The 57,671-nt window shown below is 60.4% G+C and carries 40 protein-coding genes and 1 pseudogene (1 of these 41 running past the window's edge); 31 read left to right on the top strand and 10 right to left on the bottom strand.

The features are described from left to right. From prmA to FBY01_RS29215, 7 genes are all read left to right on the top strand, one after another. Positions 1-137, top strand: the final stretch of a protein-coding gene (prmA, locus tag FBY01_RS29245) for a 50S ribosomal protein L11 methyltransferase (protein ID WP_010463886.1). It extends 742 nt beyond the left edge of the window; only the last 137 of its 879 coding nucleotides appear in the window; its start codon lies off the left edge, out of view; its stop codon occupies positions 135-137. A gap of 30 nt (positions 138-167) precedes the next feature. Then, positions 168-1,385 (top strand): DUF3426 domain-containing protein, encoded by a 1,218-nt coding sequence (locus FBY01_RS29240; protein ID WP_145310643.1) that lies wholly within the window; start codon positions 168-170, stop codon positions 1,383-1,385. A 185-nt stretch (positions 1,386-1,570) separates the two neighbouring features. Continuing rightward, positions 1,571-2,581, top strand: a complete 1,011-nt coding sequence (gene dusB / locus FBY01_RS29235; RefSeq protein WP_010463890.1) for a tRNA dihydrouridine synthase DusB — start codon at positions 1,571-1,573, stop codon at positions 2,579-2,581. Continuing rightward, positions 2,578-2,898: a DNA-binding transcriptional regulator Fis gene (fis, locus tag FBY01_RS29230; RefSeq protein WP_007907419.1), complete on the top strand. Its 321-nt coding sequence runs from the start codon at positions 2,578-2,580 to the stop codon at positions 2,896-2,898. The genes dusB and fis overlap by 4 nt, the downstream gene beginning before the upstream one ends. 80 nt (positions 2,899-2,978) lie before the next feature. Continuing rightward, on the top strand, positions 2,979-4,586 hold the full coding sequence (gene purH, locus FBY01_RS29225) for a bifunctional phosphoribosylaminoimidazolecarboxamide formyltransferase/IMP cyclohydrolase (RefSeq protein ID WP_145310646.1): 1,608 nt from the start codon (positions 2,979-2,981) through the stop codon (positions 4,584-4,586). Between the two features lie 148 nt (positions 4,587-4,734). Beyond that, positions 4,735-6,030, top strand: coding sequence for a phosphoribosylamine--glycine ligase (gene purD / locus FBY01_RS29220; protein ID WP_010463897.1), 1,296 nt, complete (start codon positions 4,735-4,737; stop codon positions 6,028-6,030). Positions 6,031-6,129: 99 nt separating this feature from the next. Beyond that, positions 6,130-8,916 carry a hybrid sensor histidine kinase/response regulator gene (locus FBY01_RS29215; RefSeq protein ID WP_145310649.1) on the top strand — a complete coding sequence of 929 codons (2,787 nt, stop codon included), beginning with the start codon at positions 6,130-6,132 and terminating at the stop codon, positions 8,914-8,916. Between the two features lie 21 nt (positions 8,917-8,937). Here the strand turns inward: FBY01_RS29215 and FBY01_RS29210 are convergent, their stop codons facing one another. Together FBY01_RS29210 and FBY01_RS29205 are read right to left on the bottom strand one after the other, a co-directional pair. Then, entirely contained in the window at positions 8,938-9,660 is a 723-nt protein-coding gene (locus FBY01_RS29210) for a hypothetical protein (RefSeq protein ID WP_145310652.1), read from the bottom strand. Positions 9,661-9,717: 57 nt separating this feature from the next. Next, complete coding sequence (locus FBY01_RS29205; protein ID WP_145310682.1) at positions 9,718-10,509, bottom strand: hypothetical protein; 792 nt, start codon at positions 10,507-10,509, stop codon at positions 9,718-9,720. Between the two features lie 258 nt (positions 10,510-10,767). Here FBY01_RS29205 and FBY01_RS29200 point away from each other — a divergent pair, with 258 nt between their 5' ends. Continuing rightward, entirely contained in the window at positions 10,768-11,364 is a 597-nt protein-coding gene (locus tag FBY01_RS29200; protein ID WP_010463905.1) for a MarC family protein, read from the top strand. A 75-nt stretch (positions 11,365-11,439) separates the two neighbouring features. Here the strand turns inward: FBY01_RS29200 and FBY01_RS29195 are convergent, their stop codons facing one another. The 6 genes from FBY01_RS29195 to FBY01_RS29170 form a co-directional block, all read right to left on the bottom strand. Further along, positions 11,440-18,480, bottom strand: coding sequence for a TcdA/TcdB pore-forming domain-containing protein (locus FBY01_RS29195; RefSeq protein WP_178113317.1), 7,041 nt, complete (start codon positions 18,478-18,480; stop codon positions 11,440-11,442). A 509-nt stretch (positions 18,481-18,989) separates the two neighbouring features. Beyond that, positions 18,990-20,693 (bottom strand): precorrin-3B C(17)-methyltransferase, encoded by a 1,704-nt coding sequence (cobJ, locus tag FBY01_RS29190; RefSeq protein ID WP_145310658.1) that lies wholly within the window; start codon positions 20,691-20,693, stop codon positions 18,990-18,992. Further along, on the bottom strand, positions 20,693-21,424 hold the full coding sequence (locus FBY01_RS29185) for a precorrin-2 C(20)-methyltransferase (protein ID WP_010463910.1): 732 nt from the start codon (positions 21,422-21,424) through the stop codon (positions 20,693-20,695). The genes cobJ and FBY01_RS29185 overlap by 1 nt, the downstream gene beginning before the upstream one ends. Next, positions 21,424-22,050, bottom strand: coding sequence for a precorrin-8X methylmutase (locus FBY01_RS29180; protein WP_010463912.1), 627 nt, complete (start codon positions 22,048-22,050; stop codon positions 21,424-21,426). Before FBY01_RS29180 ends, FBY01_RS29185 begins: the two co-directional genes overlap by 1 nt. Then, positions 22,043-23,350: a precorrin-3B synthase gene (gene cobG, locus FBY01_RS29175; RefSeq protein ID WP_145310661.1), complete on the bottom strand. Its 1,308-nt coding sequence runs from the start codon at positions 23,348-23,350 to the stop codon at positions 22,043-22,045. Before cobG ends, FBY01_RS29180 begins: the two co-directional genes overlap by 8 nt. Positions 23,351-23,512: 162 nt before the next feature. Beyond that, on the bottom strand, positions 23,513-24,184 hold the full coding sequence (locus tag FBY01_RS29170; protein WP_010463916.1) for a hypothetical protein: 672 nt from the start codon (positions 24,182-24,184) through the stop codon (positions 23,513-23,515). 241 nt (positions 24,185-24,425) lie between these two features. Between FBY01_RS29170 and FBY01_RS29165 the strand changes: the two genes are divergently transcribed. The 11 genes from FBY01_RS29165 (at position 24,426) to FBY01_RS29115 (ending at position 35,701) form a co-directional block, all read left to right on the top strand. Further along, positions 24,426-25,637 (top strand): bifunctional cobalt-precorrin-7 (C(5))-methyltransferase/cobalt-precorrin-6B (C(15))-methyltransferase, encoded by a 1,212-nt coding sequence (locus FBY01_RS29165; RefSeq protein ID WP_010463917.1) that lies wholly within the window; start codon positions 24,426-24,428, stop codon positions 25,635-25,637. Beyond that, positions 25,630-26,727 (top strand): cobalt-precorrin-5B (C(1))-methyltransferase, encoded by a 1,098-nt coding sequence (locus FBY01_RS29160; protein WP_145310664.1) that lies wholly within the window; start codon positions 25,630-25,632, stop codon positions 26,725-26,727. The genes FBY01_RS29165 and FBY01_RS29160 overlap by 8 nt, the downstream gene beginning before the upstream one ends. Then, complete coding sequence (locus tag FBY01_RS29155; RefSeq protein ID WP_145310666.1) at positions 26,724-27,458, top strand: cobalt-precorrin-6A reductase; 735 nt, start codon at positions 26,724-26,726, stop codon at positions 27,456-27,458. Before FBY01_RS29160 ends, FBY01_RS29155 begins: the two co-directional genes overlap by 4 nt. Before the next feature lie 196 nt (positions 27,459-27,654). Next, a complete protein-coding gene (locus FBY01_RS29150) occupies positions 27,655-28,053 on the top strand; it encodes a DUF2946 domain-containing protein (RefSeq protein WP_010463920.1) in 399 nt (132 codons plus the stop codon). 48 nt (positions 28,054-28,101) lie between these two features. Beyond that, a complete protein-coding gene (locus FBY01_RS29145) occupies positions 28,102-28,581 on the top strand; it encodes a copper chaperone PCu(A)C (protein ID WP_010463921.1) in 480 nt (159 codons plus the stop codon). A 21-nt stretch (positions 28,582-28,602) separates the two neighbouring features. Beyond that, positions 28,603-29,052, top strand: a complete 450-nt coding sequence (locus tag FBY01_RS29140) for a DUF2946 domain-containing protein (protein ID WP_145310668.1) — start codon at positions 28,603-28,605, stop codon at positions 29,050-29,052. A gap of 84 nt (positions 29,053-29,136) precedes the next feature. After that, positions 29,137-31,254, top strand: a complete 2,118-nt coding sequence (locus FBY01_RS29135) for a TonB-dependent copper receptor (RefSeq protein ID WP_083375153.1) — start codon at positions 29,137-29,139, stop codon at positions 31,252-31,254. A gap of 130 nt (positions 31,255-31,384) precedes the next feature. Beyond that, on the top strand, positions 31,385-32,764 hold the full coding sequence (locus FBY01_RS29130; RefSeq protein ID WP_010463924.1) for a PepSY domain-containing protein: 1,380 nt from the start codon (positions 31,385-31,387) through the stop codon (positions 32,762-32,764). Between the two features lie 197 nt (positions 32,765-32,961). Beyond that, positions 32,962-33,750, top strand: coding sequence for an ABC transporter ATP-binding protein (locus FBY01_RS29125; RefSeq protein ID WP_145310670.1), 789 nt, complete (start codon positions 32,962-32,964; stop codon positions 33,748-33,750). Then, entirely contained in the window at positions 33,747-34,694 is a 948-nt protein-coding gene (locus tag FBY01_RS29120; RefSeq protein WP_145310672.1) for an ABC transporter substrate-binding protein, read from the top strand. Before FBY01_RS29125 ends, FBY01_RS29120 begins: the two co-directional genes overlap by 4 nt. Further along, on the top strand, positions 34,691-35,701 hold the full coding sequence (locus FBY01_RS29115) for an iron ABC transporter permease (RefSeq protein ID WP_102594500.1): 1,011 nt from the start codon (positions 34,691-34,693) through the stop codon (positions 35,699-35,701). Before FBY01_RS29120 ends, FBY01_RS29115 begins: the two co-directional genes overlap by 4 nt. 60 nt (positions 35,702-35,761) lie before the next feature. Here the strand turns inward: FBY01_RS29115 and FBY01_RS29110 are convergent, their stop codons facing one another. Further along, positions 35,762-40,309: a DUF4329 domain-containing protein gene (locus tag FBY01_RS29110; RefSeq protein WP_178113319.1), complete on the bottom strand. Its 4,548-nt coding sequence runs from the start codon at positions 40,307-40,309 to the stop codon at positions 35,762-35,764. Between the two features lie 292 nt (positions 40,310-40,601). Here FBY01_RS29110 and urtA point away from each other — a divergent pair, with 292 nt between their 5' ends. The 11 genes and pseudogenes from urtA to ureC all read left to right on the top strand — a co-directional run bounded on the left by urtA (position 40,602) and on the right by ureC (position 50,834). Continuing rightward, on the top strand, positions 40,602-41,867 hold the full coding sequence (gene urtA, locus FBY01_RS29105) for an urea ABC transporter substrate-binding protein (RefSeq protein ID WP_010463931.1): 1,266 nt from the start codon (positions 40,602-40,604) through the stop codon (positions 41,865-41,867). 163 nt (positions 41,868-42,030) lie between these two features. After that, the gene (gene urtB / locus FBY01_RS29100; protein ID WP_145310676.1) at positions 42,031-43,533 is read left to right on the top strand and encodes an urea ABC transporter permease subunit UrtB; all 1,503 of its coding nucleotides are present in this window, start codon (positions 42,031-42,033) and stop codon (positions 43,531-43,533) included. Continuing rightward, a pseudogene (urtC, locus tag FBY01_RS29095) lies at positions 43,533-44,604 on the top strand (urea ABC transporter permease subunit UrtC). Before urtB ends, urtC begins: the two are co-directional and overlap by 1 nt. Next, the gene (gene urtD, locus FBY01_RS29090) at positions 44,601-45,470 is read left to right on the top strand and encodes an urea ABC transporter ATP-binding protein UrtD (RefSeq protein ID WP_010464089.1); all 870 of its coding nucleotides are present in this window, start codon (positions 44,601-44,603) and stop codon (positions 45,468-45,470) included. The pseudogene urtC and the gene urtD overlap by 4 nt, the downstream one beginning before the upstream one ends. Before the next feature lie 106 nt (positions 45,471-45,576). Next, complete coding sequence (gene urtE / locus FBY01_RS29080; protein WP_077748951.1) at positions 45,577-46,275, top strand: urea ABC transporter ATP-binding subunit UrtE; 699 nt, start codon at positions 45,577-45,579, stop codon at positions 46,273-46,275. Between the two features lie 30 nt (positions 46,276-46,305). After that, complete coding sequence (locus FBY01_RS29075; RefSeq protein WP_010464093.1) at positions 46,306-47,145, top strand: urease accessory protein UreD; 840 nt, start codon at positions 46,306-46,308, stop codon at positions 47,143-47,145. 158 nt (positions 47,146-47,303) lie between these two features. Then, positions 47,304-47,606, top strand: a complete 303-nt coding sequence (gene ureA, locus FBY01_RS29070) for an urease subunit gamma (RefSeq protein ID WP_007907366.1) — start codon at positions 47,304-47,306, stop codon at positions 47,604-47,606. Positions 47,607-47,615: 9 nt separating this feature from the next. Then, positions 47,616-48,149, top strand: coding sequence for a GNAT family N-acetyltransferase (locus FBY01_RS29065; protein WP_145310678.1), 534 nt, complete (start codon positions 47,616-47,618; stop codon positions 48,147-48,149). A 6-nt stretch (positions 48,150-48,155) separates the two neighbouring features. Continuing rightward, positions 48,156-48,689 carry a GNAT family N-acetyltransferase gene (locus FBY01_RS29060; protein ID WP_010464097.1) on the top strand — a complete coding sequence of 178 codons (534 nt, stop codon included), beginning with the start codon at positions 48,156-48,158 and terminating at the stop codon, positions 48,687-48,689. Continuing rightward, positions 48,689-48,994: an urease subunit beta gene (locus FBY01_RS29055; RefSeq protein ID WP_008146494.1), complete on the top strand. Its 306-nt coding sequence runs from the start codon at positions 48,689-48,691 to the stop codon at positions 48,992-48,994. Before FBY01_RS29060 ends, FBY01_RS29055 begins: the two co-directional genes overlap by 1 nt. A 139-nt stretch (positions 48,995-49,133) precedes the next feature. Further along, on the top strand, positions 49,134-50,834 hold the full coding sequence (gene ureC, locus FBY01_RS29050) for an urease subunit alpha (RefSeq protein WP_010464104.1): 1,701 nt from the start codon (positions 49,134-49,136) through the stop codon (positions 50,832-50,834). A 62-nt stretch (positions 50,835-50,896) separates the two neighbouring features. Here the strand turns inward: ureC and FBY01_RS29045 are convergent, their stop codons facing one another. Next, positions 50,897-56,182 (bottom strand): NEL-type E3 ubiquitin ligase domain-containing protein, encoded by a 5,286-nt coding sequence (locus tag FBY01_RS29045; RefSeq protein ID WP_145310680.1) that lies wholly within the window; start codon positions 56,180-56,182, stop codon positions 50,897-50,899. A 237-nt stretch (positions 56,183-56,419) separates the two neighbouring features. Here FBY01_RS29045 and FBY01_RS29040 point away from each other — a divergent pair, with 237 nt between their 5' ends. After that, positions 56,420-57,547, top strand: coding sequence for a sensor histidine kinase KdpD (locus tag FBY01_RS29040; protein WP_010464107.1), 1,128 nt, complete (start codon positions 56,420-56,422; stop codon positions 57,545-57,547). The last annotated feature ends 124 nt before the right edge of the window (positions 57,548-57,671 follow it).

Here is a 57,671-nt window from a genome sequence, read left to right as displayed (position 1 = left end):
CTGGCGGTCGTCTGGCGTTGTCGGGCATCCTCGCCGAGCAAGGCGAAGAAGTCGCCAAAGCCTACGCTCAAGATTTCGATCTGGACCCGATCGCCAATCGCGATGGCTGGGTGCGCATCACTGGCCGTCGGCGCTAGAATGAACGCCTGCATAAACCGGATCGCCGCATGACCGACAGCTTCGTCACCCAGTGCCCGCATTGCCAAACCAGCTTCCGCGTCAGCCATGCTCAATTGAGCGTGGCCCGTGGAGTGGTTCGTTGCGGCTCGTGCTTGCAGGTGTTCAACGCCGCCAAGCAGCTGCTTGAGCAACGGGGCGCCAAGGAAACTGTCCAACCGGTAGCCCCGGCCATTGTCGAACCGTCGGTACAGCGCGCCATCAGCCAAAAGCAATGGTCCGCCGCCGAAATGGATCTGGACAGCCTGGACCTGGACGAAGAACTCGCCCGGCTCGAACAGCGGGAAATCCAGCCCACCACGGAATTCGGCCAGCACCGCGAAAACGGTCTCAGTGCTCGCCGCGACTCTGTCGAGCACGACGATGAACCCTGGTCCGACAGCCTCTTCAGCGAATCGGCGGCCGATCGTGCCCAGGCGGTCGAAGCCGAACCACGGGAAACGCAGCCAGTACCGAGCAAGCACTCGCGCACCGAACCGTCATTCTCGCTGGAACCGGTTGATCTGGACGACGAACCCCAGGTGCCGCAACTGCGCCTGAATGATCCGCTCGACACGCCCCTGCACCATGATCGCCTGTCGGCAACCGATGCACCTGACGACGACCTGCCCCCGATTGCCCCTCTGCGCAAGCGACACGAACGCAGCGAGTCGACCGAACGTGCCGACGCCCTGCAGGACCTGACCGACGATCCGCTGCAACTGGATTGGCAAAAACGTCGCTCCCCCTGGGGCCGACGGCTTTTCTGGCTGCTGCTGGTCCTGATCGGTGCCGGTGCCCTCGCCGGCCAATACATCGCTTACCAGTTCGACGAACTGGCGCGCCAGGATCAATACCGTCCATGGTTCCAACAACTGTGCCCGCAAGTCGGCTGCACGGTGCCATCGAAAGTTGATATCGCGAAAATCAAAAGCAGCAACCTGGTGGTCCGCAGTCACCCTGAGTTCAACGGTGCACTGGTGGTCGATGCGATCATTTACAACCGCGCGCCCTTCTCCCAGCCCTTCCCGCTGCTGGAACTGCGCTTCGCCGACCTTAACGGCCACCTGATCGCCAGCCGGCGCTTCAAACCCGGCGAGTACCTCAACGGCGACCTCGAAGGCCTGGCAGAGATGCCGCCGCAAACGCCGATCCACATCGCACTGGATATCCTCGATCCAGGCTCCAAAGCGGTGAATTACAGCCTGAGCTTTCATTCGCCCGAGTGAAACGCTTCAGTGTTACGGCATTGACGGCATATTTCTGACTTTGACCGCTCATACCAAACCGCTGGCGATAACAGAATTACTGTTCAGATTTTGTTCAATTCAGCCTTTATCCAGTCATCGAGAGCGGGTATCATGCCAACCCTTTTTCGAACTCTCATGATCCGGCCCCACAACAGGGAAGTCCTATGTCGGCGGTACGCATCGGTCCATATACATTGCACAACGGCTTGATCCTCGCCCCCATGGCGGGCGTCACCGACCAGCCCTTTCGTCAGCTGTGCAAGCGACTGGGCGCAGGGCTTGTAGTCTCGGAAATGGTCACCAGCGACATGAGCTTGTGGAACACCCGCAAATCGCGGATGCGCATGATCCACGAAGGTGATCCCGAGCCCCGCTCGGTCCAGATCGCCGGGGGTGATGCACAGATGCTGGCGGATGCGGCCCGGGCCAACGTCGAACTGGGCGCACAGATTATTGACATCAACATGGGCTGTCCGGCGAAGAAGGTCTGCAACAAGGCCGCCGGTTCCGCGCTGTTGAAGGATGAAGCATTGGTGACCGAGATCCTGCAAGCCGTCGTGGCTGCGGTTGATGTGCCGGTCACCTTGAAGATCCGCACCGGCTGGGACCGGGACAACAAGAACGGTCTGACGGTGGCGAAGATCGCCGAGCAAGCGGGCATTACGGCGTTGGCGGTCCATGGCCGTACCCGTGCCGACCTGTACACCGGTGAAGCCGAGTACGACACCATTGCCGCGATCAAGCAGGCGGTGTCGATGCCGGTCTTTGCCAACGGCGACATCGATTCACCCGAGAAGGCCCGGTACGTGCTCGATGCGACCGGTGCCGATGGCCTGCTGGTAGGCCGGGCCGCCCAGGGGCGGCCGTGGATTTTTCGTGAGATCGATCATTTCCTGCGTACTGGCGAAAAACTCCCGGCGCTGGAATTGATCGAGGTGGAACGCATTCTGCTAGAGCATCTGGCTGCACTGCACGTCTTCTATGGAGACGTGATGGGCGTCCGTATCGCTCGAAAGCATGTGGGCTGGTATCTCGCAACCTTGCCGGGCGCCAGGGAGTTTCGCGCCCACTTCAATCGTTTGGAAGATACGGAAGCACAATGCGCCAACGTTCAGGGCTTCTTCGCCGAACGTTACAAGAGCCTGACAGGGGACGGAGAAGGGGTGGCCGCATGACGATGATGACCGAGACTTTAGTGAGTGGAACAACACCCGTGAGCGACAACGTGAATTTGAAACAGCACCTCAATACGCCGAGCGAAGAAGGTCAGACCCTTCGCGGGAGTGTCGAGAAGGCGCTGCACAATTATTTCGCCCACCTTGAGGGCGCTGCCGTCACGGATGTGTACAACCTGGTGCTCTCCGAAGTCGAGGCGCCCCTGCTCGAGTGCGTGATGAACTACGTCAAGGGCAACCAGACCAAGGCCAGCGAGCTGCTCGGGTTGAACCGAGGCACGCTGCGCAAGAAACTCAAGCAGTACGATTTGCTGTAAGCATTCAATCAAACCAGAAAGGCGCCCGCGTAAAAACGGTCGCCTTTTTGCTGACTCCTTTGCTTTTGATGGAAATTGAAATGACCGACCAGACTACCCGCCTGCCGATCCGCCGCGCCTTGATCAGCGTTTCCGACAAGACCGGGATCCTCGAATTCGCCAAAGAGCTTGAAGCCCTGGGCGTCGAGATCCTCTCCACCGGCGGAACGTTCAAGCTGCTGCGCGACAACGGTGTTGCCGCAGTGGAAGTCGCGGACTACACCGGTTTCGCAGAAATGATGGACGGTCGGGTGAAAACCCTGCACCCGAAAATCCACGGCGGGATCCTCGGTCGTCGTGGTATCGACGACGCCATCATGAACGAGCACGGCATCAAGCCGATCGACCTGGTCGCGGTCAACCTGTACCCGTTCGAGGCCACCATCAACAAGCCAGGCTGCGACCTGCCGACCGCCATCGAAAACATCGACATCGGCGGCCCGACCATGGTCCGCTCGGCGGCAAAAAACCATAAAGACGTGGCCATCGTGGTCAATGCCAGCGACTACGCCAGCGTCCTTGAAGGCCTCAAGGCTGGCGGCCTGACCTATGCTCAGCGTTTCGACCTGATGCTCAAGGCCTTCGAACACACCGCGGCCTACGACGGCATGATCGCCAACTACATGGGCACCGTGAACCAGGCCGCTGACACCCTCTCGACCTCCGGTCGCAGCGAGTTCCCGCGCACCTTCAACAGCCAGTTCGTCAAGGCTCAGGAAATGCGCTACGGCGAGAACCCGCACCAGAGCGCGGCGTTCTACGTGGAAGCCAAGCCTGCCGAAGTCGGTATCGCCACCGCGACCCAACTGCAGGGCAAAGAGCTGTCGTACAACAACGTGGCCGACACCGACGCCGCGCTGGAATGCGTGAAAAGCTTCGTCAAGCCGGCTTGCGTGATCGTCAAGCACGCCAATCCGTGCGGCGTTGCGGTCAGCCCGGACGCAGAAGGCGGTATCCGTCAGGCTTACGAACTGGCTTACGCCACCGACACCGAGTCGGCGTTCGGCGGCATCATCGCCTTCAACCGCGAGCTGGATGCTGAAACCGCCAAGGCCATCGTCGAGCGTCAGTTCGTCGAAGTGATCATCGCCCCTAGCGTCAGCGAAGAAGCCCGCGCCATCGTGGCGGCCAAAGCCAATGTGCGCCTGCTGGCCTGCGGCGAGTGGTCGGCTGATCGCGCCGCTGCCTGGGACTACAAACGCGTCAACGGCGGTTTGCTGGTACAGAGCCGCGACATCGGCATGATCAGCGCCGACGACCTGAAAGTCGTGACCAAGCGTGCCCCGACCGAGCAGGAAATCAACGACCTGATCTTCGCCTGGAAAGTCGCCAAATACGTTAAATCCAACGCCATTGTCTACGCCAAGAACCGTCAGACCATCGGCGTCGGCGCTGGCCAGATGAGCCGCGTGAACTCCGCCCGTATCGCCGCGATCAAGGCTGAACATGCCGGTTTGCAGGTGGCAGGCTCGGTGATGGCCTCCGATGCGTTCTTCCCGTTCCGCGACGGCCTGGACAACGCGGCCAAGGTCGGCATCACCGCGGTGATCCAGCCGGGTGGCTCGATGCGTGATGCGGAAGTGATTGCCGCTGCTGATGAAGCCGGCATCGCCATGGTCTTCACCGGCATGCGCCACTTCCGTCACTGATCCAACCTGATCGAAATGTGGGAGCGAGCCTGCTCGCGAAGAGGGCGGCACATTCAGCATCGATGTGACTGACACACCGCTTTCGCGAGCAGGCTCGCTCCCACATAAAGCGCTCCAGCAGCGCCTTACAGAATTTGAGGTTTTTGAAATGAATGTTTTGATCATTGGCAGCGGTGGCCGTGAACACGCCCTGGCCTGGAAAGTGGCTCAGGATCCGCGTGTGCAGAAAGTATTCGTTGCCCCGGGCAACGCGGGCACCGCCATTGAAGCCAAGTGCGAGAACGTCGCTATCGACGTGCTCGCCCTCGAGCAGCTTGCAGATTTCGCGGAGAAAAACGTTTCCCTCACCATCGTTGGCCCGGAAGTGCCGCTGGTCGCTGGCGTCGTCGACCTGTTCCGCTCCCGTGGCCTGGATTGCTTCGGCCCTACGGCCGGTGCGGCCCAGCTGGAAGGTTCGAAAGCCTTTACCAAGGATTTCCTGGCTCGCCACAAGATCCCGACCGCCGATTACCAGAACTTCACCGAGATCGAGCCGGCCCTGGCTTATCTGCGTGAAAAAGGTGCGCCGATTGTGATCAAGGCCGATGGCCTGGCCGCCGGTAAAGGCGTGATCGTTGCCATGACCCAGGCCGAAGCGGAAGACGCCGTGCGCGACATGCTCGCGGGCAACGCATTCGGCGACGCCGGCTCGCGCGTTGTGATCGAAGAGTTCCTGGACGGCGAAGAAGCCAGCTTCATCGTCATGGTCGACGGCAAGAATGTACTGCCGATGGCCACCAGCCAGGACCACAAACGCGTCGGCGACGGCGACACCGGCCCGAACACCGGCGGCATGGGCGCCTACTCCCCTGCCCCGGTCGTGACCGCTGAAGTCCACAAGCGCGTCATGGACCTGGTGATCTGGCCGACCGTGCGCGGCATGGCCGATGAAGGCAACGTCTACACCGGTTTCCTGTATGCCGGCCTGATGATCGACAAGGCTGGTAACCCAAAAGTTATCGAGTTCAACTGCCGTTTCGGTGATCCTGAGACCCAACCGGTGATGCTGCGTTTGCAGTCGAGCCTGGTGTTGCTGGTCGAAGCGGCCCTGGCGCAAGCCCTGGACAAGGTCGAAGCGCAATGGGATCCACGTCCGAGCGTCGGCATCGTGCTGGCGGCTGGCGGCTATCCTGGCGACTACGCTAAAGGCGTCGCCATCAACGGCCTGGATGCAGCCGCCGCACTGGAAGGCAAAGTCTTCCACGCCGGCACTGCGCTCAAGGACGGTCAAGTGGTGACCGCCGGTGGTCGTGTGCTTTGCGCTACCGCCATGGGCGCCAGCGTTGATGCTGCCCAGCAACAGGCTTACAAACTGGCGGCAAAGATTGATTGGGAAGGCTGTTTCTATCGCAAGGACATTGGTTACCGTGCCATTGCCCGCGAACGTGGCGAAAATCAGGAATAAGCGATCCGTTCGGCAGGGCTTGTGCTTCAGGCCCTTGCCGGACTGTTCCGGCGCCGCGCATAGTTATAATCTGGCATCAACCTACGAAGGGATTTCGCCGTGCGCTGGCTCAGGATTGCCATAGGTTTCACTGTCACGCTGCTGACCTTGCTCTGCATGCTCCCGGCCCAGGCCGCGCAAGGCAGTGGCTGGGCGGTATTGCTTGACGAACAGGGCGACCTGCAGCTGAGCGACATCCGTTCCGCGCGCTACACCAATCAATTCAGCCCCATCGAACTTGACCGCCTCACCGCGGCCGAGCCCGAAGGTGCATTGTGGCTGCGCTTCCGGCTCGCACCCGGCAAGCACGAGCAATTGCTGCGAGTGTTCGCCCCCGACCTGTCGCGCCTCAATCTGTACGTGCTCGACGGCGACACGCTGATCGATCAATTGAACACCGGCACCGGGCAGCCCCAGGCTGACCGTCCCCTGCCCAGCAGCGAATTCATGTTGCCGCTGCCACAAAGCGACAAACCCCTCGACGTCTACTTGCGGCTGGTGTCCGAACACCAGTTACGGCCGTACATCACCCTGCAATCGGCGATCATGACCGCGGCCAATCAGAACCAGATGCTGATTTACGGCCTTCTGTTCGGTTGCCTCGGGATGCTGATCCTGCACAGCCTCGTCCGCTACGCCTATACGCGCTCGCGCAGCAGTCTCTGGCTGGCCGCATGCGAAGCACTGTTGATGCTCAGCCTGCTGCTGTTGCTGAATCTGGCGAGGCCCTGGCTGCCAAACTGGCACGCGGTGCAGACACCCGGCGCCTACCTCGCCCTGCTGCTGACGGCGCCGTGCGGCCTGATGTTCGCCTATCGTTTCTTTGCGCCACTCGGCCCGCACCCGCTGAACAAGCTGCTGCTGGGTGACATTCTGTTCATCGTGATGTGCGGCTTGCTGCTGCTGTTCGTCAATACGCTGCCGCTGAACATCATGACCTACGCCCTGGTCGCCCTGGCAGGTCTTAGCATGTTGTTCGTCAGTGCCTATCACTGGCAAAAAGGTTATCGCCCGGCGCGCCTGTTCGTCGCGGCGATGGTCGTGTTCAACATTGGCACGCTGATCATGTTGCCGGCCCTGCTGGGGCTGACGCTCGTCGCGCCGCAGGGCTTGATCATGACGCTGCTGGGGTTTATCTGCATCAGCGGCGTGCTGATGAGCATTGCGTTGAGCGAACGTCAGCGCAGCATCACCGAAGATCGTTTCAGCGTCAGTCGCGACCTGGCGGCCAGCAATGCCGAGATCAACGCCAAGGCCGAGTTCCTGGCGAAGATCAGCCACGAAATCCGTACCCCGATGAACGGCGTACTGGGCATGACTGAATTGCTGCTGGGCACACCGTTGTCGGTCAAGCAGCGTGACTATGTGCAGACGATCCACAGCGCCGGCAACGAACTGCTGACCCTGATCAACGAGATACTCGACATCTCCAAGCTCGAGTCCGGGCAGATAGAACTGGACGACGTTCAATTCGATCTCAATGCCTTGATCGAAGACTGCCTGAGCATCTTCCGCGCCAAGGCCGAACAGCAGAACGTCGAGCTGATCAGTTTCATCCAGCCGCAAGTGCCACGCGTCATCAGCGGCGACCCGACGCGTCTGCGCCAGACCTTGCTGAGCCTGCTGGAAAACGCCCTGAAGAAAACCGACGAGGGCGAGATCCTGATCGTCGTCGCGCTTGACGAACGCAGCGCCCAACCGCGCCTGCGCATCGCCGTGCAAGACAGCGGCGTGCCGATGGAGGCCGAAGAACGCGACGCACTGATGCACGCCGAGCTGCACAGCAAACATTTCCTCTCGGCAACCAGCCTGGGCGGCAACCTGGGGCTAGTGATTGCCCGTCAGTTGATCCGCCTTATGCAGGGCGAATTCGGCATCAAGATTGGCGCCAACCAAGGCAGCACGTTGTGGCTGACCCTGCCGCTGGACCCTGATCGTCTCGAGCACCCGACCTCCGACCTCGACGGGCCGCTGCAAGGTGCGCGTGTGCTGGTGGTGGACGATAACGACACGTGCCGCAAAGTGCTGGTGCAGCAATGCAGCGCCTGGGGCCTGAACGTCAGTGCCGTGCCGTCCGGTAAAGAGGCACTGGCATTGCTGCGCACCAAAGCTCACCTGCGCGATTATTTCGACGTGGTCCTGCTCGACCAGAACATGCCCGGCATGACCGGCATGCAACTGGCGGCCAAGATCAAGGAAGACCCGAGCCTGAACCACGACATTCTGCTGATCATGCTCACTGGCATCAGCAACGCGCCGAGCAAGATCATCGCGCGCAACTCCGGGATCAAACGCATCCTCGCCAAACCGGTGGCCGGCTACACCCTCAAGACCACGCTGGCGGATGAACTGAACCAGCGCAACAAGGGCCCGACCGTCTCGCCGTACCAGCCCTCCGGTCCGACGCTTCCGGTCAAGGTTCCGAGTGATTTCCGCATTCTGGTGGCTGAAGACAACAACATCTCGACCAAGGTGATTCGCGGCATGCTCGGCAAGCTCAACCTGCAACCTGACACCGCCAGCAATGGCGAAGAAGCCTTGCAGGCAATGAAAGCCCAGCGCTATGACCTGGTCCTGATGGACTGTGAAATGCCGATCCTCGATGGCTTCTCTGCCACCCAGCAGTTACGTGCCTGGGAAGTCGGCAACCAGCGGATTCGCACCCCGGTTGTGGCGTTGACCGCGCACATCCTCGCCGAGCACAAAGAGCGCGCGCGCCAGGCCGGCATGGACGGGCACATGGCCAAACCGGTCGAGCTGTCGCAACTGCGCGATCTGATCGAGCATTGGGTTGCCCAGCGTGATCAGCAGAATCGCACGGCCTCAACGCTCCAGGCAGGCGTGTAGGGCAATCAACGCCGGCATGACTCAATCTGCTGCGCAGCTCTCCATGGTCGAAGCATCATCGGTCAACGTCAACATCGCGACGTTGTCCTGATACCTGTCGCTGATCTTCAAGGCAATGGCGTCGCGCACGGGGCCGTAGAGGATTCCGGACAAGTCAGCACTGGCGTAGCGCATGCAAACGCTGCCTTGTACATCCTCGGCCAGATGTCGCTGGGCCAGCGGATTGGCACTGATGATCTGGCGGGTCTTAAGCTCGATGTACACACTTGTGAGCGATGTCGGCGTCTGCGCTATAACCACCAGCAAACGCACAGCCTTTGCGGGCGCAAGAACATCACCCGACTCGTCCGTGGATATTTTCTGCATGTGATCGCGCAGCAAACCCATTGCGGGCTCGTTGCCGGACAACCTTGCCAGCCGCTGCACTGTTGCCGCCGTAGCGCCTCCTTTATCCACAGCACCTTGTGAAATCGCTGCAATGACCCAGTCGCTGACAGGCTCGACACTGTCCTGAGTAATCAGCCATTCCTGTCGCGCTCTTGTACGTCGCAGCCAGTAGTCATCCAGAAATTCCACATAAGCGTTGTACCAGTCGACATCCGGGGCTTTTTCAATCTTCTTATTGGCAATCAATTGCGCCAGCAACACGGAATCGACCAGATCCTTATAGTGCGCCGCCCCATCCGCAGCCGGAATAATCACGACACAAGCGCCAACGATCAACACAGAATATTCGCAACTCATATCAACTCCCTCGACAATAAAAAAGGCAGCCGACAACCGGCTGCCGATTTAGATCAGTTAGATATCAATGTCTACGATCTGGTCTTTATGTGGGACAAGTTTGCTCTTGATGGACTCACGGACTGCATCAGCGACCAATGTATTTTTGGCAAATACCGTTTCGCCGCGATACAGGTTCACATTTCGGATATCCACATCCGTAAACATTACTTGGGTGGAGCTGTTCTTGCGAAGAAAACGCACTGCACCCACAGCCATGATTGCCTCACCCTCGACTTCGACACACGCACCTGCCGAGATTCCCCCGACGCCATTTTCCAGCAGATTTCGTTCATAAACAGTCAGGGCAGCCGTGTCACGCTTTTGCAGGGCCGCGATCGCATCACCCGCCACCTTGAGCATCAACGCAGTCGTCGAACCAGGCAATGCAACGCCGGCAACCACCGCACCGAGAATCTCCAGCACCAGTTTGTCCATGCGGACGCTGGTGCCGCTGACGTGCAGATCGCTGTAGTACTTGCTGACAGGCGTCCAGCCTGCGAGGGTCATGACTTCCCGGAACCGCAAGTACCACTCTTTGCCCTGATGTTCTTCAGGGTATAGTTTGTTCGCTGCACGGGATGCAAAGAGAAAGGCGTTTTGAGCGTCCGACTTGTTTTCAGCACTGAGCTTGCCAGAAAAGCCCAACGTGCCTTCACCCACAACGGAGCCTTTCGACGGTGCTTCGATCTCGTCGCCCACAACCATAAGACCACGAGGGCGGATAATGATCTGCTCGTCGATATCACACGCTTCAATCGCTTCAATACAGGCAGCAACATAACTTTCACGAATAGCTTGATTATACACAATGAATTCCTTATAAAAATACCAGACAAGTTCCTCATGAACTTGCGATAAAACAATAACCAAATAAACGAACAACAACAAACTAAAACCTGTAACACCATATCCATTCACTAAACATAAGTTACAACAACACCCAAGCAACTAACAAAAGCACCCAGCCGGAAAATTAACTGACGCGCCTGTCACAACTCACACCCACAAGCAATTAACTGACTGATAGACTCCTCGTCATCCTCACTCCTGATGCGAGCCGAAACCATGCTCCACGTGTTATTCAGCGTTTACCTGAAGATGCTGGTGCTCTACAGCCCGTTCTTCGTGTTGTCCTGCTTCATCAGCCTGACCCGCGGTTATTCACGCAAGGAACAACGTCGACTGGCCTGGAAAGTGGCCACCGCCACGCTGGTGTCCAGCGTCCTGCTGTACTTGTTCGGACGGGTGATTTTCAGTGTCTTCGGCATCACTGTAGACGCGTTCCGCATCGGCGCCGGCAGCGTGCTGTTTATCTCGGCACTGGGCATGGCCCAAGGCAAGTCGGCGGTGCAGACCGACAATGTGCAGCAGGACGTGACGATCGTCCCGCTGACGATTCCATTGACGGTCGGCCCCGGCACCATCGGTGCCTTGTTGGTTATGGGCGTGAGCCAGCCACATTGGGACGACAAACTCACGGCCATTCTCAGCATTGCCCTGGCCAGCTTTACGGTTGGCGTGGTCCTTTATTTGTCCAGCCGCATCGAACGGATTCTCGGTGACCAGGGCTTGCAGATTGTCAGCCGGCTGATGGGATTGTTTGTGTGCGCGCTGGCGGCACAGATTATCTTCACGGGCGTAAAAGGTTACCTGGTGCCCTGATCAGCCAGGGAGCGCAACGTTGTGAATTGACAACGTTGCGAGACTTTCGGAACCCGGATCTCCACCCTCGGTTTTTTAGACCGAGCTCAACTTCTCGACGAGCACTTTTAACTCAAGGCTGCTTTCCCCAAGATCGAACACCGTTTGCCACAGTTCATGGACGCTGACCTCAAGCGTATTGCCAAGAACTTGCACACTCAGGTTCAGCGACTGAGCCAATGCCCACTCCTCAGATTGTGCCGAACGAAAAACCAGGCTGCTGCCGTTGTCGGGGTCGGTGAGCAGCAGATGGTTGTCTGCCCGATCGACACGCCAGTCATCCTGCGCTCCGGTCGCCAGAATCAGCCGCGAGGGTATTGCGTCAATGTCCGGCCAGTCAGTGCAATCGACCACGATGCAATCGAGGTGCTGCCAGGCGGTCTCCGACACGTGGTAAATCGACCCCGTTTCAGCGCCTCCCAGAATCAATGAACTGACACCGTCGGGCACCAGAGCCAGAAGGTCTTTTACCTCTCCCGCGATCTCCAGCGTCATGACATCACCCTCTCGACTGGCCTTGTTCGCCGCCACCCACACAACCTCTTTTGTGTTGCGGTTGAAGATCACGCCGTCCACCGGATCAAACAACAGCGGAACACTCCCTTGTTTCGTCCCGAGGAAGTTTGCCCACTGCCCATCCGCTCTGCCGTTAACCTCAAAGACACGATTGAGTTCGGGTACGTAATACGCGTAACGGTTGGTCGAGTGGCCAATCGGCAAAAAAGGCGCATGAGCCTGACCGGACACTAAATCGTTCAGGCGTTTTGTCAGCGCTTCAGGCGACTCCCTGTAACGATAAGACCAGGCGTTCTCGACACTGATGATGCGGGCCGGCTCACCTTCAATCAGTTCGAAATTGACCCCGTCCCGAGTGCGGCCCCGCAAACCGGTGCCGTAAGGCAGCACTTCAGAAAATGCCCAGGTTCCCCAGACCTTTTCTGGTCGTGGCAGCGCGTCGGCATTGATCAGCCGCCTGCCACTGCCGAACGCGCGGCTCAGCTGCTCAGGCTCGATAAACGCCTGACGATAAAGGTGGCCGCTGCTCAGGCCAAGTAACCAGGCGTGCTTGCCATCACGAGTGACGGACAACAGACGGCAACCTTTTTCAGCCATCAGGTCGGTTACCAACAGCTTATTGTTCAGGTAGCGCGCGTAGACAGGCACCTGGCCGGTGACGTCCGATAATCCGGAAAGCGAAATCAGCGAAACCGCATGCTCCTTGCCAAGGGCCTCCAGATCGCTCATCCACAATGGATGGGCATCCAGCCAATCCCCCGTCACGCCGCTAAGGAAAAAGCTCGCGTCCTGACGAACGTCAAACATCAGCCCGGACTCATTGACAACCAGGTACCCGCCGTCGCTGACCATGAGCTTGACGCTGCCTGGCAATGGCACCCGTTGTGCCTCATCGCCGGTAAAGGGTTGGTGATAGAGGTTTTGACTGTGTGCGTCGTGAAACAGGAACGCTGCAGCATCAGGATCATTCGGTGGCAGCAAGCTTATCTGGGGCAGCGCCGAGGCGGTTTCGCTGACAAGCAAGTGCGGGGTCAGGAGCTGGTGGCTCTGCCCGTTGATCCATCTCGGCAGCGACGGCTTGTCGAGGTCGCCGGACGTTACCGTCACAAAGGACGCAGGTCTCCAGGACGTTTGCCGTTCGGCGTAGGTGCCTTCAGCAACAACCGCAATTTCAACCTGCTGTAACAGGGCAATGACGTCCTTCAAGGTATCGAAATAGTCAGGTGGTTCGCTCGATACCGAAACCAACGAGATTTCCTCGCCGTGAATCAGATAAATCACCACGTAACGCTGGGTCTTGTTCAGGCGTACCCGCTGAGTGACTTGAACAACGCCAGCGCCCCGGTCAAGGCAGCCAATGATCTGCGCCTCTTCACTTCCACGATTGAAAACGCTGTAGCTCCAGGTGGTCAAACCCGTGACGGCATTGACGCGCCATATCAGGGGTTGATCCGGGTGATAGAAGTAAGCGTGATCGTCTTGCACTGCCGCCAGTTGAAGTTTCTCGCTGACCGGACCCAGGAATTGACGGCCATAAACGAACCGTTCCTTTGCCACTTCGTACCAACCGGCGGTGTATTGCGGTTTTTCTGGATTGCCAAAAGGCAGCAGAAACTTACCCGCAGGAATTAAGGCAGTGCCCATGCGCTGCTGCCGGTGAAGCACCTTCAAACGGTCAAGCTCCGCCTGCGAGTAATGTCCGTCGGCCGCTTGAAGTGACGCCAGGTACAGTTGCCGATGTTCGCGGTCAACACGGTAGGTTTCGAGGTTCTTTGTTCGAACATATACGTCGATGTCGGCCTCAATGCTCAGCTCGATACCGTCGATGTTCAACCCCGCCGCGCCGACACTGATGTGTTGTGGCGTGATCCAGTCGGCGATCAACACCCAGCTCACGCTTCCGTCACCGGGAAGTGCGCTGAGATGGACCGACACGAGTCCTGGTTTAAGTGCGAGGGAGTAAGCCCCCCTCAGCGTGTCGATGCGGTAAGAAACCCTGCCCCGCATCTCTCGCGGTAATTCAGGAACGTACAGTGCCCGGGTTTCATTTCCAACGCGCACGGTAATGGTCGTGGGCTCATAGACAGGGTTGAGTTTGTACAGGATGTGCGGGAAAGGTCTGGCGTGGGTGAAGAAAAAACCTTCCTCCCTGGCTTCAAGTTCACGCAACACGTCATATTGCGGATACATCTTACGAGGCAGGACGCTCGAGCCGCCGACAACGTTCAGGAGCAGGTTGCTCCACTCAAAGACCTGCGGATCGGAACCCAGTTGATACTCGTAACCGTAATAACACTTTGGAGTACCCGGAAGCAGCAAGGCCGATTCTGCCGGCACAGCGTTAAATCGACCATGAACACGCGGGCCAGGAATCGCGACCTGTTTTGGCAGCCCCATGCTTTCTCGAACGACAATAGCGTTCTGTTTGTTCCCATCGGGCCGTGGGAGCCCCGAGCCACCCAGCGAGCGAAAGAGCCCCTGGCTGCCGAACACGATGACCCCTTCGCGAAGATCAAGCGTGTCCACCACCGACTCGGGCATGATCGATACGACCCCTTGCTTGACCGAGAAAGCCTGCGGGCTGTACGCCGTTTTGAACCGGGTAAACAATTCGGCAACTTTCTCTGCCTTGTCCATGATTTGCCCGAGATTGCCGGCAATCGCCGTGACGCCGATTCCGATGCCAAGCAATGGTACCGACAGAAAACCTGCGACCGCACCCGCCGTCCCGCCGACTACCAGCGCAACGCCGTCGAGCACAAGCGCACTGACATCGAACAGCAGTTGAGTGCCGAAACGCGCTTGCTGCTCGTGGTTTTCGGCGTTGTAGAACTCGTAAATATCAAAACCGATATTGACCACGCCCAATGCCTGCCCCAACCCCGGGCCAGCGATTCGCGCCAGGAGTCGCCCGCCCGCCGAAGCGGTCCTGACCGCTATCGCTCGCTCGGCGTTCACCAGCTGTCGAACCAGGTTCGCCATTTGCAGCGTGTCGAGGCCGATACCGTGGACTAACTGTGCATGGCCCAGGTAGCCATGAAGGCGAACGGCGACGGCCAGGTTCGATTCTGTTCCAGGCTGCGCCAGTTGATCGCGGTTTCGAAGTTCGGTGATCAACGCCTGGAAACCAAACGCAAAACTCAGCCGGCTACCCTCGGAAACATCCGTTGGATCAACAGGTTTATGTCCATCGTTGCTGCCGGCCAGGTACTCGATACTCGTGTCCAGGAACGACTTGATTCGCCCGAGAAACGGTTCGTTGGTTTTCACCACGCGGATCTGTTGCGTTTTGATGTCCATGAACGACAGTGCGTAACCGTCATCCGGTTGAGCCTGCAGGGTTGCGAACACGGGGACGTACTCGCTCCCGAGTCCGTTCGCCGATCTCACCCGGTTTGTCACCTGATCGATTTTGCTCGCCCAGACGCTGGCATCCCGTTCGGAAAGACCCCGTCCCAATCGCGCATTTTCAGACAGCGCGCGTGAGCGTAATTGGGCGTGATGGGACCAGGGTGCGATGCTTTTTCCTGAGCTCAAGGATTCATTGCCCAACAGCTTCGACACTGGCAGTTCCGAGGGTAAGTGCTTGCTGGCGAGGCGATCGCCGTCCAGCTCGATCACATTGAAGGACGAGCGATCCGTCGACTCGATCGCATACTGCCTGGCCAGGTCGGACGTGTTGAACAGGGCCTTCATCCCAAGCTTGAGGTGGTCTATCCGATCGAAACCAAAGACACCAAAATTGGGGTCGTAGAAAGACCAGCTACTGTGTTCGGCCGTCCCGGTCCTGGCCACCATCATTGAATGGTTTTCGGTATTGAGCATCAACGTGCAAGGTGCAGGTTTAGCCGCCAACACCTCAAAGATGCCATCGAAACTCAACGGGCCGAGCTTGTCGCCAAAATCAGCCTGGGGTATGGCGCGCAATTCGTCGAGCGCCTGAAGAAATGCATGGGTATCACTTTCACCGGGCGAGAAATGCGCATTGGCCAGTCTGCCGCTCAGTGCCTGGACCGCATCGCGGCCCCGATGAGTCGCCGCCGCCATCAGCAGCGCCAGTGGATAACAGCGCCTGCCGGGATCGCCATCGCCCCTGACCAGCAACCCCTGAGGCATTAACTTGGCCATTGACGCGCCCGCCTCCAGGAGCGTTTTTCGCACCGAGGCACTGCGCTGGAGAATGTATCGGCGTAGCTCGTAGTCCGTCTGGTGCCTGATGCGAGCCACGCTCTCGCCCCACTGACGAAGCGTCAACGAATTCTCGAATGAAAGAATCTTGAGTACCTGGGCGCTCTCCGTGGAGGGGTCAACTGGCGTTTTGACGGCGGCAAACGCCGTTTCGAACTCGGGACTTTTGAGCGAAAGCAACACCTGCTCGATAGACATGTACCGCTCGGATATACCCCGGTCGGCCGTACTTTCCGCGAGCGCGCCGAGCTGCTGCCAGGCGTCGGCGAAACCGGTTTCGTCCAGCGTCGATGCGCCGAAAAGGCCACCGAGCACCACCCGATGTACCGGACTCAACTGATCGAGCGGCAGAGTCCCATGACCGATGCGAACGATCATTTCATTCAGATTGCCAATCGGATAGAAACCATGGGAAACCGGTAGCTCGGCTACAGGCTGGTTCAGAATCCTTTGCCGGTCATCAAAGTCCAGGGAAAAAGGTTTAGCGAAATTCAACTCACCGCTGAGCTTTTCGTTCATCGCACGGATGAAGGGTTCCCCTAACTCATCCATCCAGCGCTGCAGGATGGCGGTCAACAAAACCGGGCGCCCTTCCATGATCGGCCAGCCTTTTTCGAAGCTGATGGTGCTCCCTTTCAACAGCTCGGAAAAAGTCCCCTGATAGCGTGTTTGTAATTTGCCGTCGGCCCAGTTTGCTTGTTCTTTTTGCAGCCATTCTTGCGGTGTAGCGTTGATCGTCCAGCCAGAAACCTTCTCTTCTTCGGTGGCCACGTTGTAGCCATCCGACAATTTCAATCGGTCTCGTATTTCGTTTTTCCCATCAAACAGGAGATGCTTTTCCACATACTCCTCAAGCCCTGTAATCGCGGCCCCAGGCCCGGTCAAATCAATGGTCCCACGGGATTCATAACGAATACCGTCACTGTAGTAAGCGCCAATGGCGCTAACCAGCTTGCCTAAATACCCTCGGCGCGTTTTCGACAGTCCAGGCACCTCGGCAATCTTTTCATTCACCATCGCCACGAGAATATCTTGTACGGCTGCACTGTCGCTCCAGTCCACAGCCGTCGCGTTCAATCGAGACTCAAACTCTGACAGGAAGTCGTAGTTGAACCTGATCAACTCGATAATCGCCTGGGTCGAGCCAGCGCCGGCATGCGCGACGATATGAGAGTTCATTTCACTGTTGATCTGGATGGCCATGCGAATACCGTCCGTGGGCGTTTGACTATTGCCCGGCGCAGAAAATATGTCGGAGGGCCCCGGACGCTGCAGTGCAAACTCGTTTAATGCTGCCCTGTGCTGTTCAGGAATACTCATTGTGCGGTCAGGGTATCGACTGGGGTCGCGCCCAGGCATCAGCGATTCGTTGTTATTGAGCAGGAGTTGTAATACGCCAATTCGCGCACTTTCATCGAACGCCGTAATATCGACTCCGCCCAATACGTTTTTCAGTTGCGGCAAGTAATCCACGTCACTGTAACGACCGCCCTCCAGTGCTTCGACCTGCAGGCGAACCACATCGCTGGCCGCAGCAAAGTTGCCTCGCCCTGCCACTTCGCGCTCATAGACATCCCATAACGAGTGTTCTTTGAAGACCTCACGCACGTCGCGTAACCGCAGATGTTGATCAACCATGGCCAAGTGGCTGTCCAGGCATTTTTGTCTGAACGCAATGAGGGTGGCCTCGTCCTTGCCATAGGCGCGAACCATCAGATCAATACGCGCTTCATCCGCCTTTCCGGCCCAGCGTTCCTGCCTGAGGTGAGCCGACATTTGCATTTTCAGCACCCGGGCTCGATGTTCGATCATCCGGGCCAGCTCCACAGGCGTGGCGATTGTGGCTCCCCCTGACTCCATGGCATGCGCCCTGGCACTTTCCAGGATCACTCGATTCATCTCGAAGGCCAGTACTGCATCACTGTCGTACCAGAGGTTGAACGTATGGCCTTCCTTGACCATGACCGCCTTCCATATATTGATGTAGTCTCGCTGAATAGCGCCAACCGCGCTCCCGCCGACCCAAACGAAGTGCATTATTTTCGGCACTTCGGGCGCAACCGGATTCAACATTCGCACGGTCTGGACCAACCGGTTTGTATAGTTTTCAAGCCGCGCAGAGAGGTCGGCCAACGCGGCGGAAATCGGTCCGGCGCGCTGGCCAATCAGTGAGTCGAGCGTCTCTTTGAGCAATAACAATGGCGCCATCTGGTCAGCCCATGGCTGATCTTTTGCGCACGCTGAGTAATAGCCAACCAGCGCTTCATATTCCGGCGCGGCGCGAAACTCGTTCGAGAGTGCTTGAATATCATCGAGTCTGAAATACTGAAGAAACGACTTACCCGCCGTGTTTGATCCCTGATATTGATTCATCACATCCATGCCCTTATAACAAACTTGAAATACACGTAGCCCACAGCGTCGCGCACACGCCATCCGTCGATGTTTGCGAACCTGAACTGATATTTAAAACCAGCGCCGAAAGCACTGGCATTGCTAATACGCCAACCACTGAAACAGCAGGCAAAACACTGTCCAAGCTGCCCACCCAAAAAATACTATGCGATAAAAATAACAACCTCAATCCAACAACAGCGCAATTAATTAATTACACTTAAGCCGGACAAACAAGTGTAACTTTTATCTTTGTCGGAAACGGTTACTAACACACTGCGCACAGCCGCGAATCAAACGGCCTGCGTCGGTTGTATCAGAACATGAAACGCGGATATTGAATTGTCTGAGGCACTCGCACGCACTTTCCGGGTGAGCCCAGTTAAAGTACGGCGGGCATCAAGGAATCTTTCGGTCGATGCGCGGTGAAAAATCTTACGCACTGGAAGGGGGGCGGAACTGCGGCCAGCACCGCTGGCCGCCAAGACTTACCCGGCTGGCTTGTCGCCGTACCAACGAGGCGTATACACCCACTGGCCACCCTCGGTACGCGGGAACACGCAGGTGGTGGAAGAGCCGACCAGCACCATGGTGCGCATGTCGACCTGATCGGGGGTCAAATCACCCAGCGTGGTGACACGCAATGTCTGGCCTGGACGACCAATGTCCCGCCCCAACACCACCGGCGTTTCAGCGGTGCGGTGCTGCGCGACAATCTCCAGTGCCCGACCCAGTTGCCAAGGACGCGACCGCGAGATCGGGTTGTAGAACGCCAGCGCCAGGTCGGCCTGAGACGCCAGGTCCAGCCGCTTCTCGATGATTGCCCAAGGCTTGAGGTTGTCCGACAGGGACATCACGCAGAAGTCGTGCCCCAATGGCGCGCCGGCCTGGGCGGCCGTTGCCAGGGACGCGGAGACGCCTGGAAGAATCTCCAGATCGACGTTGTGCCAACCCGGCTCACTCGACTCGTGCAGCGCTTCGAGCACGGCGGCCGCCATGGCGAATACGCCCGGATCTCCCGACGAAACCACCACCACCGACCGCCCTTGGGCCGCCAGTTCAAAGGCGTGGCGAGCGCGCTGCATTTCTTCGCGGTTGTCGGTGCAATGCAGCACTTGATCCTCGCGAAATGGCCCGGCCATGCGCACGTAGGTTTCATAACCCAGCACGTCATTGGCGCGCGCCAGTTCAGCCTTCACCGCCGGCACCATCAGTTCGGCGGCGCCAGGGCCCAGGCCGATCACGGCCAGACGACCGCGCGCACGCCCGATCTGTGCAACCTCCAGTGGCTGACTGGCCACCGCGATCGCGATGCCCGTATCCGCCGCCACGACGGTAGCGTTCGGCGCGGTGTCGCGGGCCAGCTCGCTGACGCCGCCGCTGACCGAGGCAAACCGCAGCGGCACACCCAGCTCAAGCGCCGCGTCGCGTAACGCAGGGTTGGCCATGTGCAGATCGCTGGCCAGCAGGCACGCCAGCGATTGCACAGCGATGTTTGCCTGATGCAGCGCCCCGCGAATCGCGTTCGGAAGATCCGCCACCTCGGCGTTCACCGCCACCAGCACACTGCGCGGGTAGATCAGCAATTCATTGGCCGCCGGCGTGCGCTCGGCACTGCCGACATGAATCGACAACGGCGCCTGCGGATCTTCCGGCAGCTGCGCTTGCGCCAGCCACGGCGCGGTGCCTTCGATGCGCACACTTTGGCCGGCGAGCAGATCCGAGACAAAACGTTTGCCCAGTTCCAGATCGCCGAGGGCGTAGCCGCTGGGTGGATTGAGCAGGCAGGTGCCGAAGCGCAGTTCACCGCTGGTGGTGATCGCCGCCGCCACCTCAAGACCGGCAGCAATCTCCCGCGCCATGACGTTCACGCCACCGAGGCCACCCAGCAGCGGCACCACGGCACTGCCGTCTTCGGCCACGGCCAGCACGGGCGGCTCGGCGCCCTTCTCCAGCAGTAACGGCGCCAGGGTGCGGATCACAATCCCGGCCGCGCACAAGGCAATGATCGGCGTGTCCTGCTGATAGAACTCGCGCACGGTCGCGCCAAACTCGTGATAGACACGGTCCGCGCCTTCAACCCGTCCGGCCAGGCCATGAATCAGGGCGCCGGGGTAGACCTGCTGGATCTTGCGTGCGGTCGCGAGGCTGCCATTGCCAAGAATGACAATCGCCGGAACTGGACGGGCCATCAACCTTGCCACCGTTCGCCGGGAACGATGATCAACGAGAAGTACGGCGAGGACATCGGCTCGACCTGATCCAGCGGCACGATCTTCTGATTGGCCATGGTCGCGCGCTCGACGTACAGCGCCCGCTCCGCCAGCCCCAGCTCTTCGAGCACCTGACGGACCTTGGGAAAGTTGCGTCCCAGCTTCATGATCACCGCCGCATCGGCATCGGCCAGACGACGCTTGAGGTCCTCGTGCGGCAATACGCCCGAGAGCACCGACAGGCTCTGATTGCGATACACCAACGGCGCGCCCAGCACCGAAGCGCCGCCGAGCATGGAGCACACACCCGGCACCACTTCGGCTTCGTACCGTTCGGCCAGACGATCGTGCAAGTACATGTAGGAGCCGTAAAAGAACGGATCGCCTTCGCAGATCACCGCCACGTCGCGACCGGCATCCAGATGCGCGGCGAGTTCTTCGCCCGCCGCATCGTAGAAATCGCTGATCACTTGCTCATAAGACAGCGGCGCCGGCAACGCTTCAGTGGTCACCGGATACACCAGCGGCAGCAGCGTTTGTGCGTCCTGCAAATGCGCTTCGATGATGCCGAAGGCGTTGCCCTTTTTACCCTTGGCGACGAAGTACGCCACCACGGGCGATTCGCGCAGCAAGCGCAGGGCTTTGACGGTAATCAGCTCCGGGTCACCGGGGCCGACGCCCAGGCCGATCAAGCGTCCAGGCTGCTGCATCATTCGATCTCCGTGGCGAGGGCATTGACGGCGGCGGCGGCCATGGCGCTGCCGCCCAGCCGGCCTTGCATGATGACAAACGGCACGCCGCGACTGTCGGCCGCCAGCGCTGCCTTGGATTCGGCAGCGCCGACGAAGCCGACCGGAAAGCCGAGGATCAGCGCCGGCTTGGGGGCGCCGGCATCGAGCATTTCCAACAGATAGAACAGCGCGGTCGGGGCGTTGCCGATCACCACCACGCTGCCTTCCAGATGCGGACGCCACAGCTCCAGGGCGGCGGCGGACCGGGTGTTGCCCAACTCACGGGCCAGTTCCGGAACGCTTTCATCGCGCAGGGTGCAAATTACTTCGTTGTTGGCCGGCAACCGCGTGCGGGTCACGCCTTCGCTGACCATCCGTGCGTCGCACAGGATCGGCGCACCGGCGGCGAGCGCCTCACGCCCGGCCTTGCCCGCGCCTTGCGAAAATTGCAGGCCGTCGATGGCGTCGACCATGCCGCAGGCGTGGATCACCCGCACCGCGAGTTTTTCCAGATCGGCCGGGATTCGCTCGAGGTTGGCCTCGGCACGAATGATCGCGAAGGAGTTGCGATAGATCTCCTGACCGTCGCGGATGTAATCAAGCATCTAAGGGGCTCCGTGAGCGGGCGTCGAGCAAGGCCGCGACCGCTTCAATAGTAAGATTGCGTGCGTGCAGCGCGCCGAAACCCGGCTGCGCTGCATCGCGAAAATAGAGGTCGTAATGACCGGAAGAAACCGCCAGCAACGTGACCGGCGCGATGTGCGCCGCCGCGCAGGAACGCGGGCAGCCGGACAGGTGCACGTTCAGCGCCTGGCCGTGACGTTGCAACAGCGCCGCCAGTTGCCGGGCATCGCCCTTGGTGTCAGCCAGGCCTTTGCCGCAGCCGGTCGAGCCGGTGCAGGCGATGAGATGCGCCAGGGCATCGTCGGCCGAGCAGCGCAGGCCGAGGTGTTCAAGGTTGTGGATAACGTGAGGCGCCTTGCTGCCATGGACGCCGGGCACCAAGAGGCTTTGCCAGGGCGTGAAACGCAGCGTGCCGTCGCCCTGTTCGCGGGCCAGTTGTGCAGCGCCTCGGAGCATCGCTGGGTTGAGGCGGCCCAGCGGCGGCACTGCGCCGATGTAGACACGACCGGCATCACGCTGTGGATGAGCGCCGATATGCAACGCATCTGGCTTTGCCTCGCGCCGCCACGCCTCGATGGGCATCAACGGCACTCGCTCGGCGAGACGCGCGAGAAACACGTCGAGCGAACATTCGGCGAGCAGGTGTCGCATGCGGGTCTGCTCGGGGCGCGCCAGCTCCAGAAACAGCTCCAGCACCGCAACTACCAGCGCATGCCCCTGCTCCAGCGACACCGCGCCTGCGGGCAGGTCGACAAGGCAACCCGCCAGGCCGAACACAAACACTCGCTCACCGTCGCGCTCAGCAGCGGACAACCAAAGATCATGCGAGTGTTCGAGCATTGCCAGCCCTTCGCCGCCATCCAGTTGCACCGCAAACTTGGCGCTGAGGTCGTGAAAGCGTTCATCGCTTTGCAGCGTGGCGAGGATCTGTTCAGCCAGCGGGCGCGTATCGATCAGCATCTGCCGATCAATGCCGGCGCCGGGGCTGAGCATCAGATTGCGCACGTCATCGCCCGCCGCGCTGGTCGGGCCGAGTCCGGCCGCCATCAGGCTGTCGATCAAGGCAGCGTGCTCACTGCCGATCCCGCGAATCTGCAGGTTGGCGCGGTTGGTTGCCTCGATCACTCCGCCGGCGAAATGCTCGGCCGCATTCGCCACCGCTTCGGCCTGAGCCGCGCTGATCGAACCGCCATTCAACTTGATCCGGCAGATGCCGCCGTCCAGTGCCTGGACGATACGCAACAACCCCGGACAGGCCGAGGGGCGTAAAGCGGTGGACATCGGGCGTTCGTTCAAGGGATGGACCGGCTGGCTGGCAGCGCCGTGGTGGGCGAAAGGTCGCCATTATGCCTGCTTTGCCCGAGCGCATGAAAATGCCTGCCGGTCGGAATTCGTGTTTCAGGTCATCCGAAAGCGTAATGACTCCCCCGTCCCTTGGGCGGTTTACAGCTCATAGTCCTCAAAGTTGAATTTAATGCCTGCCAGCGCCTCTTCCACGCTGGATCGACGAGCGTCCATCACCCTCCGTGAGATCACTACCTTTCGAGCCAGGACATCCAGCTGATTCATGACTTGCGATATATCCCAAAAAAGGTATTCGGTATTCATGCTTGACTTGATGAACCTGATATTACTGACCACTAACTCCATATCCCCATTTGCGTTGTAGCTAATCGGCATTATCTTAAAGTCGAAGGCCTTTCCACTTACCCCCTTGACCTTCTTTAACAGTTCAACGTCTTTTTCCAGTGCAGCAAGTCCCAGATTCACCCCTTCCACCTGGTCACGGCTGAGAATAGGAGAAGCCAGCTTCGACCAGACCTGCCGCACACTTCCATAAAACTGCGTTTGAACATGCTCAATCGGCGGATGATCACGATTCCAGCCATGCGACCACAGTACATCGGCGTAATAATCGATCCAGCGTCCGGGCCGGATTGCGCTGTTGTAAGTATTGTCCGCTTGCCGCTGTGCCAGATAAGTACAATTCAATGCGAAACGATAATCCTCGCGCGACTGTCCTTGAACACCGGTCAGCAAGATATCCCCCACCAGGGCTGCATTATGTTTCATATCATCCGTTATCACAGTCATATCCATATCCATTAACGCCATAAAGGCGACTATCCATCCAACTTGAAAAGTAGTTATTCGAAAACAAATCAAGCATGCCTTACAGCAAATTTTAAACTTGACCCAAAAACAAAAATAACAAAACCAACCCAACACCCAACAAGTTTTCAACCACATAAGTTTTCAAAAAAACGCCGCCTGCTCCGGCAATGGAGCAGCGCCAGATAACAGAAGCCGCGTTATCATGCCGCCCTTGAACATGAACCCTGGATTAAGGAACGGCATGGCACCCTGGCTAACGGTTGTGGGAATCGGTGAAGACGGCTTCAAGGGCCTGGGCAAGAATGCCCGTCGCGCCCTGTTGGGCGCCTCGCGAATCTTCGGCGGCCAGCGGCAACTGGATTTGTTGCCAGCGTGCATCCGTGGCGAGCGGCAGTTGTGGCCCAGTCCGTTTTCCCTTGACCCCGTTCTGGCGCTGCGTGGCGAACCGGTCTGCGTGCTGGCCAGCGGTGATCCGATGTTCTTCGGCGTCGGCGCCAGCCTGGCCCGGCAAGTGCCTGACGCTGAAATGCTGATCCTGCCCGCGCCCTCCTCCTGCTCACTCGCGGCGGCGCGAATGGGCTGGCCATTGCAGGAGGTGGTGACGCTTTCGGTGGTAGCCCGGCCCCTCGCCGCACTGAACGCGCAGTTGTTCAGCGGCGTGCGTTTGCTGGTGCTGAGCAACGATGGCCAAAGCCCGGCCGCCGTTGCGGCATTGTTGCGTGAACGCGGTTTCGGTCCGAGCCGTCTCAGCGTGCTGGAACATTTGGGCGGCGCAAACGAACGGCGCATCGATGGGGTGGCCAATGACTGGAACGATCCAGCGGTCGCCGATCTGAACCTGATCGCCATCGAATGCATCGCCGCGCCGGACACCCCGCGGCTCTCACGACTGGCCGGCCTGCCAGACTCGGCCTTCCAGCACGACGGTCAACTGACCAAACGCGACGTCCGCGCGATCACCCTTGCGCGCCTGGCCCCGGTACCCGGCGAACTGCTGTGGGATGTCGGCGCCGGCAGCGGCTCGATCGGCATCGAATGGATGCGCGCCCACCCCAGTTGCCGCACGCTGGCCATCGAAGCCGATGAAGGTCGGCAGCTGTTGATCGAACACAATCGAGATGCCCTTGGCGTGCCCGGTCTGCAATTGATTCGCGGCAGTGCGCCGCAGGCCCTGGCCGGGCTCGAACTCCCGGATGCGATTTTTATCGGTGGCGGGGTCACCCGTGAAGGTGTGCTCGACACCTGCTGGGCGCAACTCAAACCCGGCGGCCGATTGATCGCCAACGCCGTCACGTTGCAAAGCGAAGTCACCCTGATGACCTGGCGCGAACGCCACGGCGGCGAGCTGACCCGCATTCACGTTGCCCAGGCCCAGCCGCTGGGGGAGTTCGACACCTGGCGTCAGGCGCTGCCGATTACCTTGCTGGACGTGACGAAGCCCCTCGATGCGTGACGAAACCGCCGAACAACCCGCCCCGCTGCGCAGCGGCCTGACCACGGGCAGTTGCGCCACCGCGACCAGTCTGGCAGCGGCCCGTTTGTTATTGGGCGGGATGAGCGCTGACGCCGTGGAGATCGTGCTGCCCAAGGGCAAGCAGGTGCGGATGCGCCTGGAATTCTGCCGCCTGATCGACGACGGCGCCGAAGCCGGGACGATCAAGGATGCCGGGGATGACCCCGACGTGACCCATGGCGCGTTGCTGTATTCCCAGGTGCGACTGCGCGACGAGCCGGGTATCCGTTTCAGCGCCGGGCGTGGCGTCGGCACAGTCACCCGGCCGGGGCTGGTGCTGGGCGTCGGCGAGCCCGCGATCAACCCGGTGCCGCGCAAAATGATCACCGAGCACCTGACGTTGTTGGCCGAAGAACTCGGCTATAGCGGCGGTTTCGAGGTCACGGTCAGCGTCGAGGACGGCGAGGCGCTGGCCTTGAAAACCATGAACCCACGACTGGGCATTCTGGGCGGGTTGTCGATCCTCGGCACCAGCGGCATCGTCCGGCCGTTTTCCTGTGCGGCTTACATCGCCTCGATCCACCAAGGTATCGATGTGGCCAAAACCAACGGTTACCTGCACATCGCCGCCTGTACCGGCAACGCCAGCGAGGACACCATGCGCCGCGTCTACGACCTGCCGGAAATCGCCCTGATCGAAATGGGCGACTTCGTCGGCGCCGTGCTCAAACACTTGCGCAAAGTGCCGGTGGATAAACTCAGCCTGTGCGGCGGCTTCGGCAAGATCAGCAAACTGGCGGCCGGGCACATGGATTTGCACAGCCGGCATTCCAGCATCGACCTGCCGCAACTGGCCGAATGGGCCGCCACAATGGGCGCCGACAAGGCGCTGCAGCAAGGCATTCGCGACGCCAATACCAGCCAGCAAGCCTTGGCGATGGCCAGCGCGGCGGGCATCGCCCTTGGAGATACGGTGTGTCAGCACGCGTTGGACTTCGCCCGCAGCGTGGTGCCGGCGCAGGTTCAGGTTGAAGTCTTTGCCATCGATCGCCAGGGCGGAATTGTCGGCCATGCAGGTGCTTTTCAATGAAGCGTATTTTGCTGCTGGGCGGCGTGACCGAAGCCTTGGCCATCGCCCGCACGCTGGGGCCGGAACACATCTATAGCCTGGCCGGTGTCGGTCGCGTGCCGACGGACCTGACCTGCCAGGTGCGCGTTGGCGGCTACGGCGGTGCCGAAGGCCTGGCGCAGTTCATTCGCGATGAAGGGATCGATCTGCTGCTGGACGCGACCCACCCCTACGCTGCACAAATCAGCCACAACGCCAAGGCCGCCGCGCAGCTGAGCGGCATTGCATGCTGGGCGTTACGCCGTCCTGCCTGGCAGCCACAGGCCGGGGATGACTGGCGCGACGTCAGCGATTGGGCCGAACTGATCGAAGCCCTGAAACCCTTCCGCCGACCGCTGTTCACCCTCGGCCGCGAACCGTTGCAGCACCTGCACGAAATTCCGCCGGAGCAATTCTGGACCTTGCGCGCACTGGACGCTTACCCGGGCAACGAACGCTGCGAAGTCATCGGCGCGCGCGGGCCGTTTCTGATCGAGGATGAACGGGAGCTGTTTGAACGTCGGCAGATTGATGTGCTGATCAGCAAGAACAGCGGCAGCACCGCGACCGAACCGAAACTGGAAGTGGCGCGGGAGCGTGGGGTGCCGGTGATTGTGTTGCAGCGGCCGGTGTTGCCGGGGGTGGATCGGGAGTTTGGATCGGTGAGTGAGTTGTTTGCTGCACTGGCGGAATGCAATCTGCCGGACGCCTAAGTAATTGTGGCGAGGGAGCTTGCTCCCTCGCCACAAGGTTGTATGCCGACCGCAATTCATCCGGCATTTCGAATCATAGCCGCTACACTCTTTTGAACGTGCACTGCGACACCACACCGCACGCCGCTTTTTTACTTATCGGCCCTGATCAGGCTAAATAGCCGCGACTGATCGCCCACCCAACGGATTTTGTCCCATGTCCCGACAACGGCTAGCAATTGCCTGGATCGCCTGCTTCGCAGTGCTGTTCAACATGCTCGCCATGCCGATGACCGGAGCCATGGCGCAGTCGGCGAAATCACCCGCCGAGCAATTGTTGTGGGGCAGTTTCTGTACGTCCAGCGGCACGAAGATGGTGGCGATTTCCCTGGGCGACCTTGAGCAGAAAGCCCCGCAGAACGACGACCATTCCAACATGCAACATTGCTGGTGCTGTTCAGGTTCCGCGCCGTTGGTGGCGTTGCCGGGGCATGCGCCACAACTGTATTTCGCTCGTTTCGAAGCCAATCGAAGCGTGCCTGCCACCGCTCTCGACACCCCCACCCCGCGCCAGCAATGGCCGAGCCTCAACCCGCGCGCGTCCCCTCTGGTGTGATTCCTTCTCGCAATTGAACTGCGTCTTGAATCGCTCTGGAGAACTGCCATGTTGAACAAACTCATCGTTCTGGCTGCGTTGCTGCTGCCTGCCTGCTTTGCCAATGCCCACGAATACAAGGTCGGCGAACTGCAGATCGCTCACCCGTGGTCCCAGGAGTTGCCGCCCAACGCGCCAACCGTAGCGGCCTATTTTGTTATTCAGAACACCGGAAAAGCCGCCGACCGCCTGCTCAGCGTCGACTCGCCGATTGCCGGTGAAGCGCAGTTGCATGAGCACATCATGCAAAACGACCTGATGAAAATGCAGCAAGTGCCGAGCGTCGAGATTCCTGCCGGTGGCAACGTCACGTTTGCGCCAATGGCCTATCACGTGATGCTGGTGAATCTGAAAGACCGCAGCCTGCTGAGCGACGGCAAGCGTTTCCCGCTGACCCTGCACTTCGAAAAATCAGGTGACGTGACGGTCGAAGTCGCGGTACAGAAGAAGCCACCAGAAGTCATGCAGATGCACACCCACGCCCAGTAAATCACTGAACTGAACACACCCATGCGCCCGCTTAGCGCCAGGTCATCCGCACACCGTCGTCAGTCGTCAAGCCTGACGCACGGCAGCTGGATCAGCCTGTTCGCCATGCTGATGATCTTTATCGGCCCGCTGATTTCTCAGTCGATGCCGATGGATCAACGCGCCTCGTCGATGTCGATGAGCATGTCGATGGACATGAGCATGGACATGTCGGCCATGGAGCACGCCAACCACGGCGCGCAACCCGCCGCCGAGCACTGCCCGCCCAAAGCCTCGCACCACGCGCTCTGGGAAAAATGCGGCTATTGCAGCCTGCTGTTCAATTGCCCGGCGCTGACCGGCGGCCAGACCTTCGTCGCGTTCGACACACCAACAGCCACCACCTTCACCACTCCCTCCCCTCGCCTGGGCCATGCCCGGCACACCGTCTTCCCCGGCGCCCGAACCCGCGCCCCACCCATCGTCGCGTAAACACGCACCTCTGATTTCACACGGTTTTGCAGACAGCCACAGGCTGTCCGCCGTGTCGTTTACGACTGCTCGATGGAAATTGTCATGTCCAGGTTTGCTGCTGACACACGCTTGAGCCCTGCCCAAGCTTCTTTTGCCCCGAACGAATCGAGTATTCGTTTCAGGCACGCCACCGCCGTCCTTTGCAGCGCATTGCTGACATCCACGGTGCTGGCCAACGAACACGCGGGCCACGGTGAAGAACTGAGCCCGACGGTGATCACCGCCATTGCCCCGAGTTCGCCGCTGACCATCGTCACCAACCCCAAGGACCCGCGCCAACCCGTTCCGGCCAGCGACGGTGGCGACTACCTGAAAACCATCCCCGGCTTCGCCCTGGTACGCAACGGCGGCACCAACGGTGATCCGGTGCTGCGCGGCATGTTCGGTTCGCGACTGAACATCCTCACCAACGGCGGCCAATTGCTCGGCGCCTGCCCCGGCCGGATGGACGCGCCCACCTCCTACATCTCGCCGGAAACCTACGACAAACTCACCGTCATCAAAGGTCCGCAAACCGTACTGTGGGGACCGGGCGCATCGGCGGGCACGATCTTGTTCGAGCGTGAACCGGAAAGCTTCGGCGAACTCGGTACCCGCGTGAACGCCAGCGTATTGGCCGGCTCCAACGGCCGTTTTGACAAAGTGGTGGACGCCGCTGCCGGCGGGCCGCTGGGTTACGTGCGCGTGATCGGCAACACCGCGCACGCCGACGACTACAAGGACGGCAACAACGACACCGTGCCGTCGCGCTACGACAAGTGGAACGGCGATGTGGCGCTCGGCTGGACGCCGGACGCCGACACGCTGCTGGAGCTGACCGCCGGCAAGGGCGATGGTGAAGCGCGTTACGCCGGGCGCGGCATGGACGGCTCGCAGTTCAAGCGTGAAAGCCTGGGCCTGCGGTTCGAAAAATCGAACATCGGCGAGGTGCTGGACAAGGTCGAAGCGCAGATCTACTACAACTACGCCGACCACGTGATGGACAACTACACGCTGCGCACGCCATCGGGCACCGGGATGATGGCCGGCCCAATGGCTTCCAACGTCGACCGCCGCACCCTCGGCGCGCGGATCAAGGCGACTTGGCGCTGGGCCGATGTGCAGTTGATCAGCGGCATCGATGCGCAGACCAACGAGCATCGCCAACGCGGCAGCATGGGCGTCGACACCTACAAGGACCTGCCCTATACCAAGGACGCCGACTTCCATAACTACGGCGTGTTCAGCGAACTGACCTGGTACGCCGCCGACCGTGACCGGTTGATTACTGGTGCACGCCTGGACCGTGCATCGGCCAAGGATTACCGGCAGACCACCGGTTCCGGGATGATGACCCGCCCCAACCCGACCGCCGACGAAACCCGCGCCGACACATTGCCAAGCGGCTTCCTGCGCTACGAGCATGACCTCGCCGACAGCCCGACCACCCTCTACGCCGGCCTCGGTCACACCCAGCGTTTCCCCGATTACTGGGAACTGTTTTCGCCCAAGTCCGGCCCCGCCGGATCGGTGAATGCCTTCGATTCGATCAAGCCTGAAAAAACCACCCAGCTCGATTTCGGCCTGCAATACAAGACCGAAGACCTCGAAGCCTGGGCCTCGGGTTATGTCGGCCAGGTGCGCGATTACATCTTGTTCAACTACACCCCGACCATGATGGGCACCACCTCCCAGGCGCAGAACATCGACGCGCGAATCATGGGCGGCGAACTCGGCGCGGCCTACCAGCTGACCAGCAACTGGAAGGCCGACGCGACCCTGGCCTACGCCTGGGGCAAGAACAGCAGCGATGGCAACGCATTGCCGCAAATGCCGCCGCTGGACGCGCGTTTCGGCCTGACCTACAGCGAAGACAACTGGAGTGCCGGTGCCCTGTGGCGAGTGGTCGCGGCGCAAAACCGCATCGACCAGAACAAGGGCAACGTGGTCGGCAAGGACTTCGACAAGACCTCCGGTTTTGGCGTGTTCTCGCTCAATGGCGCCTACCGTATCAACAAAAACTGGAAGGTCAGCAGTGGCGTCGACAACCTGTTCGGCAAGGCTTACGCCGAGCATTTGAACCTGGCCGGCAACGCCGGTTTTGGCTACCCGGCCAATGACCCGCAGGCCATCAAAGAACCGGGGCGAACGCTCTGGACCAAGGTGGACATGAGCTTCTAAGAGTATCGCGGGCAAGCCCGCTCCCACATGGACAGTGGAGAACCTGTGGGAGCGAGCCTGCTCGCGATCGGTTGCGCAGCAACCGCAAAACAAACAACTAAAAGAACCATGCCAAAGCGGAGCACACGTGATGAAACAGCCCAAAGTAAATTTCTACAACCTGGCCTGGCGCTGGCATTTCTATGCCGGTCTGTTCGTCGCGCCATTCATGGTGATGCTGGCCTTGACCGGCGTCATCTACCTGTTCAAGCCGCAACTCGATCCGATGATGTACGGCAGCCTGATGAACGTACCGGCCGGGCATCACAGCGTCCCGGCCGATGACCTGCTCAAACGGGTGAAACAGGCGTACCCACACGCCACGATCAAACAGTACCTGCCGCCGGTCAACGCCGAGCGCAGCGCTCAGTTTGTCGTGATCAATGGCGGTAGCGAACTCAACGTATTCGTCGATCCCTATCAGGGCGACATCCTTGGCGAGCAAGACGCCAAGAAGAATCTGCAAGCGGTGGCGCGAGCGATTCATGGTGAATTGATGATCGGCACCGTCGGTGATCGATTGGTCGAACTGGCTGCTGGCTGGGGCGTGGTGCTGGTGGTTTCCGGCGTGTTCCTGTGGTGGCCGCGTGGCCAGGCGGCCGGTATTTTGTGGCCGCGCCTGACCAGTCGCGGTCGGGTGCTGTGGCGTGATTTGCATGCTGTGACCGGGTTCTGGGGCGCATCGTTGCTGCTGGTGATGCTGCTCAGCGGCATGACCTGGACCGGGTTCTGGGGCCAGAAATATGCGCAGGTGTGGAACGTGTTTCCGGCGGCAATGTGGGACAACGTGCCCAAATCCGATGTCGAGGCCCGCAGCCTCAACACCGCCACTCGCCAGACCGTGCCATGGGCGATGGAAAACACGCCGATGCCGATGTCCGGCGACCACGCCGAACACATGGCCCACGATGGCGCCAAAGCCGGCCCCGCCGCACCGACCATCAGCCTGCAGGACGTGCAGAACATCGCCGTGCAACGCAAGGTCGAGCCGGGTTACAGCATCACCTTCCCGACCACCGACACCGGCGTGTTCACCATCGCCGTGTTCGCGGACGACCCGCGCAATGACGCCACTTTGCATGTCGACCAGTACACCGGCGATGTCCTCGCCGACGTGCGCTACGAGCAATACGGGACCGTCGCCCGCGCCACGGAAATCGGCGTGATGTTGCACGAAGGCAAGATGTTTGGCGTGTTCAACCAGATCGTCGTGCTGCTGATCTGCCTGATGATTTTGCTCAGCGCGGTCAGCGGCGTGGTGATCTGGTGGAAACGTCGTCCACAAGGCAAGTTCGGTGTTCCACCGCTGCGCCACGACCTGCCGAGATGGAAAACCGCGATGGTCATCATGTTCGCTCTGGCCGTGGCGTTTCCGTTGGTGGGGGCTTCGCTGGTGGTGGTGTGGGTACTGGATCGCGTGCTGTTTTCGCGATTCACCCGGCAAACTGAATCGGCCTCACCTTCTTCATGAAGCAGGCGAGATGCGCGATTTAGACGAATCTGTAGACTTGCCGCGCTTAGCTCGGCATCATCTCTAGTGTTACTGTATAACTCAAATACAGTGTTTTGATCAGCAGGCCCGCTCCCCCAGGATTTGCGCGATCCCTGTGGGAGCGCGCTTGCCCGCAATGGCGTCATCAGCATTACCCACTCTCTCAGAGCAACTGCATGACCTCGCTTAACCTCTCAAACCTCGCTTGGACACCCCTGGGCCACGGCCACTGCCATCACCAGTTCCAGCTGCGTGAGGCGTCCCTGCAGGTGGCCGCCGGTGAGTTCGTCGGGTTGATCGGCCCCAACGGCAGCGGCAAGACCAGCCTGCTGCGCTGCGCTTATCGCTTCAGTAAGCCCGAGAGCGGCGAGGTCCGGCTCGACCACCACAACGTCTGGAAGCAATCCTCGCGCTGGTGCGCCCAACGCATCGCCGTGGTGTTGCAGGAGTTCCCCGATGCCTTCGGCCTGACCGTCGACGAGGTGGTCGCCATGGGCCGCACGCCGCACAAAGGCCTGTTCGGTGGCGACACGATTGAAGACCGGAATCTGGCAACTCAAGCATTGGCGTCCGTCGGCCTCAGAGGCTTCGAAGACCACGCCTTCGCCACCCTCTCCGGCGGTGAAAAACAACGTGTGATCCTCGCCCGCGCCCTGGCTCAGCAACCGCAATTGCTGGTCCTCGACGAGCCGACCAACCACCTCGACCCACGCTATCAACTGGAACTGTTGCAGCTGGTCAAACGCCTGAAAATCGGCACCCTGGCCAGCATCCACGACCTCAATCTGGCGGCCGCTTTCTGCGATCGTTTGTACGTGATCCATCACGGTCGCATCGTCGCCAGCGGCACGCCGAAAGAAGTCCTGAGCGCCCCGCTGCTGCGCGACGTGTTCGGCGTCGAAGCGCTGATCGATGAACACCCCTTGCACGGCTACCCACGAATTACCTGGATAACCCAACCATGACTTTGCGTTCCCTGCTTTGCTTCACGCTGTTGCTGGGCAGTGCCCACGCGTTGGCCGAGGCCACGAACTACCCGTTGACGATCCAGAGCTGCAACCGCGAAGTGACCTTCACGCAGGCGCCGAAACACGCGGTCAGCCATGACATCAACATGACCCAGATGATGCTCGCCCTTGGCCTCAAACCGCGCATGGCCGGCTACAGCGGCGTGTCCGGCTGGAAGTCAGTCACGCCCGAAATGCAGACCATCCTCGACGGCTTGCCCGAGCTGGCAGCCAAATACCCGTCGGTGGAAACCCTGCTCAATGCCAACGTCGACTTCTTCTTCGCCGGTTGGGATTACGGCATGCGCGTGGGTGGCGACCTCACGCCTCAAACGTTGCAACCGCTGGGCATCAATGTCTACGAGCTGACCGAGTCCTGCGCCTTTGTCATGAAGCGTCCACCGGCCAGCCTGGAAGACACCTACAACGACCTGCGCAACCTCGGCAAGATCTTCGACGTGCAGGACCGCGCCAATGCCCTGATCGCCCAAATGCAGGCGCAAGTCGCCGAGGTGCGCAAGGGTCTGCCCGCCGATAAACCGCGGGTGTTCCTCTACGACAGCGGTGAAGACCGCGCCATGACGTCCGGCCGCCTCGGCATGCCGCAGGCACTGATCGACGCCGCGGGCGGGCGCAACATTCTGGACGACGTCGAGGCGAGCTGGACCCGCGTCAACTGGGAAGACGTGGTCGAGCGCAACCCTCAGGTGATCGTGATCGTCGACTACGGCGAAGTCACCGCCGAACAGAAAAAACAATTCCTGCTCAGCAACAAGGCGCTGCAATCGGTGGACGCGATCAAGAACCAGCGTTTCATCGTGATTCCGTATGTGCAGGCCACGCCGGGCATCGACAACGTACTGGCGGTTGAAACCCTGGCCAAAGGTTTCCACGGCGAATGATGGATCGTCGCTATGTCTTGCTGCTGGTGATGCTCGCCGCGCTGTTGCTGGTGTCGTGCGTGGTGTCGCTGGGCTTCGGTCCGGCGCGGGTTCCGGTGGACGTGGTGGGGCGGATCTTGCTGCACAAGGTGTTCGGTGTGGGTGAAGTGAGCTGGACTGCAGGGCAGGAGCACATTGTCTGGCTGATCCGCGTGCCGCGCATGCTGCTCGGTGCGCTGGTCGGTGCTGGCCTGGCGCTGATCGGCGCGGTGCTGCAAGCGGTGACGCGCAATCCATTGGCCGACCCGCACCTGCTCGGGGTCACTTCCGGTGCGACCCTTGGCGCGGTGATTGTGGTGCTGCACGTCGGTGAAATCGTCGGCCTGCTGACCTTGCCGATCGCGGCGTTTATCGGCGCGCTGCTGAGCATGTTGACCGTACTGATGATCGCCAATCGCAACGGTCGTCTGGACAGTGACCGGCTACTGCTGTGCGGCGTGGCGGTGTCTTTCGTGATGATGGCGATTGCCAATTTGCTGCTGTTCCTCGGCGACCACCGGGCGAGTTCGGCGGTGATGTTCTGGATGCTCGGCGGGCTCGGGTTGGCGCGCTGGGAGTTGCTTGCGGTGCCGGCCGCCAGCGTGTTGCTGGGATTGGTCTTGCTGCTAGGCATGGCCCGACCGTTGAATGCGCTGATGGCCGGCGAACAGACCGCCGTCACCCTCGGTTTGAACGCGCGTACCGTGCGCTTGCGGGTGTTTCTGATTGCGTCGCTGATGACCGGCGTATTGGTGTCGATCAGCGGGTCGATCGGGTTTGTCGGGCTGATGGTGCCGCACATTGCCCGTCGACTGGTCGGGGCCGAGCACCGGCGATTGTTACCGGCGTGTGTATTGCTGGGCAGCGTGTTTCTGGTGTGGGTCGACGTCGCCGCGCGCACCCTGATCGCCCCCGAGGACTTGCCGATTGGCGTGGCCACGGCGGCGATTGGCGGGTTGTTTTTCATCGGCCTCATGCAGCGTCGCTGAGCCATGCCAACCGGAGGGGGGCACGGCTCATCCTGCGCTCAGATCAATGAACGCTGCACTTCACAGTTCGTCACGATCTGGCTTCGTCGCCGGTTGCACAGGGGGCTGCCAGGCCGCATTCAATCGCCCGCGACGTTGCCAGTAACCATCGGTGTCCAGTACCTCAAGCAATCCGACACTGGCGAGCGCGGCGAGGTACGCAGCGACCCCGTCCTTCGCCTCCTCGTTGAACAAGGCCGTTTCCTGCGGTGAGAAGCTGGGGGTGAATTTGAACAGGGCCCCGCCACGACCGGTGAAATAGCAACAGCCCCCGGAGACACCGCTCTTTTTCACAACGTCTCTGCAGAACCACAGGTCGGCCAAGGCCAGGTTATCCATCAGTAATCGATCAGACGCAGTGGGGGCCTTCACGAACAGGTTGAAGCGTTTGTAGAACTGATGAACAGCCGCCCATTTGTAGTCCTGCGGAAAAACCGGCAACGGCAAAGGCTGCGCACCCGGCACCGTGACCGGTGCAATGGGCCCACCCGGCCCTGAGTAAAACAGCGTACTGGCAGCCCCACTGTTGACGCCGTCCTCATGCGGCTCGACGGCCACGAACGAAGAAGACGCCTGATGGATCAGCACGCCACCCAGATACGGTTGGCCGACGTACTCGCCAATCAATCGCTGCGCCAAGCGAGCCGCATCATCGGCATGGGCGAAGACGGGGCCGAGCGCAAACCGGTTGTCCTGCTCCCACTTGATCAGCTCGATGCCGGTTTTGACACCCCGGGCATCAACCCTGAGCGGCGACCAGAAAGCGCTGCGCACCACGACCTGCAACTCACCGTTGGCGATGACTTTGCGCAGGTAGTCAATCAGCGATTCCCGGCCTGATTGCAGGATTTTCTCGTAGGCCACCGTGGCATGAAACAGGGTCCACTCAGGTGCCTTGGCCCTGGGGGCATAGCGCAACAAGGCGCCGTCGGCGCAGGAGATGTAGACGTTGAGGTACGTGGATCCTTCAGCCGTGCGCACACCGACAGCGCCCAGCCCGTAGGACAGGTCTCGAGGCGAGATGAAGCTCTGCGTCACGTCATGGGGCAATCGTCCCGGGCTTGTCGACGGACACAAATAAATGCCCTCGACTCGATACCCCAACGGTAGCAACCCTTGGGGAAATACCCGCTCGACCGTGAGATGCCCTTGCCGCCCGTCGATCGGCAGCGTCGTCACGTACCGCTCACCGTTCAGTCCCTTGAGCACAAAGCCGAACATCAGGCTGGCACGGGCGCCTACCGTGCGATGGACATGGCGCATGGCATCGTCTACCTGCGTGAAGATCGGGCTGAGCGCCGGCTCGGTAATGGCAAATCGATGCACGTCCGACGAGATAATCCCCGGATAAGCACTCCAGTGCGACAGTTGCCTGGCCTCGCCCCACAGTCGGCTCCCCCGAATCACTTGCAACCGGCCGGCCCTTGCAACCTGATTGACATACTCGCTCGGTGTTAGCGTGCCGTTGCGCATCTGCAGTTCTATCGGGGTATGTTGGCGCTGCAATTGGCTGGGTGGCGCCAATGCCCGGGCGAGTTGCTTTTCGCCGGCGCTTGCACTGAGGGTGTAGCTGATCAGGCTACCGTCGAGCCCCAGCAGGTATTCCTTGCCGGGCGACAGAGACGGAGAATCCCCGGAGCCGGTCAGAATGTCCGCCAGAAAATCCGTGGAAAACATCGCCTGGTACACGTCCCGCTCGCGGTCCGACAGCGCGAAAATCGGTTCGACCGGGATTCGGGAATGGTACCGGGCGACGACCGTACTCCCGGTCAGAAACAAACCCTGTTCAATCAATTCATCCAGACGAATCCAGTTGGCAGGGAAGTTCTCGACCTCCACGGCCACGGGCAACGTTGCGACAAACAAGCCATCGGCGCGACGCAGCACCAGGCCGCCGTAGACCCACTCACGCCGTGAGCCCAACTGCGCCAGCGCATAGCCCGCGGCATCGTCCTGCGACACAAAGACCGGACTGAGGGCTCGCCGCTGGATCTGCACGAAAGGTGTCCAGTCAGGTCCGACACTCCCCGGCTCGTCCCACAGCTCACTGGTGCGCAGCACCTTCAGTTCTCCGGCCTTGGCGAGCATTTGAATGACGTTGGCATAGGGTCGTGTGTCCTTGCCTAATGCTGACGTCAGTTGCCGCACACCCTGATTGTCAAGTTGTGTTGAGGAGGCTGAGTACTGGTAACGCAACAATGCCCCATCCAGTGTTGCGATAAAAATGTTCAGGTCCTGAAAATGCGTCAGACGTTGCGTGCCCTTGTCATCGTAGATCGCTGCAGCCAAATCGCTGATGGACGCAAAATGCCGGGCAAACCAGGCCTCCGTGGTCGATAACCCTTTAGGCATCCAGCTTGCCGCGTAATAAAGCCCGAGGGTCCTGAACTCGTCGATCAATACCGGAGCGCCAAAGTCGCTCGCCTGATTCAGCGCCCCCAGGCCCCTTGGCGTAACCGTTTCGGTCGCCACGTACTCCTCGCGCGCCTTGTGCTTGAGGATGAATCCCCAACCCGCCGCGGCCGCACGGTAGTCGAGCCGGGCACGATGGCGGGCGTTCAACACGGCGTCTTCGGCGCTGGTAAAAATCGCCCCCAGCACGGGAGCGGCAATGTCTGTGCGGGCGGCCTCGTTATTTGACTGATCACCCAGCACCGTTCCCCGCGGCCCCCACACGTCGCTGCCGACCACCACGCGTAATCTGCCGGTGCCAGCCAGTTCGTCGACCACTGCACTGGGCTCAAGTGTGCCGGCTGCCAGCTCCTGGTCTATCAGCGTTTTGCCATCGGCGAGTACGGCCGCCCGCTGTTGCAGGCGGTTGCGAGCCGCCACTTTCGATACATCGGGGCTGAAAACCAACAGGGCGTCGGCCGAGCCGGACAGGTAGAAATCAACAACATGCGCACGCTTGTCGAACACCGAGCGAATGTCTTCGGTGGTGAACATTTGTGCGTGGATCAGTTGCTCTTGCAAGTCAGCACGCACAATGGCTCCGGCATCCGCTTGCCAACGCGAGGCGTACAGCCCATGAAAAGAGTGACCCTCGACCAACACGATCGGTGCCCCGGTAGCGTCGAGGGGGCAGAGCCTGTCCAGTGCAAACCGTTTTGCGGCAAACACCGGCTCGGTGGCGACGAAACGTTGGTTTCGATCCTGCAAAACCATCCCGACGAAGCCCTGTTCACGCCGGCTGCCAATATATTCATGAGCAAAACGGGCGGCATCGTCCGCCATGAGGAAAGCGGGACTCAAGCGCCTCGACCGGGCATAGGGTTGCCAGTCAGGCCCCACGATCCCGACAACATCCCAAAGCGCGCTGTCCTTCAGCACCGTCAGCTCGCCAGCCGCTGCCACCTGTCCGATGTAATCCGCAGGCTTGAGCGTACCGGTCTTCAGTCGCACGTTGAGATCCGCGCTGTCCTCCAGCGGTACTTCACGCAGGTGCGCCGAAGGTCGGTATTGCAACACGGCGCCGTCCCGGGTCCGGGCGTACACCTTGAGGTAGTCCGGGTACTCCTGCCGGTGGACATCTTCCAGCGAAAACCTGATGCCCGTAGCCAACTCCTGCGGTGAAAAAAAGCGCTCATAAAGCCAGGGCTCGCCGGCGCTCTGAGACGCATCACCCTGCGGCATGAAGTAGACGCCGTTCAGGTCGAAATCGAGTAGGCGCTCCAGCGTGCGATCGGCATTCATCGGGAAGGACTTGAACAGTTCGGCTGCCGGATCGCTGGAAAGCACCGGATAGGTCGCCATGTACTGCGCGCTGCCGGCAGAGGTCACGACAAACCCCAGATAAACGCTGCCGGTGGATGCGGTTACCGTGGCGGCGGCCGCTTCGATGGCCTTGTCCACCTGGTCGAACACCGCACAAAAAAACGGCTGTACCGACGTCGAACTTCTCACCGCAGCCGTACCGAGCGTCCAGTTCGTCGGCACGTTTCCTCGCACGCCTCCCCACGGTGCATTGGCTACCAGTACGCTCAGGGTGCCGGTCTGGGCGACTTTCTGAATCAGTTGCTCAACGTCGGAGAACGGCCCGAAAGCCTTGACGCCCAGCTCAATGAGTTCTTCCTCTTCTGCCGGCTGAGTGGACTCGTACTTGATCAACGAGCCATCCGGCCCCGACAAATAATGACGCTGGCCATAGGCGCCCGGGTCCTGCATGTGACTCAGGAGATGTGCTCTGGAAAAAAATCCGAGGCTCAACGTGATCTGCTCAGTCGTCCAGCGCGGATGAATACGCTGGACGTCAGCGTGACTGGCCGCGTGGGACAAGTAATACGCCGCGCCCCTGTAGCCGGGTGGGGCAAACAGCTCTTGGGAGTTTTCAGAAGATGACAGAAAGTCGAAATCGAAATGCCTCATCCTTCCCGCCACCGGCAATGTGGGCTGAAATTTTCCGTCGCCACGCTGCAAGATCACACCGCCGTAAGTCTTGTCATGGCGCGCGCCGATCTGCCGGTGAGCCCAGTAGGCCGCGTCATCCGCGCTGATGAAGGTCGGCCCCAGGGCAGGAAAGGTTGCCCCGCGTCGGGGTGCTGAAGGTGTACTGATAGAGATGCCGTTCATGCGCTGCTCACTCAACTGAGAAGCCACGATGATCAAGATCCCGGAGCGCGGCAGGTGGTACATATATATCGCTACCGTTTTTTTTGCTTTGCCGCACCCGGCACCAATGCTGCGCACGGCGGTGCACCCGCGCCTTCATCAAGCCCCAGTCTGGTGCGTCATCACGTTCACCGAGGGCTCTATTTCAATATTTCCCTGCCTTTTCCGAACAGGCACAGCCCTTGCTAAAGACCCTTCAGTAGTCCGCATCTGCCAACCCAGAAAAAATTCTAATGTTCATGGAGATCGCACAATGAAGCGTCGTAGCTTGATCAAGGCTTTCACACTCACGGCAAGCATTGCCGCGATGGGCATGACCTGGACCGTCCAGGCCGCCGAGACCATCAAGGTCGGTATTCTGCACTCGTTGTCCGGGACCATGGCGATCTCCGAAACCTCGCTCAAAGACATGGCGTTGATGACCATCGACGAGATCAACGCCAAGGGCGGCGTGAACGGCAAGATGCTGGAACCGGTGGTCGTGGACCCCGCGTCGAACTGGCCGCTGTTCGCGGAAAAGGGTCGTCAGTTGCTGACCCAGGACAAGGTCGCCGTGGTGTTCGGGTGCTGGACGTCGGTGTCGCGCAAATCGGTGTTGCCGGTGTTTGAAGAACTCAACGGCTTGCTCTTCTACCCGGTGCAATACGAAGGCGAAGAGATGTCGCCTAACGTGTTCTACACCGGTGCCGCGCCGAACCAGCAGGCGATCCCGGCGGTGGAGTACCTGATGAGCGAAGAAGGCGGCAGCGCCAAGCGTTACTTCCTCCTGGGCACCGACTACGTTTATCCGCGCACCACCAACAAGATTCTGCGCTCGTTCCTGCACTCCAAAGGCGTAGCGGACAAGGACATCGAAGAGGTCTACACCCCGTTCGGCCACAGCGATTACCAGACCATCGTGGCCAACATCAAGAAATTCTCGGCCGGAGGCAAGACAGCGGTCATTTCCACCGTCAACGGCGACTCCAACGTGCCGTTCTATAAAGAACTGGCCAACCAGGGCCTGAAAGCGACTGACGTTCCGGTTGTAGCGTTCTCGGTCGGCGAAGAAGAACTGCGCGGCATCGACACCAAACCGCTGGTGGGCAACCTCGCGGCCTGGAACTACTTCGAGTCGGTCGAGAACCCGGCGAACAAGAAATTCGTGGCCGACTGGAAAGCCTACGCGAAGAAACACAACCTGCCGGGCGCCGACAAAGCGGTGACCAACGACCCGATGGAAGCCACTTACGTGGGCATCCACATGTGGGCGCAAGCGGCTGAGAAAGCCAAATCCACCGACGTCGACAAAGTCCGCGAAGCGCTCGCCGGCCAGACCTTTGCCGCGCCGTCGGGTTACACGCTGACCATGGACAAGACCAACCACCACCTGCACAAGCCCGTGATGATCGGCGAAATACAGGCCGACGGTCAGTTCAACGTCGTGTGGCAGACCGAAGGGCCGATCCGTGCCCAGCCTTGGAGCCCGTTCATTTCGGGTAACGACAAGAAGCCGGATTATGCGGTGAAGAGCAACTAAGTCACTGGATGTCGGCCTGAGCACTTCATTCAGGACCGACACAAATCCCTGTAGGAGTGAGCCTGCTCGCGATAGCGGTGGGACAGACAACAGACCTGTTGATTGATAGACCGCTATCGCGAGCAGGCTCACTCCTACATTTAGCCCGCGCAAGGCCTTACATATGCCCACCGCCCTTTACCGCTTGATCTTTGCACTCGCGCTCTTACTGCCGATGGCCGCGCATTCCGGCGACGCCGAAGACTTCGTCGCCGCCAATCCCGTGCAGCAAGCCAAGCTTCTGGAGTCCTGGGCTGCGCAGCCCGATCCTGCCCGCATCGAACTGATCAACGCCCTGCAACAAGGCGAGTTGACCGTCGACGGCCAAGCCAAAACCCTGCGCCTGAACAATCGTCTGCGGGGTCTGATCGACACCGCGCTGGCCAGCCACCAATTGCTCGCCGCCGACGCCAAAATCCGTCTGGCCGCCGCGCAGCAATTGCAGAAAAGTGCCAAACCGGCCCAGCTGAAATTCCTCGACCAACAACTGGCCGGCGAAAAAGATGAAACCGTCCACGCAGCCCTGAGCCTGGCGCTGGCCAACCTGCAACTGGTCGACACCGACCCGGCCGTGCGCCTCGCGGCGGTGCGCCTGCTCGGCGAAACCGGCGATCCGCTGGCCCGCACCCGCCTCGAAAGCCTGCTGGAGCCGGGCATTGAAACAGACGCCAGCGTGCGCACCGCTGCCGAAACCAGCCTGGACCAGGTCAAACGCAAACTGCTGATCGGCGAAATCCTCGGGCAAGCGTTCAGCGGCATGTCCCTGGGCTCGATCCTGCTGCTCGCCGCCCTGGGACTGGCGATCACCTTCGGTCTGCTCGGCGTGATCAACATGGCCCACGGCGAAATGCTGATGCTCGGCGCGTACTCGACCTACGTGGTGCAGCTGATGTTCCAGCGCTTTGCCCCGCAAGCCATCGAGTTCTACCCGCTGATCGCGTTGCCGGTGGCGTTTTTCGTCACTGCCGCAATCGGCATGGCGCTGGAGCGCACGGTGATTCGTCACCTCTACGGCCGCCCGCTGGAAACCCTGCTCGCGACCTGGGGCATCAGCCTCATGCTGATTCAGCTGGTGCGTTTGGTGTTCGGCGCGCAGAACGTCGAAGTGGCCAACCCGGCCTGGCTCTCGGGCGGGATACAAGTGCTGCCCAACCTCGTGCTGCCGTACAACCGCATCGTGATCATCGCCTTCGCCTTGTTCGTGGTCGTGCTGACCTGGCTGCTCCTGAACAAGACGCGCCTGGGTTTGAACGTGCGCGCCGTCACCCAGAACCGCAACATGGCCGCGTGCTGCGGCGTGCCGACCGGGCGCGTGGACATGCTCGCGTTCGGCCTCGGCTCCGGCATTGCCGGGCTCGGCGGCGTCGCGCTCAGCCAGATCGGCAACGTCGGCCCGGACCTTGGCCAGAGCTACATCATCGACTCGTTCCTGGTGGTGGTGCTCGGCGGTGTCGGTCAGTTGGCCGGTAGTGTCCTGGCCGCCTTCGGCCTGGGCATCGCCAACAAGATTCTCGAACCGCAGATCGGCGCCGTGCTCGGCAAGATCCTGATCCTCGCGCTGATCATTCTGTTCATCCAGAAGCGTCCGCAAGGCCTCTTCGCACTGAAAGGACGGGTGATCGACTGATGAACCAGCCCCTGATGCTCACGGCCAGCCAAAAGGCCGGTCCCAAAGTCACCATCGCTGTTGGCGCGGTGATTCTGGTTCTGCTGCTGGCGTTGCCGCTGTTCTCACTGTTGTCGCCGGACAGTGTGTTCCACGTCTCGGCCTACACCCTGACGCTGGTGGGAAAAATCCTTTGCTACGCCATCGTCGCCCTCGCCCTCGATCTGGTCTGGGGTTACGCGGGGCTGTTGTCCCTCGGCCACGGCCTGTTCTTCGCCCTCGGCGGCTATGCGATGGGCATGTACTTGATGCGCCAGGCCTCAGGCGATGGCTTGCCGGCGTTCATGACCTTCCTGTCGTGGACCGAACTGCCGTGGTACTGGACCGGCACCAGCAGCTTTCTCTGGTCGATGTGCCTGGTGGTGTTGGCGCCGGGGTTGCTGGCGCTGGTCTTCGGGTTTTTCGCCTTCCGTTCGCGGATCAAGGGCGTGTATTTCTCGATCATGACCCAGGCCCTGACCTTCGCCGGGATGCTGCTGTTTTTCCGCAACGAAACCGGGTTTGGTGGCAACAACGGCTTCACCAACTTTCGCACCATTCTCGGCTTTGGCATTACCGAGCCGGGCACACGCGCGGTGCTGTTTTTCGCCACGGTGGTGTTGCTGGTGGCGAGCCTGTTTATTGGCTGGCGCCTGGCGCAGAGCAAGTTCGGCCGGGTGCTGACCGCGTTGCGCGATGCGGAAAACCGCCTGATGTTCTGCGGCTACGACCCGCGGGGTTTCAAGCTGTTTGTCTGGGTCTTGAGTGCGGTGCTGTGTGGTCTGGCCGGCGCACTGTACGTGCCGCAAGTCGGAATCATCAACCCGAGTGAAATGTCGCCGACCAACTCCATTGAAGCAGCCGTATGGGTGGCCCTCGGTGGTCGCGGCACGCTGATCGGTCCGCTGCTCGGCGCTGGCGTGGTCAACGGCATGAAGAGCTGGTTCACCGTGGCACTCCCCGAATACTGGCTGTTCTTCCTCGGCGCGCTGTTCATCGTCGTGACTGCCCAAAGGCGTGATCGGTCTGCTGAAAAAGAGAGGTGAGCAATGAGAGTCACTGCGACGGCTGAATTCATGCTCGAACCGGCATTTTTTCCTGTGGAGCCCAACAAGGACGCCGGCAGCAGCCGCGATGCCATCGGCCTCGGGCAACGTGTCGGCCCTGGCCTGGACACACGCCACGGCACGATCCTGACCCTGGAAGACATCAGCGTCAGCTTCGATGGTTTCAAGGCGCTCAACGCTCTGAACCTGTACATCGGCGTCGGCGAATTGCGCTGCATCATCGGCCCCAACGGCGCGGGCAAGACCACGCTGATGGACGTCATCACCGGCAAGACTCGCCCCAGTCACGGCAAAGCCTGGTTCGGTGAAACCCTGGACCTGACGTCGATGAGCGAAGTGCAGATTGCCCAGGCCGGCATCGGCCGCAAGTTCCAGAAGCCGACGGTGTTCGAAGCCTTGAGCGTGTTCGAGAACCTGGAGCTGGCGCAGAAAACCGACAAGTCGGTGTGGGCCAGCCTGCGGGCTCGCCTCAGTGGCGAACAGAAAGATCGCATCAGCGAGGTGCTGGAAACCATTCGCCTGACGGCCTCGGTCAATCGCCCGGCGGGTCTGTTGTCCCACGGCCAGAAGCAGTTTCTGGAGATCGGCATGCTGCTCATGCAAGACCCGCAACTGCTGCTGCTCGATGAGCCGGTGGCGGGCATGACCGATGCCGAGACCGAGTTCACCGCCGAACTGTTCAAAAGCCTGGCCGGCAAGCATTCGCTGATGGTGGTGGAGCACGACATGGGTTTTGTCGGCTCGATTGCCGACCACGTCACCGTGTTGCACCAGGGCAGCGTGCTGGCCGAAGGGTCGCTGGAACAGGTGCAGGAAAACGAGCGTGTAATCGAGGTTTATCTCGGAAGATGATTTTGCTCCCGTAGGAGCGAGGCTTGCCCGCGAAGCTTTTGGCGGCCTCCAGGCCCCCTTCGCGGGCAAGCCTCGCTCCTACAGGGGATTTGAGGGGAATTTGAAGATGCTGCAAGTCGACAAACTGCACCAGTATTACGGTGGTAGCCACATCCTGCGGGGCCTGACGTTTGACGTGAAGGTCGGTGAAGTGACGTGCCTGCTGGGGCGCAACGGCGTGGGCAAGACCACCCTGCTCAAATGCCTGATGGGTTTGCTGCCGGCCAAGGAAGGCGCGGTGAACTGGGAAGGCAAACCGATCACCACGTTCAAGCCGCACCAGCGGGTGCATGCCGGGATCGCCTATGTGCCTCAGGGTCGCGAAATTTTCGGCCGCCTGACCGTGGAAGAAAACCTGCTGATGGGTCTTTCGCGATTTCCTGGTTCTGAGGCCAAGGAAGTGCCGGCCTTCATCTACGAGCTGTTCCCGGTATTGCTGCAAATGAAGCAACGGCGTGGTGGTGACTTGTCCGGCGGCCAACAGCAGCAATTGGCGATTGGCCGCGCACTGGCCAGCCGTCCACGGCTGTTGATTCTCGATGAGCCCACCGAAGGCATCCAGCCGTCGGTGATCAAGGAGATCGGCGTGGTGATCAAGAAGCTCGCGGCCCGGGGCGACATGGCGATTCTGCTGGTCGAGCAGTTCTACGATTTCGCCGCCGAACTGGCCGACCAGTACCTGGTGATGTCCCGCGGCGAGATCGTGCAGCAAGGTCGCGGCGAAAATATGGAAGCCGAGGGTGTACGCGGTCTGGTTACGATCTAATCTGAAGCGTCCTGACGATAACTAGAAGACATGAACTTACCTCTCCCCACTGCCCTGTTTACCCCGAGCTGGCATGCCGAGCTGGAATTGGGCTACGCCCGGTTCGGCGACAGCACGCGCCCGGTCCAGCGCCGGCATAAAGGCCCGCTGCGGGTGCAGAAGCACCTGTATGCCGAAGGGCCGCAAGTGTGCCAGCACATCATCGTTCATCCGCCGGGCGGCATCGCAGGCGGTGATCGACTGGACATCTCGGCCAGCGTCGGCCCGGATGCCTGGGCGCAAATCACCAGCCCGGGCGCTGCCAAATGGTATCGCGCGGCGGGGCCCGCCTATCAGCAGTTGACGTTGAAAGTGGCGTGCGGTGCAACACTGGAATGGCTGCCGCAAGAGACGATTATCTTCAGCGACGCCCAGGCCGAACTCGGCACCTCGATTGATCTGGAGGGCGACGCCCGGCTGTTTTACTGGGACGTCGTGGCGCTGGGTCGCCCGGCCAGTGGAGAGCGCTTCGACCTCGGGCATTTTCAGGCGCAACTGGACATCCGCCGCGACGGCCAGTTGCTCTGGCACGAACGCCAGCGCATTGTCGGGGATGACGGGCTGCTCGACTCGCCGATTGGCCTCGATGGGCAGCCGGTGTTTGCGACGTTGCTGGTCACGGGTGAGATCGATAGCGAACTGCTGGAAACCTGTCGCTCGCTGCCCAATGAAGTGCGCGGGGATCTGACGCAATTGCCGGGGCTTCTGGTGGCTCGGTGTCTGGCCAGTGAGGCGCTGTTGGCGCGGGGCTGGATGATTGATTTGTGGCGGTTGCTGAGACCTGCGTTGCTCGGCAGGGAAGCGGTCCCACCCAGAATATGGAGCACCTGAAACACTTTCCAATGTGGGAGCGAGCCTGCTCGCGAAGGCGCGGTGTCATTCAACATAGATGCTGATTGGCCCGCCGCCTTCGCGAGCAGGCTCGCTCCCACAAGGTTTGTATTCACAGTTCCACTGACCTTTTTAACTGCCCTGATGGATTCCAAACGATGGACCTGACCCCACGCGAAAAAGACAAGCTGCTGATCTTCACCGCAGGCCTCGTGGCTGAGCGGCGTTTGGCGCGCGGCGTGAAACTCAATTACCCGGAAGCCATGGCCTACATCTCCGCTGCGCTGCTCGAAGGCGCGCGTGACGGCCAGACCGTGGCCGAACTGATGCACTTCGGCACCACCCTGCTCAGCCGCGAACAAGTGATGGAAGGCATCCCGGAAATGATCCCGGAGATCCAGGTCGAAGCGACGTTCCCCGACGGCACCAAACTGGTCACCGTTCACCAACCCATCGCCTGAGGACGCGTCATGACCTATCACATCCGCGACGCGCTGCACGCCGATCTGCCGGCGATCCGCGACATCTACAACGACGCCGTGCTCAACACCACGGCGATCTGGAACGAACAGGCCGTGGACCTGGGCAACCGTCAGGCATGGTTCAGCGCCCGGCAAGCCCAGGGATATCCGATCCTGGTGATCGTCGACGGCGATAACAGTGTGCTGGGCTACGCTTCATTTGGTGACTGGCGGCCGTTCGACGGTTTCCGCCACACCGTCGAGCACTCGGTCTACGTGCGTAGCGACCAGCGTGGCAACGGTCTCGGCCCGCAATTGATGACGGTGCTGATCGAGCGCGCCAAAGACTGCGACAAACATGTCATGGTCGCTGCCATCGAAAGCGGCAATGCCGCTTCCATCCGTTTGCATGAACGGACCGGTTTCGTGACCACCGGGCAAATGCCGCAGGTGGGCACCAAGTTCGGCCGCTGGCTGGACCTGACCTTCATGCAACTGACCCTCAATCCTGGCGCGGAGCCGCCGCCCGCCAACAAGGAGTAATTGCCGATGAACGCTGCCCAACTGCGCCGCGTCAATGTTGAAAGCTTTGCGCACTATCGTCAGGGTTTGATTGATTTGCTGCTCGACGCCGTCGGCTATGGCGCCAGTGTCGGGTTCATGGCCAATCTGGACGCCACTCAGGCCCGCGCCTATTTCGATGAGGTTCAGGACAACCTGAATAAGGGCAACGTGCTGCTGTGGGTGGTGGTCAAGGACGAGCAGGTGCAGGCCAGCGTGCAATTGACCCTGTGCCAGAAAGCCAACGGCCTGAACCGTGCCGAAGTGCAGAAACTGCTGGTGCGCGAACATGCGCGCCGCCGTGGCCTGGGCCAACAATTGATGAGCGCGCTGGAACAGGCCGCGCTCCAGCACAAACGCGGCATGCTTTACCTCGACACCGAAGCCGGCTCCCCCGCCGAAGACTTCTACAAGGCCCTGGGTTACACCAAGGCAGGTCAAATCCCTGATTACGCCTGCGACCCGAGCGGCCAGTACAAACCGACCGCCCTCTACTACAAGATTCTTCAGGGAGCCCACTGATGATTCCCGGTGAATACCAGATCCAGCCCGGCGACATCGAACTCAACGTTGGCCGTCGCACTGTCAGCCTGAAAGTGGCCAACAGTGGCGACCGGCCGATCCAGGTCGGCTCGCACTACCACTTCTTCGAAACCAACGACGCCTTGACCTTCGATCGCGCCGCCAGTCGTGGCATGCGCCTGAACATCCCCGCCGGCACCGCCGTGCGCTTCGAGCCGGGGCAGAGTCGCGAGGTCGAGCTGGTGGACTTGGCCGGGCATCGCCGGGTGTTCGGGTTTGCCGGCAGGATCATGGGTGACCTCTAAGGAATGCGGTGTCTGCACCGACCCCATCGCGAGCAGGCTCGCTCCCACAGTTGATCGCATTCCCCTGTGGGAGCGAGCCTGCTCGCGAGAGTGAGCGCAGCGAACGATTTCAAATTCAATTGAATCTCAAGGCGAACGAATGAAGATTTCCCGTCAGGCCTACGCCGACATGTTCGGCCCCACCGTCGGTGACAAGGTCCGTCTGGCCGATACCGAGCTGTGGATCGAAGTGGAAAAAGACTTCACCACCTACGGCGAAGAAGTGAAATTCGGTGGCGGCAAAGTCATCCGTGATGGCCAGGGGCAGAGTCAATTACTGGCCGCCGAAGTGGTCGACACCTTGATCACCAACGCGCTGATCATCGACCACTGGGGCATCGTCAAAGCCGACGTCGGCCTCAAAGACGGCCGCATCGCCGCCATCGGCAAGGCCGGCAACCCGGACATCCAGCCGGACGTGACCATCGCGGTCGGCGCCAGCACCGAAGTCATTGCCGGTGAAGGCATGATCCTCACCGCTGGCGGCATCGACACACACATCCATTTCATCTGCCCGCAACAGATCGAAGAAGCATTGATGAGCGGCGTCACCACCATGATCGGCGGCGGCACCGGCCCGGCCACCGGCACCAACGCCACCACCTGCACGTCCGGGCCGTGGCACCTGGCGCGTATGCTCCAGGCTGCCGATGCATTCCCGATGAACATTGGCTTTACCGGCAAGGGCAACGCAAGCCTGCCGGAGCCGTTGATCGAGCAGGTCAAGGCCGGCGCCATCGGCCTCAAGCTGCACGAAGACTGGGGCACCACCCCGGCGAGCATCGACAACTGCCTGAACGTCGCTGACCAGTACGACGTACAAGTGGCGATCCACACCGACACCCTCAACGAGTCGGGCTTTGTCGAAACCACCCTCGCCGCCTTCAAGGGCCGCACCATCCACACCTATCACACCGAAGGCGCGGGGGGCGGTCATGCCCCGGACATCATCAAGGCCTGCGGCTTTGCCAACGTGCTGCCGAGCTCGACCAACCCGACCCGGCCGTTCACCCGCAACACCATTGACGAACACCTCGACATGCTGATGGTCTGCCACCACCTGGACCCGAGCATTGCCGAAGACGTGGCCTTCGCCGAAAGCCGCATCCGCCGCGAAACCATCGCCGCCGAAGACATCCTGCATGACCTCGGCGCGTTCTCGATGATCAGCTCCGACAGCCAGGCCATGGGCCGCGTCGGTGAAGTCATCACGCGCACCTGGCAGACCGCCGACAAGATGAAAAAGCAGCGCGGCCCGCTTCCCGGGGATGGCGAAGGCAACGACAACTTCCGCGCCAAACGCTACATCGCCAAGTACACGATCAACCCGGCGATCACCCATGGCATCAGCCATGAGGTGGGCTCGGTGGAAGTGGGTAAATGGGCGGATCTGGTGCTCTGGCGTCCGGCGTTTTTTGGCGTCAAGCCGACCTTGATCCTCAAGGGCGGGGCCATTGCCGCCAGCCTGATGGGCGATGCCAATGCTTCCATCCCGACGCCGCAACCGGTGCATTACCGTCCGATGTTTGCCAGCTACGGCGGCTCGTTGCACGCCACCAGCCTGACCTTCATCAGCCAGGCAGCCCAAGAAGCAGGCCTTCCCGAGGCCTTGGGTTTGAAGAAGAAAATCGCAGTGGTCAAAGGGTGCCGCGAGGTGCAGAAAACCGACTTGATCCACAACGACTATCTGCCGACCATCGATGTCGACCCGCAGACCTATCAAGTCAAGGCTGACGGTGTCCTGCTGTGGTGCGAGCCCGCCGACGTGCTGCCGATGGCCCAGCGATATTTCCTGTTTTGATCGTTCTGTCTGTGACAATCCCGGGGGCCTGGCGAACCAGCCCCCCGGGAAAAGCAGCCCCATCAACTGTCCGGCTGCACGACAAAGGGCAGTTCTACCCTTTGCAGTTTTGCCCGGTCGATCGCCTGTTGGGTGAAGGTTTTGAGCAACGCCTTTTGCTCTTCATCGATCGTCTTCAACTCAGCAGCGTATTGCGCATCGGTCATGATACGTCCCGGTGCAAAGTCGCTTTCCGGCTTGTTCAGTTCCGCGCCGAGCACCCTGAGCGCTTCCTTCAGCCGAGCCTTTTGCTCAAGGGTCAGCGTTGTGTCGTTCGCACGCTGGTCCAAGGCCATATAGAAGTCTGTCGTGGCATCGATCCGGCGCCTGAACACTTTGAAAGCCCGTCGGTTGACACCCTCGACATAGGATGACCAGAACGGCTGCTCGACCAGCAAATCACCGAGCAGCTCACCTTCCTCAAGGTCGAGCACACGCAGGTAAGCATTGTCGGTCATCGCCGAGGTGACACCCGCGATCCCTCGGAACTGCATGTTTCGAGACTGCCAGGGCAAGTCCAGCCGTTCGGCAAGATCGGTCATGAACGCCAGGTGAACTTCCACCTCATCGATCGTGCCCATCACCTCCCCCATGGCATTGACACGCCTGAACTCCTCGCCCATCGCCTCGCGTTCGGAAATGGTTTTGCGGGCAATCCTGCTCAGTTCATCCAGACGTGACTTGCCTCGCGCCAGCGTGACCAGCTCACCCTCCACCAGCGAAGGATTGGCCAACTCATAGGCTTCATGAATCAGCACCTCCAGGCCCATGGCATTGAACAGCTGCGCGCCCGCATCGACGCACGTTGTGGGCACCGTACTCATGGTGAAGAGTTTTTGCCGAAGCTCGGTATTTTTCGACATCGCCTCGAGCATGCGCCAGACCTTGGCGGTCATATCGACCCGAAACCCGAGGTCGTGCTTGAAGTGCCCCGACTCGGTGAGTTTGCGGATTTCGTTGAAAAAACCGACCGATCCGCGCTCATCCTCGACACTGTTCCAGACCGCTTGCTTCGCCACCCATTCCGGCCGTGTCATGCCCTCCTCCCAGTCGAGACTGTCACGCACGCCACGGGGAGGATAAGGTCGATCGGGGTCCATGCCGATGGACTCGATGTAGTCCCTGAGCGTTTGCAGATTGGCCTCGGCCAACCACTGCGGCTCTCGGCTCAGCAAGGTGCGCGCCAGCAATTCCGCCTGAGCGGAGCCAGGGGGCACTGCCGGAATGTGGGTGATTTCGTTGCGCTGCAAATCCAGGAAAAAATGCCGGAACCGCGGTTGTGCGAACAGCCCCTGCGGCCAGGTGTGCACGCCGGTGTCCGCCAGGATCAGCGTATGCAACCTTCTCATGCCGCCAATATCCGGGACTTGCCCCAACGGATTGCCAAACAGGTCCAGAACCTCCAGTCGTGTCAGGTTGCGCAGGTCCGCGACACCTTGTGCATCCAGGACAATACGGTTGCCGCGCATGTTGAGTTCCGTCAGCGCGCGCATGCGACGGATGGCACCGGGAACAGCGGAGAACGCATTGCCGCTGACGTTGAGCGAACGCAAGCGGGGAAAATGATCGAGAAAGGAACTGTGTGCGTCAGTCAATTCGGACAGGGTCAGATTGAGGCGCGTGACGTGATCGAAATTACCTTCCAGGGCAGGCATGGTGCGCAGATGACGCCCCAGCGGGATGTTTTCCAGGTCGAGCACAACGCCCTGCAGATGACCGAATGAATCCACGTGGCGCAACCCGGTGTACTGCCAGCATTCCCTGATCTCTTTGTATAAAGCGTTTCTGGCTTGCCATTCGGCGACGCCGGCAGGCGTGAAGCTGTACGCTTCGGTCGGCGATTTCAACCAGCGTTGAAAATTGGCGTTGAGCCGATCGAATTCCGCTTCGAGTGCGCTGGCCCTCTGCTCCAGACTGAGTTCGCTGCCACTCATCTGCAGATAGGCCAAGGCTTCGGCCTCCGTCCATCCGGGGCGGACAACACGCACCCGCTCTTGCGGCGTCATGGGTTCGTTGATTCGACTTAGCCCATGAGCCACCCCGCGCATGCCGCCACGCAGGCGCATCGTGACGGGGTCATACGCCGGTTTGCGTACAGGGTTATCGCCCAGAAGCGCGCTGAACCTTTCCCGTGGCAATGGCGTTTTTTGAATGGCGGACTTGAGCGTGGCACCTTGGTTGACGTGATACCCCAGCGCGTTTCGCTCGGCATCCGGCAAGGCATGCAACACCGACGCGTATAAATCATCGGCCCCGTGCAATTGCAGATCATCGGTATCGCGCGCCTGGTATTGGCCGTCCTCGCTGACGAGGATTCTGCGGTGGGTGGCGTCCGTCGGGCCGACGCTGTCGCGCAACGGGCCATCGAATGAAAACTCACGGATTTCGATCCGCACGTTTTCGGGCCAGCCGGGTAGCGCCTGCATCGAGTGCAACGCCAGCCGCTCGGTGTCCACACTGAACGCCGCGTCGAGAAAGAGCCCTTCATAAGCGCGCGCGGTTCGTATGGCCCGCAAGGCCACTCCTACCCGCTCCCTGAGTTGCAAGGGGATGCGCGACGGCTCGGTGATGTCGAACCGGTCTTGCGGCTCGATGTCCGCGAGCAGTTCCCGGGCTACCGCAGCAGGAAGCCCATTGAACGCATCCTGAAGCACCTGCACCTGCGGGTTGTCGGTTTGCTGCAAACGGCGACTCAGCGCGTCAAACAGAGCTGCGCGGCGACTGTCTGCTCGCCCGGCCAGCAGGTTTTTCAAGGCAGCGATGCGGACTTGCTCGTCCGTTGAAATGCCCTGCCCGAGCATCGCGTGGATATCGGCCTCGTTCGCAAACTTCACGGCACGCTCCGGCAGTTTCCCTGAACGAACCTCGGCACGACTTATCTTCAGCGTGTCGGCGGGCAGAGCATCGACGTTGCCAAACTTGATCGAGCGCCCGCTATGCCCAGGGCCATCAAACAGCTCGATGCCTTTTTGCTCAGGCCATCCGGGCCATTCAACCAGCAAGCGGGGCACCTGCTCGACGAATGCTTGCGGAACCTCGTTGAGCCTTATCTGCCCGGGCAGTTTTTGCACTTCGGCCCAGGCCTGGAAGCGTTCGATCGTGTCGGTCAGCAACGCGGGCGGCGGTTCGCTGACCACATGCAAGCGACGCAATTCGTCCTCCTCCATGCCGCTGACGAGACGAATATGCTCCAGGGTGTTATCAGAAAAGCCCTCGACCGCCGGGCCCAGGCGCCGCATGAGGGTGGTTTTGTCCCACTCGATGGGACGGTCGAGTTCGGTTTTCCACGCGCCGCCACCGTTGTGCTCCAGTGTCGGCTGATGAGCCTGTGGCCGGGCCGGATGTTGCAAGCGTGGCTGGCCGGTGCGTGAATCGTTGATCACTTCGAAGTGTTGGTTTTCATGCTTGAGGAAGTCCTTTTCGCTGTGCCGATACAGGCCCTGCTCGCTTGGCTTCGCCTCGGCGGGCAACACCATGTCATGGGCGTAGGGTGAAAGGTCCGGCTTCCAGAGGCGCGTCTGGCCGTTGGCCAGATCAACCTTTTTCAACCGGTTGATAAACGCCGATGGTTTGACCGACGCCGCCGCACCGGCCGGCAAGACATGCCCGGCGCCCATAATGGCCAACTGCGCGAAATTGATCATGACGCCGGTGAGATGGGACGCCGCGTCTTCCTTGTCCCCCTTGCTCCAGTCTTCGAAGCCTTCGAGGGTCTCCAGGACCATCTGCCCGACCATGGCGGCCAGCATCGCTTCGCCCAGGCCGGGCACCAGCATGGCGCCGAAATTGAACACGTTCCAGCCGATGTTCAGATAGCTGATCAGCCGGTTCCAACGGGTGGTGGCGTCTTCATCGCCGGTCGGCACGGCGATGTGCCGCGCATCGGCAATCGCTTTCTCCCTGCGCCATAGACTTGTTTGCGCCCAGAGATTGCCCGAAATGATATGGGTGACAGGCTCTGCGTTGGCATTTTCAACGGCGCTCTCCCGCCACCACGGCCCCATGTCCAGCGGCTCTCGCTGTTTCCAGGTGAAGGTCGAGAGGCGCTCGCGAACCCGGGCAAAAAACTTGCCCTGGTCTTTTTGCGCGACAAAACGGCTGAAAAACTGTTGATAACCCGGCGAGCGCAACTGGCTCGTCAGCGCCTTCATGAAGTCAGTGAAGGACTCGTATTCCTTGAAGGGGTGGTCGGGATCATCGGGGATATACGCAATCAGCGTCCCCTCCAGACGACTTTGTTGATAAGCATCGTCCCGTTGCAACATGGCCTCAACGAGACCGCTGGGGCCATTGGCGAAAAACGCCTGGAGCAACTTGAACTGATCAAACTCCTGCCCCGGGAGCAGTGTCAGACGTCGCGACCATTCCAGCATCGTTCGTTGATGCTGTGGAATCAGCGCGTCGTAAACCCGTTTGATTTTCGAATGGTCCGCCACTGCACTGAACAACACAATGCCGGACAGCCTGAACCCCATAATCGCCAGCCGGTGGCATTGCAGGGGCCGACGGCCCATCAAAATGCCTTGTTCGTTGTCACGAATCTGCCGGAGTTTCCCGTAGCCATAGGACGTGATGTCTTTTTTCAGATACGCGATCAGTGCCGATTCGTGAAACGCGGCTTTTTCACTGGCCGTGCATTGCTGCACGACGGTCGCTCTGGCCGTCACCTCTTCGGGCATCAGCAATGCCTTGATGTGACGCTGATAGTGCGCACCGATATCGAGCGTGCGGCACAGGGCGGCAAATCTTTCGACCGTCAGCGTATGCCGCTGAAGTTCGTTTTCGTCGTCCCTGATGAAGATGCCCGAGCCATCGCGAAACGCGCCCTCCTGCGTTTCGGGGGCCTCGAAATTGTGCAGGGCCGCTTCCAGCAATGATGATTGCCTGAGCCGACTGGCATGGGTATCGATGCCAATGGCCAGATTGGCGGGGACGTACAGCCGAATCAGCGTCGCGTTGACGTCCAGTTCCAGGTTCAAATGCTCTTTCAATGCCTGGACCAGCAAGGGCTCGGCGAAGGCAAGAATGTCCTGCTGTACATTCTTCAGCGCCTCGTCCAATGGCCCCTGAAGGCGCCAGCGCTCGTCGATCAACTCCTTGAGGTACTGGCGATCAATGGCGCTTGAATTCAAATACCACTCAGGAAACTCCGGTTTCGAATGGGCAAAGGCAACCAGGCGTGAGGCGGGCGCGTCTTTGACCGGCGCGGGCAGTTTGCCCAGCAGATAATCACGATACACATTGTTATTCACTTCTCTTGCCTGCCCGGCAATGGCTGGCCGACCCGGGCTGTCCGAACGGTCACTCATTTCGCAAATCCTTATGCGACGAATTGAACCACCAGATTATTGGCTGGCGACGAAAACAAAAGCTCAAAAAACAACGCCAAAATCACGAATACATCAACGTCGCATTCGATTTAAGAATCTAAAAAACAGGCAATTACCACCCGAACCCCGTACAAAAGTGCTCCCCCGCGTAATGGTAGTTTTTAGCGGGCAGCAAAGGGGCTAAGATGCGCCAGAATTCCCATCAGGAAACCGGACATGCGCCTACCCGATTTCATCAGGCAACACGTAGACCGTATCGTCGATGAATGGGAGCAGTTCGCCAGCACCATTACCCCGGCGGCCGAGCACATGGACAAGGTCGCCCTGCGCGATCACGCCAAGGTCATTTTGCTGGCCGCCGCGCGTGACATGACCACCGCGCAAACCTCCAGCGAACAGATGGCCAAGGCCAAGGGCGAAGGCCCGGAAAAAACCCCGAGCCTGGACGAGGCCGGTGCCAGTCATGGCGAACTGCGGCATACCGTGGGGTTTGATCTGGTACAGATGACATCGGAATTCCGTCATTTGCGTGCCTGCGTCATCCGTTTGTGGGTCGACAGCCTGGCGTCTCCGGACATGGCCTATTTCCAGGACATGATCCGTTTCAACGAAGCCATTGACGAAGCACTCGCCGAATCCACCGCGGCCTACGCCGAGCAGGTCAATCGTTCGCGGGATATCTTTCTGGCGATCCTGGGGCATGACCTGCGAGCGCCCTTGCAAGCGGTGAGCATGTCCACCGAATTACTGCTGCGCAAAGCCAAGCTTGAAGGCGATGCGCTGACCTGCGCGGTCAACATCAAGCACGGCGCGCGGCACATGGCGGCGATGGTCGGCGATTTGCTGGAGCTGGTGCGCAGTCGCCTGGGTAAAAGCCTGCCGATCGAACGGGCACCCATGGACCTGGCCGATGCCGCCCATGCGGCGATTGCCGAAGCCTGCGCCGGTAACCCCGAATGCGACCCGACGGTCCACGTAAAGGGTGACACCCGAGGCGCCTGGGATGCCGGACGAGTGAGTCAACTGTTGCAGAACCTGATCGGCAACGCCTTGCAGCATGGGTTGAACAAGCGTGACGTGACGGTGACCCTGACGGGCGAGCCGGACACGGTTCGCCTCACGGTGCATAACTATGGCGCTCCGATCCCCGAGGAAGCGATCGGCACGATTTTCGATCCGCTGGTGCGCAGCGCTGACGAGCAGCTCGGCCAACCCTCCACCAGCCTTGGTTTGGGGTTATTTATCGTCAAGGAAGTGGTCGATGCACACGGCGGGACGATCGAGGTCAGTTCCAGCGAAGCGGACGGCACGCTGTTTACCGTGGTGTTGCCGCGCAAGGTTTAATACCACGGACCGCGTCATCGTTCATCGCCAGCAGGCTCGCTTGTATGGTAGGACTTGAAGGGAGGAGGAGGGACAAGGCTCGATTCTGACTGTTGACGCAGTACAGACTGTGGGAGATTTCGCC

The organism is Pseudomonas sp. SJZ077 (genome assembly GCF_007993905.1).
Classification (GTDB): domain Bacteria; phylum Pseudomonadota; class Gammaproteobacteria; order Pseudomonadales; family Pseudomonadaceae; genus Aquipseudomonas; species Aquipseudomonas mandelii.
The sequence above is the reverse complement of the archived record's forward strand: the minus strand, read 5'-3'. Positions and strand labels throughout refer to the sequence as shown.

Coding starts and splice junctions, on each gene's coding strand:
- FBY01_RS29240 (WP_145310643.1), top strand. CDS start 168: ATGACCGACAGCTTCGTCACCCAGTGCCCGCATTGCCAAACCAGCTTC.
- dusB (WP_010463890.1), top strand. CDS start 1,571: ATGTCGGCGGTACGCATCGGTCCATATACATTGCACAACGGCTTGATC.
- fis (WP_007907419.1), top strand. CDS start 2,578: ATGACGATGATGACCGAGACTTTAGTGAGTGGAACAACACCCGTGAGC.
- purH (WP_145310646.1), top strand. CDS start 2,979: ATGACCGACCAGACTACCCGCCTGCCGATCCGCCGCGCCTTGATCAGC.
- purD (WP_010463897.1), top strand. CDS start 4,735: ATGAATGTTTTGATCATTGGCAGCGGTGGCCGTGAACACGCCCTGGCC.
- FBY01_RS29210 (WP_145310652.1), bottom strand. CDS start 9,660: ATGAGTTGCGAATATTCTGTGTTGATCGTTGGCGCTTGTGTCGTGATT.
- FBY01_RS29200 (WP_010463905.1), top strand. CDS start 10,768: ATGCTCCACGTGTTATTCAGCGTTTACCTGAAGATGCTGGTGCTCTAC.
- FBY01_RS29195 (WP_178113317.1), bottom strand. CDS start 18,480: ATGAATCAATATCAGGGATCAAACACGGCGGGTAAGTCGTTTCTTCAG.
- cobJ (WP_145310658.1), bottom strand. CDS start 20,693: ATGGCCCGTCCAGTTCCGGCGATTGTCATTCTTGGCAATGGCAGCCTC.
- FBY01_RS29185 (WP_010463910.1), bottom strand. CDS start 21,424: ATGCAGCAGCCTGGACGCTTGATCGGCCTGGGCGTCGGCCCCGGTGAC.
- FBY01_RS29180 (WP_010463912.1), bottom strand. CDS start 22,050: ATGCTTGATTACATCCGCGACGGTCAGGAGATCTATCGCAACTCCTTC.
- cobG (WP_145310661.1), bottom strand. CDS start 23,350: ATGTCCACCGCTTTACGCCCCTCGGCCTGTCCGGGGTTGTTGCGTATC.
- FBY01_RS29170 (WP_010463916.1), bottom strand. CDS start 24,184: ATGGCGTTAATGGATATGGATATGACTGTGATAACGGATGATATGAAA.
- FBY01_RS29165 (WP_010463917.1), top strand. CDS start 24,426: ATGGCACCCTGGCTAACGGTTGTGGGAATCGGTGAAGACGGCTTCAAG.
- FBY01_RS29160 (WP_145310664.1), top strand. CDS start 25,630: ATGCGTGACGAAACCGCCGAACAACCCGCCCCGCTGCGCAGCGGCCTG.
- FBY01_RS29155 (WP_145310666.1), top strand. CDS start 26,724: ATGAAGCGTATTTTGCTGCTGGGCGGCGTGACCGAAGCCTTGGCCATC.
- FBY01_RS29150 (WP_010463920.1), top strand. CDS start 27,655: ATGTCCCGACAACGGCTAGCAATTGCCTGGATCGCCTGCTTCGCAGTG.
- FBY01_RS29145 (WP_010463921.1), top strand. CDS start 28,102: ATGTTGAACAAACTCATCGTTCTGGCTGCGTTGCTGCTGCCTGCCTGC.
- FBY01_RS29140 (WP_145310668.1), top strand. CDS start 28,603: ATGCGCCCGCTTAGCGCCAGGTCATCCGCACACCGTCGTCAGTCGTCA.
- FBY01_RS29135 (WP_083375153.1), top strand. CDS start 29,137: ATGTCCAGGTTTGCTGCTGACACACGCTTGAGCCCTGCCCAAGCTTCT.
- FBY01_RS29130 (WP_010463924.1), top strand. CDS start 31,385: ATGAAACAGCCCAAAGTAAATTTCTACAACCTGGCCTGGCGCTGGCAT.
- FBY01_RS29125 (WP_145310670.1), top strand. CDS start 32,962: ATGACCTCGCTTAACCTCTCAAACCTCGCTTGGACACCCCTGGGCCAC.
- FBY01_RS29120 (WP_145310672.1), top strand. CDS start 33,747: ATGACTTTGCGTTCCCTGCTTTGCTTCACGCTGTTGCTGGGCAGTGCC.
- FBY01_RS29115 (WP_102594500.1), top strand. CDS start 34,691: ATGATGGATCGTCGCTATGTCTTGCTGCTGGTGATGCTCGCCGCGCTG.
- FBY01_RS29110 (WP_178113319.1), bottom strand. CDS start 40,309: ATGAACGGCATCTCTATCAGTACACCTTCAGCACCCCGACGCGGGGCA.
- urtA (WP_010463931.1), top strand. CDS start 40,602: ATGAAGCGTCGTAGCTTGATCAAGGCTTTCACACTCACGGCAAGCATT.
- urtB (WP_145310676.1), top strand. CDS start 42,031: ATGCCCACCGCCCTTTACCGCTTGATCTTTGCACTCGCGCTCTTACTG.
- urtD (WP_010464089.1), top strand. CDS start 44,601: ATGAGAGTCACTGCGACGGCTGAATTCATGCTCGAACCGGCATTTTTT.
- urtE (WP_077748951.1), top strand. CDS start 45,577: ATGCTGCAAGTCGACAAACTGCACCAGTATTACGGTGGTAGCCACATC.
- FBY01_RS29075 (WP_010464093.1), top strand. CDS start 46,306: ATGAACTTACCTCTCCCCACTGCCCTGTTTACCCCGAGCTGGCATGCC.
- ureA (WP_007907366.1), top strand. CDS start 47,304: ATGGACCTGACCCCACGCGAAAAAGACAAGCTGCTGATCTTCACCGCA.
- FBY01_RS29065 (WP_145310678.1), top strand. CDS start 47,616: ATGACCTATCACATCCGCGACGCGCTGCACGCCGATCTGCCGGCGATC.
- FBY01_RS29060 (WP_010464097.1), top strand. CDS start 48,156: ATGAACGCTGCCCAACTGCGCCGCGTCAATGTTGAAAGCTTTGCGCAC.
- FBY01_RS29055 (WP_008146494.1), top strand. CDS start 48,689: ATGATTCCCGGTGAATACCAGATCCAGCCCGGCGACATCGAACTCAAC.
- ureC (WP_010464104.1), top strand. CDS start 49,134: ATGAAGATTTCCCGTCAGGCCTACGCCGACATGTTCGGCCCCACCGTC.
- FBY01_RS29045 (WP_145310680.1), bottom strand. CDS start 56,182: ATGAGTGACCGTTCGGACAGCCCGGGTCGGCCAGCCATTGCCGGGCAG.
- FBY01_RS29040 (WP_010464107.1), top strand. CDS start 56,420: ATGCGCCTACCCGATTTCATCAGGCAACACGTAGACCGTATCGTCGAT.